This is a genomic window from Chitinophaga silvatica (genome assembly GCF_003419895.1).
In the GTDB taxonomy this organism is placed as follows: Bacteria; Bacteroidota; Bacteroidia; order Chitinophagales; family Chitinophagaceae; genus Chitinophaga; species Chitinophaga silvatica.
On record NZ_QPMM01000001.1, the window covers coordinates 1 to 57,671 of the forward strand.

At 40.4% G+C, this 57,671-nt stretch carries 37 protein-coding genes and 1 tRNA gene (1 of these 38 running past the window's edge); 23 read left to right on the forward strand and 15 right to left on the reverse strand.

Annotated elements, in window-relative coordinates; genetic code table 11:
- Together DVR12_RS00005 and DVR12_RS00010 are read right to left on the reverse strand one after the other, a co-directional pair.
- On the reverse strand, positions 1-4,730 hold a 4,730-nt coding region (locus DVR12_RS00005), incomplete at its 3' end, for a DUF11 domain-containing protein (RefSeq protein ID WP_116973403.1).
- 18 nt (positions 4,731-4,748) lie between these two features.
- A complete protein-coding gene (locus DVR12_RS00010; RefSeq protein WP_147323387.1) occupies positions 4,749-9,155 on the reverse strand; it encodes a PKD domain-containing protein in 4,407 nt (1,468 codons plus the stop codon).
- Between the two features lie 640 nt (positions 9,156-9,795).
- On the opposite strand from DVR12_RS00010, the gene DVR12_RS00015 reads away from it, so the two are divergent.
- The 12 genes from DVR12_RS00015 (at position 9,796) to DVR12_RS00070 (ending at position 25,970) form a co-directional block, all read left to right on the forward strand.
- Positions 9,796-10,383, forward strand: a complete 588-nt coding sequence (locus DVR12_RS00015; protein ID WP_116973405.1) for an RNA polymerase sigma-70 factor — start codon at positions 9,796-9,798, stop codon at positions 10,381-10,383.
- A gap of 69 nt (positions 10,384-10,452) precedes the next feature.
- Complete coding sequence (locus tag DVR12_RS00020; protein WP_116973406.1) at positions 10,453-11,511, forward strand: FecR family protein; 1,059 nt, start codon at positions 10,453-10,455, stop codon at positions 11,509-11,511.
- 218 nt (positions 11,512-11,729) lie between these two features.
- Complete coding sequence (locus tag DVR12_RS00025; protein WP_158563164.1) at positions 11,730-15,197, forward strand: SusC/RagA family TonB-linked outer membrane protein; 3,468 nt, start codon at positions 11,730-11,732, stop codon at positions 15,195-15,197.
- A gap of 21 nt (positions 15,198-15,218) precedes the next feature.
- On the forward strand, positions 15,219-17,003 hold the full coding sequence (locus DVR12_RS00030) for a RagB/SusD family nutrient uptake outer membrane protein (protein WP_116973408.1): 1,785 nt from the start codon (positions 15,219-15,221) through the stop codon (positions 17,001-17,003).
- 60 nt (positions 17,004-17,063) lie between these two features.
- Positions 17,064-17,966: a metallophosphoesterase family protein gene (locus tag DVR12_RS00035; protein ID WP_116973409.1), complete on the forward strand. Its 903-nt coding sequence runs from the start codon at positions 17,064-17,066 to the stop codon at positions 17,964-17,966.
- Between the two features lie 339 nt (positions 17,967-18,305).
- Positions 18,306-19,790 carry a LamG domain-containing protein gene (locus DVR12_RS00040; RefSeq protein ID WP_116973410.1) on the forward strand — a complete coding sequence of 495 codons (1,485 nt, stop codon included), beginning with the start codon at positions 18,306-18,308 and terminating at the stop codon, positions 19,788-19,790.
- Between the two features lie 348 nt (positions 19,791-20,138).
- A complete protein-coding gene (locus tag DVR12_RS00045; protein WP_158563165.1) occupies positions 20,139-20,810 on the forward strand; it encodes a helix-turn-helix transcriptional regulator in 672 nt (223 codons plus the stop codon).
- A 79-nt stretch (positions 20,811-20,889) separates the two neighbouring features.
- The gene (locus DVR12_RS00050; protein ID WP_116973412.1) at positions 20,890-21,780 is read left to right on the forward strand and encodes a S8 family peptidase; all 891 of its coding nucleotides are present in this window, start codon (positions 20,890-20,892) and stop codon (positions 21,778-21,780) included.
- Between the two features lie 13 nt (positions 21,781-21,793).
- Positions 21,794-22,738 carry a cyanobactin maturation protease PatG family protein gene (locus DVR12_RS00055; protein WP_116973413.1) on the forward strand — a complete coding sequence of 315 codons (945 nt, stop codon included), beginning with the start codon at positions 21,794-21,796 and terminating at the stop codon, positions 22,736-22,738.
- Between the two features lie 31 nt (positions 22,739-22,769).
- The gene (locus DVR12_RS00060) at positions 22,770-24,464 is read left to right on the forward strand and encodes a LamG-like jellyroll fold domain-containing protein (protein WP_116973414.1); all 1,695 of its coding nucleotides are present in this window, start codon (positions 22,770-22,772) and stop codon (positions 24,462-24,464) included.
- Between the two features lie 37 nt (positions 24,465-24,501).
- A complete protein-coding gene (locus DVR12_RS00065; RefSeq protein WP_116973415.1) occupies positions 24,502-25,494 on the forward strand; it encodes a cyanobactin maturation protease PatG family protein in 993 nt (330 codons plus the stop codon).
- A gap of 23 nt (positions 25,495-25,517) precedes the next feature.
- Positions 25,518-25,970, forward strand: a complete 453-nt coding sequence (locus tag DVR12_RS00070; protein WP_116973416.1) for a hypothetical protein — start codon at positions 25,518-25,520, stop codon at positions 25,968-25,970.
- Positions 25,971-26,511: 541 nt separating this feature from the next.
- On the opposite strand, the gene DVR12_RS00075 is transcribed toward DVR12_RS00070, so the two are convergent.
- The gene (locus DVR12_RS00075; RefSeq protein ID WP_116973417.1) at positions 26,512-27,531 is read right to left on the reverse strand and encodes a PDDEXK nuclease domain-containing protein; all 1,020 of its coding nucleotides are present in this window, start codon (positions 27,529-27,531) and stop codon (positions 26,512-26,514) included.
- 571 nt (positions 27,532-28,102) lie between these two features.
- Here DVR12_RS00075 and DVR12_RS00080 point away from each other — a divergent pair.
- From DVR12_RS00080 to DVR12_RS00090, 3 genes are all read left to right on the forward strand, one after another.
- A complete protein-coding gene (locus tag DVR12_RS00080; RefSeq protein ID WP_116973418.1) occupies positions 28,103-28,924 on the forward strand; it encodes a hypothetical protein in 822 nt (273 codons plus the stop codon).
- 537 nt (positions 28,925-29,461) lie between these two features.
- Positions 29,462-30,142, forward strand: coding sequence for a hypothetical protein (locus tag DVR12_RS00085; protein ID WP_116973419.1), 681 nt, complete (start codon positions 29,462-29,464; stop codon positions 30,140-30,142).
- 234 nt (positions 30,143-30,376) lie between these two features.
- Positions 30,377-30,967 (forward strand): hypothetical protein, encoded by a 591-nt coding sequence (locus DVR12_RS00090; protein ID WP_116973420.1) that lies wholly within the window; start codon positions 30,377-30,379, stop codon positions 30,965-30,967.
- A gap of 134 nt (positions 30,968-31,101) precedes the next feature.
- Here DVR12_RS00090 and DVR12_RS00095 read toward each other — a convergent pair whose 3' ends face one another.
- The 9 genes from DVR12_RS00095 to DVR12_RS00135 all read right to left on the reverse strand — a co-directional run bounded on the left by DVR12_RS00095 (position 31,102) and on the right by DVR12_RS00135 (position 43,123).
- Positions 31,102-31,788, reverse strand: coding sequence for a hypothetical protein (locus tag DVR12_RS00095; protein WP_116973421.1), 687 nt, complete (start codon positions 31,786-31,788; stop codon positions 31,102-31,104).
- An 82-nt stretch (positions 31,789-31,870) separates the two neighbouring features.
- On the reverse strand, positions 31,871-32,164 hold the full coding sequence (locus tag DVR12_RS00100; protein WP_116973422.1) for a hypothetical protein: 294 nt from the start codon (positions 32,162-32,164) through the stop codon (positions 31,871-31,873).
- The gene (locus DVR12_RS00105; RefSeq protein ID WP_116973423.1) at positions 32,154-32,762 is read right to left on the reverse strand and encodes a DUF4304 domain-containing protein; all 609 of its coding nucleotides are present in this window, start codon (positions 32,760-32,762) and stop codon (positions 32,154-32,156) included. Before DVR12_RS00105 ends, DVR12_RS00100 begins: the two co-directional genes overlap by 11 nt.
- A 99-nt stretch (positions 32,763-32,861) precedes the next feature.
- Positions 32,862-33,206, reverse strand: coding sequence for a hypothetical protein (locus DVR12_RS00110; protein ID WP_116973424.1), 345 nt, complete (start codon positions 33,204-33,206; stop codon positions 32,862-32,864).
- 6 nt (positions 33,207-33,212) lie between these two features.
- Positions 33,213-37,625: a DUF6443 domain-containing protein gene (locus DVR12_RS00115; RefSeq protein ID WP_116973425.1), complete on the reverse strand. Its 4,413-nt coding sequence runs from the start codon at positions 37,623-37,625 to the stop codon at positions 33,213-33,215.
- Between the two features lie 35 nt (positions 37,626-37,660).
- Positions 37,661-40,612, reverse strand: coding sequence for a DUF5977 domain-containing protein (locus tag DVR12_RS00120; RefSeq protein WP_116973426.1), 2,952 nt, complete (start codon positions 40,610-40,612; stop codon positions 37,661-37,663).
- Positions 40,613-40,663: 51 nt separating this feature from the next.
- A complete protein-coding gene (locus DVR12_RS00125; protein ID WP_116973427.1) occupies positions 40,664-41,725 on the reverse strand; it encodes a hypothetical protein in 1,062 nt (353 codons plus the stop codon).
- Between the two features lie 371 nt (positions 41,726-42,096).
- Positions 42,097-42,180: transfer RNA gene (locus tag DVR12_RS00130), tRNA-Leu, on the reverse strand.
- Positions 42,181-42,310: 130 nt separating this feature from the next.
- Positions 42,311-43,123, reverse strand: a complete 813-nt coding sequence (locus DVR12_RS00135) for a 2,3,4,5-tetrahydropyridine-2,6-dicarboxylate N-succinyltransferase (RefSeq protein WP_116973428.1) — start codon at positions 43,121-43,123, stop codon at positions 42,311-42,313.
- A gap of 84 nt (positions 43,124-43,207) precedes the next feature.
- Here DVR12_RS00135 and DVR12_RS00140 point away from each other — a divergent pair, with 84 nt between their 5' ends.
- The 5 genes from DVR12_RS00140 (at position 43,208) to miaA (ending at position 48,156) form a co-directional block, all read left to right on the forward strand.
- On the forward strand, positions 43,208-44,329 hold the full coding sequence (locus DVR12_RS00140) for a glycosyltransferase family 4 protein (RefSeq protein ID WP_116973429.1): 1,122 nt from the start codon (positions 43,208-43,210) through the stop codon (positions 44,327-44,329).
- Positions 44,330-44,338: 9 nt separating this feature from the next.
- Entirely contained in the window at positions 44,339-44,911 is a 573-nt protein-coding gene (locus DVR12_RS00145) for an L-threonylcarbamoyladenylate synthase (RefSeq protein WP_116973430.1), read from the forward strand.
- 57 nt (positions 44,912-44,968) lie between these two features.
- Complete coding sequence (locus tag DVR12_RS00150) at positions 44,969-46,405, forward strand: CCA tRNA nucleotidyltransferase (RefSeq protein ID WP_116973431.1); 1,437 nt, start codon at positions 44,969-44,971, stop codon at positions 46,403-46,405.
- A 111-nt stretch (positions 46,406-46,516) separates the two neighbouring features.
- Positions 46,517-47,104, forward strand: coding sequence for an IS1096 element passenger TnpR family protein (locus DVR12_RS00155; RefSeq protein ID WP_116973432.1), 588 nt, complete (start codon positions 46,517-46,519; stop codon positions 47,102-47,104).
- Positions 47,105-47,250: 146 nt separating this feature from the next.
- Positions 47,251-48,156: a tRNA (adenosine(37)-N6)-dimethylallyltransferase MiaA gene (miaA, locus tag DVR12_RS00160; RefSeq protein WP_116973433.1), complete on the forward strand. Its 906-nt coding sequence runs from the start codon at positions 47,251-47,253 to the stop codon at positions 48,154-48,156.
- A gap of 52 nt (positions 48,157-48,208) precedes the next feature.
- Here miaA and DVR12_RS00165 read toward each other — a convergent pair whose 3' ends face one another.
- Positions 48,209-49,786: an OmpP1/FadL family transporter gene (locus DVR12_RS00165; RefSeq protein WP_116973434.1), complete on the reverse strand. Its 1,578-nt coding sequence runs from the start codon at positions 49,784-49,786 to the stop codon at positions 48,209-48,211.
- A gap of 131 nt (positions 49,787-49,917) precedes the next feature.
- Positions 49,918-50,940, reverse strand: a complete 1,023-nt coding sequence (locus DVR12_RS00170) for a hypothetical protein (RefSeq protein WP_116973435.1) — start codon at positions 50,938-50,940, stop codon at positions 49,918-49,920.
- A gap of 286 nt (positions 50,941-51,226) precedes the next feature.
- Between DVR12_RS00170 and proS the strand changes: the two genes are divergently transcribed.
- From proS to DVR12_RS00185, 3 genes are all read left to right on the forward strand, one after another.
- Positions 51,227-52,702 carry a proline--tRNA ligase gene (gene proS / locus DVR12_RS00175; protein WP_116973436.1) on the forward strand — a complete coding sequence of 492 codons (1,476 nt, stop codon included), beginning with the start codon at positions 51,227-51,229 and terminating at the stop codon, positions 52,700-52,702.
- 124 nt (positions 52,703-52,826) lie between these two features.
- Positions 52,827-55,757 carry a sensor histidine kinase gene (locus tag DVR12_RS00180; protein WP_116973437.1) on the forward strand — a complete coding sequence of 977 codons (2,931 nt, stop codon included), beginning with the start codon at positions 52,827-52,829 and terminating at the stop codon, positions 55,755-55,757.
- Positions 55,754-56,515, forward strand: a complete 762-nt coding sequence (locus DVR12_RS00185; RefSeq protein WP_078672331.1) for a LytR/AlgR family response regulator transcription factor — start codon at positions 55,754-55,756, stop codon at positions 56,513-56,515. The genes DVR12_RS00180 and DVR12_RS00185 overlap by 4 nt, the downstream gene beginning before the upstream one ends.
- Positions 56,516-56,936: 421 nt before the next feature.
- Here DVR12_RS00185 and DVR12_RS00190 read toward each other — a convergent pair whose 3' ends face one another.
- On the reverse strand, positions 56,937-57,671 hold the 3' portion of the coding sequence (locus DVR12_RS00190; RefSeq protein ID WP_116973438.1) for a trypsin-like peptidase domain-containing protein. It continues 840 nt past the right edge of the window; only the last 735 of its 1,575 coding nucleotides appear in the window; the start codon falls outside the window, past its right edge — the gene reads right to left on this strand; it ends in the stop codon at positions 56,937-56,939.

Consider the following 57,671-nt stretch of genomic DNA (forward strand, 5'->3'; position numbering starts at 1 on the left):
ATATCTGTTGCCGTTACACTGGTAGCTTCACTCGGTCCTGCATTGGTGGCAGTGATAGTAAAGGTTACTTCACTACCCGCATCAGGAGTGCTGTTACTGATAATTTTTACAATGCTGATGTTAGCAACAGGTACCGGCACCGGTGTTACGCTGCTGTTATTGTTGCTTGGCTTTCTGTCGATTTCAGTTCCACTGATAGTAGCGGAATTACTGTAGACACCAGTGGCCAGTACTTTGGCAGTAATGGTAAGAGTGGCAGCGGAGTCTTTTTCCAACTCACCAATCGTCCATATACCATTGGTGTAAGTACCAGCAGTAGCGCCTGTATTAACCAGGGAATATCCACTTTGCAGTACATCATTTACAGTAACCCCGGTAGCCTTGCTGGCGCCATGATTTATTGCTTTAACAGTGAATACAACATTGGTACCTACGTCAGGCGTACTGTGATCAACTGATTTGATTACTTCCAGATCAGCAACCGGTATACGTGTTACAGTTACATTGCTGCTGTTGTTAGAAGTAGTAGGATCGTGTTCACTACCAGTAATGCTTGCGGTATTGGTATAATTGCCTTCCGGATTTACGGTGGCAGTAATTGTTAAAGTTTGAATATTTCCGCTGCTCATTGTACCGATAGTCCATTTTCCGTTGCTTGCATTGTATGCTGATGCCGGTGTAGCACTACCGAAAGAATACCCTGAAGGTAAGAGGTCATTGACAACTACTCCGTTGGCGGTACTAGGACCGTTGTTAGTGGCGGTTAGCGTAAATGTTACTTCTGATCCGGCATCCGCAGTATTATTATTAACTGTTTTAACAATTGCAAGATCCGCTGCAGGAATTACAGTAGGCGCTGTGATGGAAGCCTCGTTATCTGTAAGGTCTTTGTCTTTGGTATCGGACTTAACGGTTGCAATATTATTATAATCTCCGCCTGCTTTAACTTTTGCTGTAATAGCCAATGTAATTATCTGGCCATTGGTAAGATTGCCTGCAGACCAAATACCAGTAACCGAATTATAGTTACCTGTTCCACCAGTTTGTGTATGTGATAAATATGTATATCCATCTTTAAGAAGATCAGTCAACACTACGTTAGCTGCAGTACTTGGGCCATTATTGGTAACCTTAATGGTAAATTTCACCTGGTCACCTGCGTAAACCGTAGATTTATCAATAATTTTTTCCACCTTCAAATTGGCTACTGCTACCGGGGCTGGAGTGACGGAGCTGCTATTGTTGGTAGTAACCCTATCTGCTTCGTTACCTGCGATAGTGGCAGTATTTTTATAAGTACCACTGGCATTTACAGTAGCCTTAATAGTAAGCGTGGCTGTAGCGTTGACACTAAGGTTGCCTATAGTCCAGATATTGCCACTTACAGAGCCTGTAGTTGTTTCTTTATCAACAAGAGTATAACCGTTAGGTAGGGCATCAGTTACTTTCACTCCTGTAGCATCACTAACACCAAGGTTCTTAGCTGTAAGGGTAAAGGTAACCGGGCTGCCAACATCGGGGTTAGTAATGTCAACGTCTTTTTTGATCGAGAGATCTGCTACCGGAGTGCGTACTACTGTTACACTGCTTTTATCGTTAGTAGAAACCGGATCAAATTCTGTACCGCTGATAGTAGCAATATTCTCGTAATTACCATTTGGTTTTACAGTAGCCGTTATCGTTAAATTTGTGACACCATTTGCTGCGAGGGATCCAATAGTCCATACTCCGGTATATTGATCATATTGGTTTAATGGAGTAGCAGACTTAAAGGTAAATCCATCAGGCAACAGATCATTTACTACTACATTAGTGGCATCACTTACTCCTTTATTTTCTGCCTTTAAAGTGAATTTTACATCGCTTCCTGCATCTGCGGGATTGTTATTGACCGATTTAGTGATTTGCAGATCAGCCACAGGCCTTACAACCGGTGTAACATTTCTGCTGTTGTTTGTTGGAACGGTATCTTTTTCATTACCTGTAATAGTAGCACTGTTGGTATAGTTGCCTGTTGGTTTAACCGTGGCAGATATTATCAGGGATATTGTCTGATCTTTAGTGAGTGTACCAATTGTCCAAATTCCTGAAACATTGTCGTAAACACCAGTTGGACTGGCGGATACATACGTATAACCAGTAGGTAAAACATCAGTAACTTTTACTTTCGTGGCCTGACTTGGTCCGGCATTGTTGGCAGTCAATGTAAATTGTACATTGCTACCGGCATCAGGATTAGGATTATTGATGGTTTTTGTGATGGAAAGATCTGTCAGTTGTGTAACTGTAGCTGTTACAGAAGCTGAATTATTATTCAGATTATTGTCTTTCTCCTGTAAAGTACCAGATGCTGTATTTGTATAATTGCCATCCGGCAGAACGGTAGCATTGATCTGTAACGTGGCACTGGCTCCCGGACTCAGTGTACCAACGGTCCATACGCCATTATCATAAGAGCCGGTAGATTGACTAGTGCTATTGAATTTATACCCGCTCGGATTATTTTCCGTAACAACAATATTATTAGCAATGCTAGGTCCGTTGTTCTTAACAGTAATTGTAAAGTTCACTTGCTCACCAACTTGTGGTTTGTCGTTGTCTATTGTTTTGGTTACAAGTAAGTCGGCTACCTGACTTATTATCAGATTTGTAACAGCATTATTATTAACCAGGGTAGTTTCATCTTCATTACCGGATACATGCGCATGCAGATCGTAACTGTTGGCATCTGGTAAAAGTTTTCCTACCAGTGTCAATGTTTTACTGGCATTAGCGGCCAGATCTCCAATCTCCCAACTACCGGCACCCGGTTTAAAGTCCGTCTGGTTTTTACTAACAAATGAATAGCCATCAGGTAAGAATACATTATCAAGTATTACACCGGTGGAAGGACTAGGCCCATTATTTTTCACCGTAATAGTAAACGTAATATTATTATCTACTTCACGAGTACCGCTAGGGGTAATGGTTACCTGCAAGTCGGTACGCGGTTTTACAGGTGGTGGTGTAATAGATGCACTATTATTGTTCGGATTAGAATCGTTGTCTGTGGTAGAAGTAGTTGCTGTGTTACCATAATTTACATTGGCGGTGAATTTCGCAACAATCGTCAGCGTTACTTCCTGATCTTTTAATAGTGTACCTACTCTCCAAAGCCCATTATTTTGAGTATAACTTCCTTGTGTAGATGTTGCAGATATAAAAGTGTAACCGTTAGACAGCAAATCTGTAGCATTAGCATCATAACAGCTGTTAGGCCCGGTATTCTTCACTTTTATAAGGAAAGTCACAGTATCCAATGGATAGATCGGATTGGTAGTGGTTATAACATCTTTAGTTATACTTAAGTCTACTGCCTCTTTTGGAATGATGTTTACACTGGAACTATTGTTACTTAATTTCGGATCATGATCTGTAGTAGTGATAGTGGCCGTGTTATTAAAGTTGGAGCGGTCAATATCCTCCAGCACCGTTGCCTTAAAAGTCTGAGTTTGTGCTATGTTAACAGGCATAGTACCCAGGTTCCAGGTAAACTGACGCAGGGCAGGATCATATGTCATACCTGCAGGTAATTGGGCCGCTGGTTCTAAACCATTTGGTAGTTTATCTATTACTACAACATTGTCGGCATCACTTGGTCCGTTGTTGAGAGCACTCAGGGTATAAGTTACAATCGATAATACATCCGGGTTAGCATTATCAACTGTTTTGGTGATCTGTACGTCCGCCGAAGGTTTAGGCGTTAACGTTACAGAAGCATTATTATTACCAGGATTATTATCTCCAGGATGATTGCTGGATGCCATATTACTATATGGTCCTGTGGCATTTACCAACATGGTATAGGTAAGTGTGGCAGAGGCACCTGCATTAAATCTACTAAGTGTCCAGACTTTAGTAGCAGGATCATAATTACCGGCAGAGGGGGTGGCCGAAATCAGTGTAAATCCATTATCGGGAAGTTCTGCTATGTCTACATTTACAGCATCTCCCGCACCACGATTGGTGGCTGTAATTGTGAACACAACGTTTTCTCCAACATATGGAGAGGTATTGGAAGTTGTTTTGCTTACCTCAATATCAGGACGGGAAATGGTTACCGGGGTCGGAGAAATATCATCCATTGGTACTCCATTGCCATTGGCATCCGGATTAGTACCATTAACGGAGGTATCCCTGACTGCGCCGGTACCAGCCATGGCAAGAGAAATGGCTGTTGCATTAAAGGTGCCGTATTGACCGTTATTTTTTAAATTTATAATCACCGTAACTGTGGCAGTAGCGCCAGGTGCAAGGGTGGCTCCGGCAGCTAAAAGTTGGGTATTCGCACCTGATCCGGTAAAGGCATTGTTACCACTGATGCCGCTGAAGTTCCGCGACTGTATGGTAAAAGTCATCGGACTATTAAAGGTTTCACTCAGGTCGGAATTTACTTGTACCTGGCTGAGTGGAATCCCTCCATAGTTTTTGATGGTATAGGTATATGTTATATTGTAGGAACCATCGTTTTGAATAGCAGCCGGTGATGCTGCCAGTGCAATACCAATCATGGGAAACTGATAATTGGCAAAGGATATATCGCTTACTGGTATTTCACCTAGTGAAGCGCTTCCACTTACACCGGTAATATTTTTATAGGTTCCTGACTGCGCCTGTATGTTTGTTATACAACAAAGCAGTATTATGGCAGTCAACCAATATTTTATAGCAAGGAAAATTTTCTTCGTCATAATAGTATCGTTGAGCTGCTAGAGAAATTTAACATTGATAGAAACAGTGATGACAGCGGTTTCACCGGGTGCAAGCGAAGCAGTGTCGGCGAGCAAAAGGTTTATATCATTTTTACCATCAAATGAATCGTTTTGGCCAAGTAGATTGGTTGACGTATGTCCGGTAATCTTATAGGAAGTATTGGCAGGTAATCCCAGTTGTATATTATCTGTCAGCATAATATTATTAATCGTTACTGCAGTTCCCGGATTTTTGAGGGTAAAAGTAAATGTCATATCATAGGTGCCATCTGAGTTTAATACTGGTTGAGTTGCGGTTTTAATCACACTTATTCCACAATCATCTACTGCAACTTTAGCATCTGAACTAGTAGCCTGACATACACCATTGCTGATCGTCCACCTGAATGTATAATTACCTTTTCCCAGGCTTGTGACATTTGCGGATGGATTGTGTATATCACTGATTACTGGTGTAACACCAGCAGGATTGCTAATGATCGACCAGGTTCCTGTACCAACAGTAGGATTATTGGCCCCTAATGTAAGTGGAGTATACAAACAAATTCCTTGTGGATCACCTGCAACAGACGGTGAAGGCATGTCATAAACCTTTATAGGAAGTTCACTGTAGCTGGTACAACTACCGGAGTTGATGGTCCAGCGAACCATATACGCACCTGCAGGAACATTGCTCACTGTAGTATGAGGGTCGGTTGGATCGAAAGTAAGTGTAACGGGAGAACCATCTGCTTTGGTGATAGTCCATATACCGGTTTCATCACTTTGTGGTGTATTGCCATTTAGGCTTATATCCTTAGTTGTTCCGGTAAGAATACACTGTTCGCCATCTACAATATTACCAACGTTTGCAACAGCTGGATTTGGAGGAGCAGAGCTGATATTTATGTTCAGTAAAGCTGTTTTTGAAGGACAAACACCATTGCTTACTGTCCAGCGAACAGTATATTGACCAACCAATGCATTTGTAATTCTTGTAGATGGTGCATTAATACCTTCAATTGTGGCGGTACTTCCGTCAGGGGCATCTTCTATGCTCCAGGTACCGATTCCGTTTACAGGAGTAATAGCATTCAATAAAATATTATCAGTACAGGCATTGCTCTGATCAGTTCCGGGTTGTGCAGCAGAAGGATCGGCAGAAATAACGACACGGATTATGTCTGAATTACTGGTACAGAATCCGTTTGAGACTGTCCAGCTAAAAACGTAGATACCAGGTACCAGCTTCTTAACTTTTGAATTATGGGAAGTTGGATCAGTAATCTCCGGATCATTAGCCCCGGCGGGTTTGCTGTCAAGGGTCCAGATACCGGTACCGTTTAATGGTATGGTGGCATTTAATATGATGGCGGTATCGGCGGTAGTTAGACAGATTGCCTGGTCTTCTCCTGCATTGGCTGCAGATGGTAGCGCACTGCTGATAACGGTGGTCTCTGCACTTGTACTCGCACAGTCGCCAGATTCACCGATTGTATAAGTGAATATATAAGTATTACCGGGAGTCATGTTTGTGATCACTGCTGAACTACCGGAATTCGGCGTGATTACTGGCCCTGTAGGTCCACTGGTTTGGGTCCAGCTTCCCATACTTCCTTCATTCCCACTTACCACGGCAGAAGAGGCATTACATAATTGCTGGGTGGTTGTTTGCACTTTTGCATTTTCTCGTACGGTCACTACTATGTCATCGGTACTAATCGGACAATCCGGACCACTGTTGGCTGTCCAGCGAAGGGTATAAGTACCTGTTTGCAGTTTGGAGATCGAAGTTTTTGGATCTGAAGGATTGGCAAAAGTTGGATTGGATGGTCCGCTTATTACACTCCATGTACCAATGCCGCTGTTGATCGTATTGGCATTCAGGTTAGTAGTGGATGTACCACATATTGTCTGATCCGGACCAGCATTAGCAGGAGTAGGTGGATTAGAAATGTTGAATGTAACCTCCGCAAAATTAGATTCACAGGCGCCATTGCTGATTGTCCAGCGGAATATATAACGGCCACTGTTGAGATTATTTACTGATGTTGTATTTGATAAAGGATCTGTGATGATAATACCACCCGGGCCTTGTTGTTGTGTCCAGGTACCAACACCAATAGCAGGTGTATTGCCCGCTAAATTAATAGTAGTGGCACCGCATAGACTTTGGCTGCTTCCTGCTGCAGCAGCAGTAGCAGAAGTTGAAACAGTATATAAAACGGTATCACGGGTAAGAGGGCAACCATTTCTGCTTAAGCTCCATTCAAGGAGGTAATTTCCATCGGCAGGCACAGTAACACTTGTGTTGTTTTTTGCATCGTCGGTGAAACTAAGAGCTTGAGTGCTCAAGAGTGTCCAATGCCCTACTTCTGTAGGATCAGGAGAATTACCGGCAAGATTGAATGTGGTGGTTCCGGCAGGCAAACATTTGTCGGGTCCGGCATCCGCTTGCTGAGGACCGGCTGTAGAAGTAGTGGTGATATGAACGTTGGCCGAGCTTTTTCCGCATGAATTGCTTACTGTCCAGGTGAAAGTATAGGCTGTATTGGCAGCCAGACCATTTACTGTGGCATAAGGATCGGTAGGGTCTGTGAAGGTCACACCTGCAGCAGGCGTAACTGTCCAGAGGCCGTTTTCATTTAGTTTGGGAACATTACCTTGTAATTTATATGGAGAAGAATTACAAATAGTGACATCAGGTCCGGCAGCTGCGGCTGTTGGGTTTCTGTCTGAAACCACAACTTGTACGTCTGCCTGCTGATTTGGGCAACCTATTCCGCCAGTTATGATCCAACGGAATACATAAGTACCATTCAGAAGATCAGAGATTAGGGTAGTGGGATCTTTTTTATCATCGATTGTTGCAATACCCGGCCCACTAACCTGTGACCAGGCTCCTGAACCTATGGCAGGTATGTTACCAGCAAGATGTGTTTCTACAATATTACATGCCAATACCTGTTTGGTACCTGCATTCGCGGCGGTTGGTGATTGTGATAATTGAACATATACATCGGCATATTGATCCTGGCATCCCCCCTGCCCATGGTTAGTAGTACGTTTTAAACGTACCAGATAGGTGCCAGGGATTGTGTATTGTGGTAAAATAAGCGGTTGGGCAGCATCTTCAAAATCACTTACCGGCACACCAGCAGGAGCACTGATTAATGCCCATTGTGTTTTATCTCCACCGGTATAGCTATAATTTACTGTTACAAAGGAAGCATCACAGGGTACTATTAACGGTGAAACAGCACTGATAGTAGGTGGAGAAGTATAATTGACAGTATAATTGGCGGATGTATTACAACCAGTTGATGGATTATTGATAGTATAACGGAAAACACTTTTTACGCCTGTAAGATTTTTGATTTCGGTTGAAGGATTGTTTGGTGATACGATATCTCCTGTACCTGACATCCTGGTCCAGGTTAGAGTTTCACCTGCATATGCAGGTGAGAGGCCGGTAATGATGGTAGAAACACGACCATCACAGAAAGTAACACTGGCATCTTTGGCAACAGTTACGGACTGCGTACCTACTGGTACTTCAAGAAGTATATCCGCCACTCCATTTACGCAAGGGCCCTGCACAGTCCATCTTAGTTTATACGTTCCTGCTATGAGGTTGGTAACGGTAGCTTTATTATCGTGAATATTATTGAACTTCGGAACAGATGGGCCACTCAGTACAGACCAGGTGCCTTGCTGACCATTAGTATTGTCGCCACCATACGACGCATTCATGTAAGCGGTTTGCGTAGTGGTATAACAGTTACTTAATACCTGGTTGGCGCCTGCACTGACAGGAGATATACCACCCGGATTAGTAACTACAATATCATCGGAGCTGCGACATGAATTAGTACTGATGAGAGTCCAACGTAGTGTTGCACTGCCTGATTGCCCGGCATCTGCACTGATAGCCAGGTCTGGATTATTTGAATTTGCTGAATTGAAACTGATACCGTGAGCATCTCCAATAATTGTCCAGGTACCAGTTTCGCCTGTACCACCTGCATTGCCGTGCAGTACAGTACCGGGAGCGCATACACTGATGTCAGGACCTGCATCGGCTATAGTAGCCGGATAGGTATTGTAAATTACTTCGTCGTAAATGAGTGAACCATCTTCACACTTGGCTGATAACCTGAATTTATAAGTGTTTCCGGCGGTGTAACCTGTTACATTTGTTGTTAAACTGTTAGGATTGCTTATTAATACAGCTGGCCCACTTACCTGAGACCAAACTGGATTGATAAGAATTCGGCCACTACTTGAGCCAGACAGAATAAATTTGTCTTTAGGACAAATCGAGGTGGTTACACCTGCGTTAATGGTACAGTTTTGTGCAAATAACACATTGGTCGCTGATAGGCATAGGATTACCAGGACGCAACTCCGAAGTAGTTCGCGCATAATATAGGGATAGGGAATAAAATAATTCTACTATGTAATAAATATACTACAAAGATATATATGTAATGTGAAATATGAGCTTAACAGAATATATATATTAATTAACTAATTATTTATAATAACAATATGTATGGGTGTGTTTATCCATTGTTAATAGATAGTCTTCTTCATCTTACATATTTATACTTCAGACCTTATATATTTGTATATCTTTCTTTAAGATACTTTTGGTGTAAGTGAGTGGTAGAATATATAAAAAAGAAGCGATTGTAATCAATATATTCCGTCAACTGGGCGTACTTAACAGCACATTAATTCTTATTGCATTTCATATTTAATAATTAGGGGTAGAAGATGTTTTGTTTTAGCATCAAACTATTTAAGAGTGCTTATTCCCTAATACAGAAATACCTATAACTGCAAGGGAATACCTTCAAACTAAAATTTTATTAATTATTAAAAATATCAATTATCTTGTTTTCAAACATCTAACATTTACTGATAATAATATCTGGTTTCACTGCATGCAGGTTATCAACTGTCATTATACTTCTTGTAAGTTTATTTGCAGGCAGCAGGCTATACTGGAAATAACGTTTCCTTAATAAACACCACTATACTTATTGTATACTTTTGTAGTATGATAAACAACGAATTGGCAAGGTTTCATTTTCGCAGGTTCTGTACTGAAAGTGATATGAGTGCCTATGATGAGTTGTACCGCTTATTATATAGCAGGCTTGTACACTTGTCGGCAGCAATAGTTGGCTCGTTTCACCTGGCAGAAGAAGTTGTGTCGGATGTTTTTATAATGATTTGGCAGAAACGTCAGGAGTTGGCCGCCGTCGACAATCCAGTTGTTTATATTTATATCAGTACCCGAAATCGCTCTCTCAATACAGTACAACAGCAGAAGCGGCACCGGCATACAAGTCTGGAGCTACTCGATACCGATGCGCTTGCGATGAGCCCAGATCCCGAACACGGTATGATTTCCGCAGAGATTATTCAAAAAATAGAAGCTGCCATTCGAAGCTTGCCAGATCGCTGCCAGCTGATTTTCCGGCTCGTAAAGCAAGATGGCTTAAGATATAAAGAAGTGGCAGAGTTGCTGGATATTTCCCCCAAAACAGTAGATGCTCAACTAGCCATTGCCGTTAAAAAAATAGCTGCAGCTATCCGATTAGATATGCCACAAGAACTGGCACAGGCTTTTCTGTTTCGCTAACCCCTCACATCCCTAAAAAAAATCAGAACCTCTTTAGGGAATTTCTTCAAACAATATTGTCCTTATATTATGATGCATGATCGAATCTGGTACCTACTTGGTCGTAAGGTGGCGAATGAACTACTTCCGGAAGAGGCAGAGGAACTGGAGCACTTGCTGCAACAATACCCCGACGCTTCCTATGTGAAAGAAATATTGATGCAGTCCTGGAAGGATAAGCAAAAAGAGTTTACGTCAGGTGATATCGAAGCCGCATTACTACGGAATAAACAACGACTGCTGGAAGTGCAGTCGCAAATGCCAACGGAACCAATACCTGCCAAACGAAATAGCAAAGTATTCCGTCTTTCGCTTCGTGTTGCCAGTGTTGCCGCTGCTGCAGTTTTATTATTCCTGGTTAGCCGCATATGGCTGGGAAGAGGAGAGAACGACAAACGTGAGCAACCTGCATTACAACAATTGGTAACGAAAACCGGTAGTCGTACATATATTAAACTAACCGATGGTACCAGTGTATGGCTTAATGCAGGTAGTAAATTACATTATCCGAAACAATTTGAAGGTAAAAACAGAGAGGTAACATTAGAGGGAGAAGCTTATTTCGAAGTAGCAACCGATGCTAATCATCCTTTCATCGTAAAAACAAATGCCTGCTCGATTCGTGTACTAGGTACATCCTTTAACGTTCGGTTTTATCCGGATGAAAAAATGGCCACTACTTCCTTAGTAACAGGTTCAATAGAAGTAGTAGCAGATAGAAGAACAGTACGACTTCAACCAAATGAAAAATTAACTATTCCATATAGCTTACCAGCAACTAATACAGCCAACGTTGAAACACCACCTATTAAATTAAGTACTCTCACACCAGTGAAAGATAATATTGTAGTGGAAACAGCATGGAAAGATAACAAACTTGCCTTTAAGAAATTGGCACTAAGTGAGGTGGTACAATTGATGGAAAGATGGTATGGTGCAGAAATACATTTTAAAAGTGAACAAAAGAAAAGCCTGGTATTTTCAGGAGTATTTGAAAATGAAAGCCTTACAGAAGCGCTGCAAGCGCTTGAAATGAGCGGAGGTTTTCATTTCACTAAAGATAAAAACAACATTTACTGGATAGAGTAGTTACCAGAGAGAAAATTCAATAACATATAAATACGGCAGTAAAACCGAAAAAAAAACGGGAAATGTTGAGACCATTTCCCGTCGAAAAATCGGTTAATGACTCTGCTATTGCGTAAACAGTCACTTTATCAATTAACCAACAAATCAAAGGTATGAAAAAAACTACAGTGGTGAGTTGGCTTCCCCCTGGGCGGAGCCTCAAAAAACTGTTTATTTTTATGAAGCTCTTCGCAATTTTTCTTTTTGTAATGTGTATGCATGCAAGTGCTTCCGTTTATTCGCAGCATTCTATCTCTGTCAAATTAAACAAAGCCAATTTAGAAAAAGCATTTACACAGATTGAAGAACAATCCGGTTTCCGTTTTGTCTATAACAACGATAATCTACCATTGTGGCATAAAGTAAGTCTTGATGCCAAAGATATGCCTATCAATGAAGTTCTGTCTTTAATGCTGGCCAATACCAATCTTGGTTTTCGCATGATGCAGAACAATCTGATAGTAATTGCCCCGGTAGCTACAGTGAAGAAAGATATTACGGTAAAAGGTCGTATCGTAAACCCTGCTGGCGAACCATTGCAAATGGTAAGCATCAGGTTGAAAAACAGTAATATTGGAGTATTAACTAATGAAAAAGGGGAGTTCGAACTGAATGTACCTGAGGAGGGAATGCTTATATTATCCTATGTAGGTTTTATACAGCAGGAAGTACCTGTAAGTGCCAGTATGATGAATATCGTGCTTCAACCAAACTCCAATTCCATGGAGGAAGTAGTGGTTGTAGGTTATGGTGTTCAACGTAAAATTTCTACTACAGGTGCGGTGGATCAGATCTCCGGTAAGCAACTGGCAGAACGTCCTATTGCCAATATTTTCCAGGGATTGCAAGGTGCAAGTCCTGGTCTGAATATTAATTATTCTGGTGGTAAACCTGGTTCTACTCCTAATATTAATATTCGTGGGGTGGGTTCAATCGTTTCAAATGCAAGCGCTGTAACAACACCTCTCATCATCATCGATGGAGTTTCATCTACTACAGAAGATTTTTTCCGCATTAATGCTAATGATGTAAATACTGTTACTATACTACGAGATGCCGCATCTGCAGCCATTTATGGCGCTCGCGCTGCATTCGGAGTTATTCTTATTACCACTAAATCAGGTACTGCCGGAAGCCGCCAGAAAATAAGTTATAATAACTATTATGCCTGGTCTAAACCTACCGTGCTTCCAAATCAGGTAACTGATCCCTATATCTTCTCCCGTGTGCTTGAAACTTCAACAGATAACACTCCCTGGGATTATGTAAATTATTCCGATTATTATTATCAATGGGCAAAAGAGCGTTCCGATAATCCTTCTGTAGAAGATATCCGTATCGATCCGAATGATCCTACTAAGTGGATATATATGGGTAGTAACAACTGGAATGACTTCTTCTTCAATAAATCCAGCATGTCTGCAAGCCACAGCATTTCATTGAGTGGTGGAGGAGAGAGTGCTAAGGGACGTCCTTTTGGTTATTTACTATCGGGCGACTATACAAAAGAAAATGGCCTGAACCGCCTTGCAAAAGATGATTGGGGCCGTTATGGATTGCGCGGGCGAATGAATTTTACACCATTATCCTGGCTGAAGGTCGACAACAATCTGAACATTTACCAAACCCAGACCGATGCTCCTGCCTATAAGATCACTGATGTATATTATCTGATGCCAACACAGGTAGCTATCAATCCGGATGGCACCTGGGCCAATACTGCGGCCGGCAGATTAGGCGCACAGCTATCAAATGGAGGACGCGATATGCAGACCCGCTTCGGTTTTCAGAACGTAGTACGTGGCGTAGCCAGCTTCCTGGATAATGATCTCCAAATCACAGGAAGTGCATCCTTTAAACGTGAGTTATGGAAGTATAATACAGATAACCGGAAATATAGTATAGGATATGGTCCTAATGATATCCGCGAAGAAGGTGGAAATGGTTTGGTATCTGTTAGAAATGGTATTTTAAAGCAAGATGTTTATGATCTGTATGCCAATTATACTAAACGCTTAAAAGATCACGAAATCAGATTGCTGGCCGGTTATAACCAGGAGAAATACGAATGGTCATATGAAGATGCAGCCCGCACTGTGTTGATTTCTTCATCACTTCCATACCTCGGTCTTACTACGGGAACGCCTACTGTTGGCGCTCAGTATACTGCTTATTCCCTTCGTGGAGTATTTGGCCGTTTGAACTATTCCTATAAGAATAAATATATAATTGAAGGTAATGGACGTGTAGACGAAACTTCCCGCTTCCTGGCCAGAAAAAGAAGAGGCTTCTTCCCTTCAGTTTCCGGTGCATGGGTTGCTACCGAGGAACCGTTTATGAAAGATATTACCCGTGTACTTTCAACACTTAAGTTTCGCTTATCTTATGGCTCTCTCGGTAACCAGGTAACTGAGAACTTCCGTGCTATTCCAAGTTTACCTGTTGGTAACAGCGGATATATTATTGATGGTCAAAAGCCTACAATTATTACCAATTCTCCTTTACTGCCGGTGGACCCGGAAACCTATACCTGGGAAAAAGTAAAAACCTTTAACCTTGGTGGAGATTTCGGTTTACTGAAAGATCGCTTACTGATAGGTGTGGATTTATATGACCGTCGCACAATTGGTATGCTTACAGATGCAATGAAATTACCTGCTGTATTAGGTGTGGCACCACCACCTACCAATGCAGCCAACCTCAGTACAAAGGGTTGGGAACTCTCTGTAAACTACCGCGATGAGGTTAGAGTAGGAGGTAAACCTTTAAATTTTGGTGCTAAATTCATTCTGTCTGATTCCCGCACAAAGATTACGAAATACGATAAAAATGCACTTGGACTCCTGAGCGATTACCGTGTAGGACAATATACCGGTGAAATATGGGGTCTTGTAAATGATGGTTATTTCAAAAACCAACAGGAAATTGATGCGTTGGATGAATCTGCGCTTATTCCTTGGGGAGCGCTGGATATTGTTCCGGGATGGCCTAAATATGTAGATCAGAATGGTGATAAGAAAATTACTAAAGGCAATGGTACCGTTAATGATCCTGGTGATTACCGCATAATTGGTAACAATAGTTCTCGCTACCGTTACGGAATTAACCTGGATGCAAGCTGGAATAACTTTGATGTGTCTGTATTCCTGCAAGGGGTAGCAAAGCGTGATTTCTATCCTCGTCACTATTTATTCTGGGGTCCTTATCAACAACCTTATGCAGGTGTTTATCCATGGAACCTCGACTTCTATCGTGGAGCTTCTGAAACCGGGGCAGATCGCGAACGTCATTCCCAGTCTTATATAAATGCTGGTCTGGCTGATGCAAATACCAACTCTTATTTCCCTGTTTTACAGTCCTGGCTTGCCGATGCAAATTATGGTGCAGGGTTGGATATTCCACAAACCAAATACCTGTTGAACGGAGCTTATCTGCGTGTAAAAAATGTGACCATAGGTTACACTCTCCCTAACACTCTAACTAAACGTTTCAAGGTAAGTCGCCTACGTCTATTCGCTACAGGTGAAAACCTGTTTGAGTTCTCCGCCATCAAAAAATACTTTGATCCGGAAGCAATTGAAGATGGCTATGGATGGGCGTATCCGTTCTCCCGCAAATATGCCTTCGGCTTAAACCTTGATTTTTAAGATCAAAAATGTGAATTCAAAATGTTAACATTTCGTAATATACTCTTTGCCCTGGTAGCAATTGTATCACTACCTGCGTGCAAGCAAAGCTTCCTGGATCTTTATCCTCAAACCTCTGTTCCTCCTGCTCTGTTTTTTCAGACAGAAGAAGATTTGAAAATGTATACGCTGGGGTTACTGTCTGTGCGTGATCGTGGTAATTATCTTTCTGATCAGGATACCGATGATAAAGCTACCACAGGTGCCGTGGAAGTAAAGACTATCATGACCGGTACTGCTACCTCCCAGACAATTACTGGTGGCTGGTCCTGGGATCGACTGCGTAACATTAACTATTTCCTGGATAACTACAATAAAGCGAAGGTAGGGCAGGACGTAAAAGATCACTATGCAGGTATTGCAAGATATTATCGTGCACTTTTTTATTTTGATAAAGTAAAAAGGTTCTCAAATGTACCATGGTATTCTTCAACTATCAATCCAAGTGACACAGTACAACTCTACAAAGGCCGTGACCCAAGGGCGCAGGTTATGGATAGTGTGATAGCAGACCTCGAATTTGCGGCAGCAAATGTACGCACCTCTGTTCCTGTTGGAACTCCAGGTAAATGGGTGATGAAACTAATGCTGGCCAAAATAGCATTATATGAAGGAACCTATCGTCGTTATCATTCGGAACTTGGATTGGAAGCAACTGCAGCCAACCTGCTGGATAAAGCATGGAAAACAGCAGAAGATGTGATGACGAATAGTCCATACAAACTCTCTTCCGATTATGCAGCACTGTTTAATAGTGCAAGTCTAGCTGGTAATTCAGAAGTAATGCTGATGAATGTCTACGATCAGGATCTGGGCCGTAGCGGTAACAATAATACCTATATAAATAACTATGAACAATCTCCTGCCCGGGAGCTGGTACAAACATATCTGATGAAAGATGGTAGTCGATTTACTGCACAGCCAAATTATCAGAATATGCAGGTAGTTCAGGAATTCAAAAATCGCGACCCACGTATTTATGCATCATTTATTACTCCAGGGTTTGTAATGGCTGGAGCTGCAGCTCCCTATATCATGCGATTAAATAAGAACTTCTCGGGCTACCACCAATTAAAAGGGTATATCAACAGCACAGACTCAAAAGTCATCAATAATGTCGATTTTCCGGCTTACCGGTTTGCTGAAGTATTATTGATTTTTGCAGAGGCTAAAGCAGAATCAGGAAGTCTCTCCCAGGCAGATATTGATAAATCCGTAAAGTTGCTGAGAGATCGTGCAGGCATGCCTAATCTGAACATGGCGGCGGCGAATGCAGATGTTGATCCAATCCTTGCTGCCAAGTATTCGAATGTTACCGGTGCTAATAAAGGTGTAATACTCGAAATACGTCGTGAAAAAAGAGTGGAATTCGCAATGGAAGGATTACGATACGACGATTTAATGCGTTGGGGAGCCGGCAAGTCGCTCGAAACAATACCGGAAGGAATGTATTTTCCCGGACTTGGTAAATATGACCTTAACGGAGATGGGATTGAAGATATTATTCTGATAGATAAAGGATCTTCTATACCTCCTGCTGCTCAACAGGAAAGTAATTCTCTGGGAGTGAAACTTGTTTACTACAAAGCAGGTTCTTTTGGTGAAGATGTAACCGTATACCTGAAAAATGGTACTGCAGGCGGAAGTATTGTAACAGATACCCGTAAACGTACCTTCCAGGAACCTAAACATTATTACAGACCAGTTCCGTTTAATGAGGTATTGTTGAACCCTCGTCTGGGCCCACAATTATTTAACTGGGAATAGCTTGAACTATTAATTCTTTCGCACGGAAGCTCTTCTGCTTCCGTGCTTAACCTATAATCGATGGATAGAAGAAAATTATTTAAATCAGGGAGTATTTTACTGGCTGCTTCAGCTCTTGGTAAAGCAAATAATGTAATGGCTACACCGGCAAACAATAAGTCTAAGCTGGTACTTACTGTAGTACATATTACGGATGTACACTTACCCGCAGATGATGCTGTAAAAGCCCGTTTTAAACAATGCCTGGAAGCTGTAAAGAAAGTTAAACCAGATGTTATCCTCAATGGAGGTGATTCTATTATGGATGCCTCCTATAACGATGTCGTAAGGGATAAAGTAACTGCCCAGTGGGCCGCCTGGGATGATTGTGTTAGTGTGCTTAAAGGAACTAATATTTATAGTTGCCTGGGGAACCATGATATGTGGTGGGCCGCACCAGATAAAAACGATCCGATGTATGGAAAGGATTATGTGGTAAATCGATTGAAGATTCCCAACCGCTATTATAGTTTTTCCAGGAATGGCTGGCATTTCATCATATTGGATGGCAATAACAAGAACACATCACTGGATGATGAGCAGTATAAATGGCTGGAAGATGAACTGAATAATTTGAAATCTGGTACACCGGTATTATTGATGTCACACTTCCCGGTATTTGGTGCTACACCTGTATTGGTAGGAGGCAACCACTCAGATAACAAGAAGCTCAAAGACCTCTTCTACAAGCATAAGGATAAGGTACGCATTATGCTGGCCGGTCATAATCATTTATACGATAAGGTACTGTATAATGGCGTCTGGTATTGCTGTAATGGCGCAATGAGTGGATACTGGTGGGGAAAAGGTGATAAGGAATCTACCGGGCCAGGATATTATCTCGAAACACCACCAGGATTTGCTGTACTAAAATTGTATGAAAATGGTACGGTGGAAAACGAGTATGTGGCACATTCTTATTGATGAAATCCGCATGAATAACCTGTTTTAATAGATTTAGGGCCTACTTCGTGTAGGCCTTTGTAGTTCCCTATTTTCCTTGATTACAAGTAGATAATATGAATCTTTCACTTGTATTATTCTTAAGGTTATAGCTGGATAATCAAAGTTATCAACATCTATAATTCTATTTTATTCTTAATTCTTCTTCTTATTTTAGCAGTGTAAAATTGTTTTCCCAGTTATTTTTGAATAAAACATAGCATTTATTATACCTGATTCAGCTTTTTCTACCTTTATTTTATTCACTTGAAAGTTAACTTACGGTTGCTTGAGAGCTCCCTATAACCAAACAAAATTGAAATGAAAAAAACAAAAATCCTTGGAGGTCTATCTTTCTGTGCAGTATTAGCAGTTGCAATGAGTTCGTGTGAGAAAAATATAATTATAGACACTGAAAAGCCTACTCCAGATAAGCAGTTGGTGAACGGTATTGATTCAACCGGAGTTATTGATTCCACCAACATACCAGTTTCTACCAGCGGGCTGATTGCCTATTGGCCACTTGATAGTTGTTCGAATGCAAAGGATGTTACCGGAAATGGACATGATGGTACTGCATTCAATACCACCCTTACAACAGACCGTTTCGGAAATTCCGGCAGCGCTTTTTATTTTAATGGTACAAGTAGTTACATTTCTGTAAATGATAAAGCGGATATTCGTTTAACAAATACAGATTTTACCCTGAGCGCCTGGGTGAAGCTTGATAGCTACAATAGCAGCTGGGGATCTCATATCATGTCAAAAAGGAATCTGGATAGTGGTTTTACCTGGGGGGTAAGAGGATTGTTAGATGTGGCTCCTGGCACCATTGGTTTTGGACCTGGTGGAGGTGCTTCCAATGCAGCCGGTATCAAACAAGTGACTACTGGTAGCTGGCATATGATTACCAATGTTTACAATTATGCCACTCATCAGGTAATTATTTATATTGATGGGGTATTAGATAACGTTAGCTCTGGAATATTGCCAACAAATGCTCCATCAACAGCTAATCTTTACATCGGTAGAGACAATCCTGCCATGCCCACCGCCTATTTTTGGAAAGGATCAATGGATGATATCCGTATTTACAACAGAGTACTGAAGCCTAATGAAGTTAAATCGTTGTATAATCAAACGATGGCACCTGTTGCTTCATTGATTGCTTACTGGCCATTAAATATTTGTGCTGGAGCCAATGATCTGAGTGGTTTGGGTCATAATGGTACTCCAAGCAACATTACTTATACCAAAGACAGGTTAGGTGATAAAACCGGAGCATCTTATTTCAATGGTACAAACAGTTATATCGCTGTGAACGATCAGGTTGATTTACGTTTTGCGAACGTTTCATTCTCAATGAATGCATGGGTAAATCTTGATAGTTATAATTCATCCTGGGGATCTCATATCATGTCAAAGAGATATGCTGACAGCGGATTTACCTGGGGAATCAGAGGGTTATTGGATGTTGCTCCCGGTACAATAGGTTTTGGACCAGGTGGTGGTTCCACTAACGCTGTGGGTATAAAGCAAGTCACTACTGGCAACTGGCATATGATCACCAATGTTTATAATGTTTCTACTAAACAGGTTGGTATTTATATCGATGGCGTACTTGATGCTGTCTCCAACAATATATTACCTGTAAATGCACCTTCTACTGTAAAATTATATATTGGTCGTGATGAGATAAGTCAGCCTACCAGCTACTTTATGAAAGGTGGAATGGAAGATATCCGTATTTACGGAAAAATATTGAGCGCTGCTGAAATCAGGCAGTTGTATAATGCAGTTAATTAATTTGTTAGTTATAATAGAGACGGTTGTAGATCAAAGATCTACAACCGTTTTTTTGTGCCAGGTAACAGTACACCTGATGGGAACAGTGAGGTAACCTTTTGGGCGCCAACTCCTCCATCAATGGGTGATGTATGCCTGCTTTTTCATTAGGAAAATCTATTTTATGGTACCCGCTTTTCACTAGTGCATATTTAATTTACAAAAACATAACACCATCAAAAGAATTAAAGCCTAATAATATGCATCGAACTAATATATAAAATTCCACCAGAACATTTTTTTCATTCCACTGATATATTTACTTTTATGAGAACCAATCACTTAACCCCTATAAAAATTATATCAGTTATGATCAACCATAGTGGCACTGCCACCAGTAAAGTAGTATACTCACCTTTTATCATCAGTGCGAATGACTTCTTCTTCAACACCTTCAAATGCTTGCCAGGTCTGAAGAACGTAAACCTGTTACTACCTGACTTACACGATGTTTTTAATTTACTCCGAATCGCAGAAAAAGCCCTGATGTTGTTTGTTGATGTGGATCATTATGCAGTAAATATGCTGATGCACTTTATGCAGAAAGTGGTTTATCCTGATATAGTGGTGATCGCTACTACAGCTGAATGTGATGTCCAGAAAGCGATCGGGTATTTGCGTATCGGGATGAGAGGCGTTATTATGAAAGACGAACTGAATGAATCAGTAGCGAATGAAATTGTGAGCACCTATCCCAGCAAAGGTTTCCCCATATCGAATGTCATCACGCAAAGGATGGTACATACATTGGTCAATATTGAACGACAACCATTGGATGTTGACCTAAGCAAACGGGAACAACAAATATTACATCATCTTATGAAAGGCGCCAGCTATAAAATGGTCGCCGGCCATTTGGGTATCTCTATCGAAACAGTACGACATCACATTAAGCGATTATATAAGAAACTAGGCATCAGATCTAAAGGAGAGATCATTGCCAAGATGATGGACACACGCATTTATCACCCTTTTATGTAACCTCAACCACCCTTTTATGGGATAGGTCGCTTTTCTTTTACTTCTTTAATTTCGTGCTCGTTTATCACCCCTGAATTCAATGCTGTCTACTGAACTGAATGCTGCTTATAGTATGGTGCAACTGAATGACCTGATGTATCTGACCAGCGGCCAACCAAATATACATGTAGGTATTATCGACGGTCCGGTAGATACTACGCATGAAGACCTTCCCACATCACAGTTTAAAGCAACCGGAGATGCAGCCGTGCAATGCCACTCGAAAACCAGTTACGCCTGTACACATGGTACATTCGTAGCAGGCATTTTAGCTGCCCGGAGAACTGCTCAAAGTCCGGGCATCAGCCCTGCCTGTACTTTCATAGCACGGCCGGTCTTCTGTGAGGCGGCTGATTTTAATCAATGCCCGGCAGTAACAACAGACCACCTGGCGGATGCTTTGCGTTCAGTGATGAACAGTGGCGCACGTGTGATCAATCTAAGCCTGGGCTTAGCGGATGTAAGGATGAAGCGGAGCAATCAACAAAACCTGCAATACATCTTCGAGGAAGCGTTCCGGCGTGGTATCATTATCGTAGGGGCCAGCGGCAATCATGGCCGGATCGGGCATAACCCGCTCTTCGATCATCCCTGGGTAATCCCCGTGGTGGCATGCAAGCAGGATGGTAACCCTGTGGAACATTCGAATATTGGCCGTAGTATAGGCATGCACGGACTGATGGCCCCAGGTTGGAGTTTACCTCATATCAAATCCGGTGGCGGACATATCGCGTTGCAGGGTACCAGTGTGGCAGCTCCTTTTGTGACCGGCAGCATATCCCTGTTATGGTCGTTATATCCGCAGGCCACAGCCGGTGATATACATGCCGCCTTTACGAGATCGCAGGTGGGTAAACGAGGCATCATTCCGCCGTTATTGAACGTTGCGCAGAGCAGATCATATTTAGAACGAATCATCAAAATAAGGTAAAATTAATCATGTTATGAATGTAGAACAATCCATGCAGGAGATTACCCCTATCATTCCATCTGCAGCACCGGTTGCAGAAACACCTGTAGTACCCCAATCAGAACCTTCACCTGCTATCAGTCCACAATGTGGTTGTGGCAGCAGTGGTGGTAATCTGCCTATCGGCCTGGGTGATGTATACGCTATCGGGAATATCTACCCCACCTTCCCTAATAAAAGCCTGGAAGAAGAATACATGTACGCGTACCAGGAATTCAAAGCACAAGGCCCGCCAAATGCGCTATTCTATCAGGTACTCAGCCAGGGTAAAAACCTGTATATCGCCGAACGTATGTGCTGGATATTGAGCATACAGGGTATTGACAGCTACATTTTAATACCACGTTCCAACGTAGAACTCCACCATTTCATAGCTGCACTGGAACCAGTTTTTGTTGGGGAAAGGAAATTTGATGTGGTGCTCGGCACAAGAGGCCCGCTTGCTTCACCGGAACGTTGTAATGGCCTGCAATTACCAACGTTAGTTGCAAATCTTACCTACTACTTTACCTTTAACCAGTTTGTAGATGCCATGGAAGGAAATATTCCCGGCATCCCCAGGAACATAGTAGAGAGCACGCTTTCACAGATGTTGCTTATAACGGATAATGCAGGGGAAACAGACGCCCACCGCGCGCTGAACTATCTTACCGTCCGCTCCCGGGAGATCTATTTCATGGCATGGCAGATGCAGAGTTCAATTGCTGAGGCACCGTACCCACCGGGCGTTTACTTCCTGCAAGGCGTAGATATACAACGGAGCAATGTCCAGGGAACCAGAAGGATTATGGACGTTATCTTCCAATTCCAGGCAAGGGATACGGCCGAAACGATCTATTATTACCTCAAAGTAGATGTAACAGGTATGTTCCCATTCATGGCAAGCAGGCACCTGGCACGCTACTACCCTGCTCCATGATATTTTCCCACGTAAATGAACCTATTTCATTATGACTAAGATCAGCATACCCAAATTTGACCCTGTATATAACACCGTGGTCGCCCTGGGGGGTAACGACACGGATTATCTGCTTACCAATCCTGTGAATAATTTCGTCAGTAATTCCTTTACGATCGAATGCTGGATGCTGGCGGATATCAACACCACGGGTACCATCCTGTCGTACACCGTATCTGGAGAAAGATCACTTGTTATTGCCAACCCTTCCAATATCAACATCTGCATAAATGATGAACAAGTTGCTGATACCGGTATCAGCTTCGTGGATGATGAATGGCACTATTTCTCGCTGACCTGGGAAAGCAAGACAGGCAACCTCTTGTTATACAAAGATGGATCACTGGCATATTCAACGCTGCTGGCAACCGATACCACTATTCCCCCGGATGGGTCATTAGTGATTGGTCAGCTGCAGGGTGATACTACCAGTAACCCCTTTAAAGGCAGGATCACAGCGTTTCGTATCTGGGATAACGTGCGCCCCGAATATCATATCGAACAGGATATGGACCGGAACATCTCCGGTAACGGCCTGCTCGTTCCATGGCAATCGGCAGGCCTCAGCATCCCGATTGATCAGATCAGCGGTAGCTGGTATGTAAAGGACAATGTACAGGAGTCCATCCTTATAGGTAACGTACCGCAACCTTCCGGTGATGGGTCGCACCTGGTGCGATCAGTGAATAATGGGTTGACATGGGAGGACCCCAGACCGGATAAAGATAACCGCTATCAGCACCTTTCGGTACAACAACAAAGTAATACCCTTTGGGCATCCTTACCTACCTGGACTTCCCCCGATGGAGGTACTACCTGGGCGGATACCCACCACAGTACCCATGTTTCGGTCATTACGGCGGTACCGAATTTAGTGGTGGGCATCGGCATGGATAATTCGTTACAGGCAATGGTCGATGGCGCTGCATTTACTCCATTCAACGCTGATCATTCCTATAGCTGGGTCTGTGCCCTCACCAGTCAGATCATTTATGCTGTTACCACAGACCACCAATTAGTATTATCCACACAGGGCGGTACGAAAGGGGCCTTCAAACCGGTCAGCTCATTTATCGACCCGGTAGCAATGGTACAGGCAAATAATAACATAGCAGCGGTGTTAACCACCTCGGGTGAGATCTATTTCTCCATCGACCAGGCGGCTACCTGGATGAAATTAGAAACGGATTCAGTGATGCGCATCGCCTTTATCAATATTATCAATTATGAGCTCTGGGCAATCAATACATCAGGACAGGCATTTCGTACAACAGTGAATATGAAGATGGTGGTGAACTGGCCCTTGAATGAAGGCTACGGTTGCTATGGGTTTGATGATTCGGGCAATGGCAATGATGCGTATATCTCTGTTGGCGCTTCGCAGCATGGTGAGGAGGCGTGGGAAATATCCACAATCACGCGTTCACCGCAATTCATTGAAAGTACTACTGATATGATATCCTACATTGCGGAGAATGCCCGGAGAGAACTTTATCGCGATGCAAAAATGGAAGAGAAAGGCCCTGCTATCGGAGAAGGACTGATGGCTAAATTAGCCGAAGAAGCTACCCTGACAGCACGCAGGAAGATGCAGAAGGGCACCGCTGCAACCGCTCGCAAAGCCCCTAAAAAGGCTGTCGTGGTGAAACCCTCAAAAGGAACCAGACCTTCCTCTTCTAAAAAGTAATGACCATGAGATCTTCTTCACCTACAAACGTATCCATATGAAATATACAATGGGCAATGATGCGGTGGTGCAACATCCGCAAAACCATCCATATCCCATGGAAAGGCCCGGATTTGATGCTGCACGTTTTATTGAAAATACAAACAGCTCGCTCATCCAACCACAATGCGACTGTAAAGCGCTGGCCCCGGCAAGTGGTAGTTGTACTTGCGGTCATGGTGGTACGAAACAATTCATTTATGTTTCAGGAGATATCATTCCCAGGTTCCCTTCACTCAGCCTGGAGAATGAATTTTATCAGGTAGCTGTTACTGACCCCGTAGATCTGCACCTCCCGTTCTCTCTGATCGCGTTCAAGTATTTACGTGAGCCGCGTAATTTGTATATCGCACGGGAGCTGAACTGGATATTTCAGGTGTACGGGTTCCTGGACATGTATGCCATCAAAGTAACGACCAACCGCCAGCTGAGCGAACTGATAGAGTCCCTCGCACCACGCCCCAATGAAATGGTATATGATATTCTGATCGGTGAGAAAATGCCCGGTTATTTGAAAGTCCGTTCCTCACAGCAATTGCAATATGTTATGATAAAGCAATTGTACGAGATCAGCGCAACAGATTACGTAAAAGGTATTATCAAAGCCATTCAGAAATCAGGTTTAGTTGATGCCCGGACGGATAACGATCTAAGCGAACAGGCAGCGGATATTTTCTCCAATGCATTGCAGCTGATCAAAAAAAACGGCGATGATGAGAAGTCGCGAGCCATGAACTTTATTGTTTTACGGTACATGGATTTCTACCTGGAAACATGGGCATTGCAATATAAAAATAAGGATGCCTTCCAACTGCAACGTGTCAGTGAGAACCCGGTGGAAGTATATGGGCAGATGAAAATTGTTACCATCATATTTACTTATCAAAGCAAAGTTTCTGCTGCGACAGTGCATTATTCGGTGACGGTAGACGTATCTACGGAGTTCCCATTTATTGTTGTGCCGTGGGCAAAATATTATTCAGGTTATTAATTATTTCAACTAAATCATCTCATATGAAACTACCTACAATTAATTCAACAGGGTCTGTGCCCCGGCATCGTATGACTTTTTATGGTGGAAGGGCTTTTCAGTCTTCACAACAAATAGAGCCTGCGGATCTTCTGCATGACTTCGGGAAAGCATTTAATAAGGCTGGTGATACCGTTGCGAAGGCGCTTGAAAAGCCTGTTCTTGCAGTTGGGAAGGCAATTGGAGCTATTCATAATAGAGATGAAAAGCCAGCTAATAATGGGGGGCATTTAGTTACTTTACCCAAAAACTATCTTCAAGCAATGGGAGATCCATCTATATTCTTTAAGAAAGCAAAATGTCTTGAAGAAAGCGTAGAGCCGGAGGAATACCGTTGTGTAGAAGGATGCCGCAATTCTTCCTCTTCAGACGATTTCCTTGAATGCATTATTAGCTGTGTTTCTGATCCCTATGAGGCATTTGGAGACTGTTTCTAGCAATAGAAAAAGCTGCCTGCAGACAATATGCATGGCAGCTTTTTATTCAACTAATTATCCTTTACCTGAGCTTCGATCAAACACTTAAAAGTTTCCTTTTTATCGTGATGTGAGTTTCCCCTAATCCCTCATCACCCTGCCAGTAAAGGATTTGGAAGTACTTAAAAACGAAAAGAGGATGTATCAAAAGTAATTTGATGGCTCTGAGAATAGCATAAACGAAAATTCTCTCCATCAGGTACCCGAATAAAATAGGGGAAAAATTACTTTTGAGACACCCTCTTTTCGTTTTAGTGCACCGGAGTGTACTTTTCTCGAACCAAAGGTTGCTTCTGGTAGTATGCTGCATGGTGGTCGGCTATTGATCGTGGTGATTTATCATTCTTTTTTCACTAGCCTTAAAAAAATCTTCTAATTTTATCTGCTGATGAAAAGAGAGTGTTCTTGATAAGCTGCGGCTTGGTTGCCAGCTATGTTTTGGTAAAACCCAAACGATCAATTTCTTCATGCTGTCGCATTCCAAGTATAATTGATTGGGCTATCATTCCAGTACTTTCTTACGTTCAATCCTTTCCTTAGCCTCAATGAAGAGATGATGTATTTTCTTCTCCAGCTCTTTCTTAGGAGGCAGTTCTGTCCAATATTCCGCCACCATAATCCCATCCTTGTGCATTTCCAGCAATTCGACTTGTTCTCGTCTGCTTTCGGCACATAAGATTAAACCAATCGGGGATTGCTCTCCTGCTTGTTTTTCGTATTTATCCAACCACTTTAAATATAATTCCATTTGTCCCTTATGCTGGGCTTGGAACTTTCCCAGTTTCAGCTCAACAGCTACCAGACGTTTTAAATTTCGGTGGTAAAACAATAGGTCTAAATAAAAATCTTCGCCATCAATAATCATCCTTTTCTGACGCTCTATAAAGGCAAACCCTTTGCCCAGCTCCAATATGAAAGCTTCTAGTTCCCGAAGTATTGCTTCTTCGAGATCCTTTTCCATATATGTGTTTTGTAATCCGAGAAAGTCTAAAAAATAAGGATTTTTGAAATTATCGTTAATAGCAGGATGGTTACTGGTGTTCTGTATATTCGCAATACCCGTCCGCTCAAATGTTTTGGTTGCAATTTGTTTCCGTAATTCCCTTATACCCAACGTCTGATCAACGGCTAGTTGTGCATAGAAAAGCCTTGCTTCCTGGTGCTTCAACGGTAGTAATTCCACAAAATGCGACCAGCTTAGCTGTCGTGACAATGGTTGGATTGTCTCCAGATCTGTGAATTGCTCAGCAAATTGAAGCATTCTTCTTAAATTTCTTATCTCAAAGTTTCTTCCATAGTGGCTTTTTAATTGTGTCGACAGTGTCGACACAATCTGCTTAGCATACTCCGCCCGCTTATTTTTAAGGATTTCATCATTAATGCGTTGGCCAATCCGCCAGAAAAGTAGCGTAAGAGTACTGTTAGCATATGAAAATACTTGCTGTTGACTTTGCTCGATAAGCTCCGAAAGCTCGATGAATAAAGATTGTTCGATTAACGTTACACTTTTCTTTTTTGCCATTGTACTTATTCTTATCAGCAATCCAATATAGAGGAATGCAGTTTTTTCAGGTTAAATGAATGACCTGAAAGTTAAATACCCAAAGAATAGTATGCGTTAATTGAAAGTTAATGCAGTGAGAGAATAACTCAATTTTAAAAGAATGTATGGTTCGATTTTCCCGGAAAAACTCACTTTTGACGGAAGCCATTATCGAATCGCCCGCCTCAACGAAGCTGTGAGGCTAATATACGCGCTGGACGCGGGTTTAGATAAAAATAAAAATGGACAAACCAAGAGATAATCTCGATTTGTCCACTTTTGTGCCCAGAACTGGATTCGAACCGGGGATGAATATCAATGTGTTATAAACCTTGAGTGTCAATTGAGTGTCGCACTTTTTCAAATTCCTAAAAGAATGTTCTTTTTACACACTTATTAGTACTTCTTCACCTGTCATAACAAATATACCTATTCATAGGTAAATTTCTATCCAATTTATTTATAATACCTAGATAAGTCATTAGTGTGCTAAAACTATTTTTTAAAGTATATCTCTGTAGGATTTAAATTTGTAAATAACAAAAAATGTATGAATCCAATTAATTTAGAAATAAGTGTTAGACATTATTTACCCATTGTTTTTGAATTATTGGGGGAGAGAAAAATTAAACCTTCTCAGTGGCGTAAAATCAATGACAATTATAGAAAAATTAAAAAAGATAGATTCACCAATTATTTAAATAATTCACAAAAACTTTTTGAGGTTAATTTATACGATCTTTTTGATATGATGGAGATAGGAAACAGGCAGGCATATTTTTTTCTTTATCTAATCAAAAGGTCTTTGGAAGAATTGTGTAATGCAATTCCCGAAAACAATAGATATAAACTTAGAGATACACTTTATAATATGCTTGTACAGTTTGATCACAAGCATAGAAATTATATCGGGGAGCTATTGGTATTAAATAACATAGTTAAAAGCCAGCAATTTGAATTAATAGAAATTGAAGAACCAATTACAAATTCAACTTCTGCAGATTTCTTTCTTAGAAACAAAACTACTGGTGCTACAGAACTTTTGGAAGTAGTAAATATTCATATCGATCAACCTAAAGAAGATATTAAAAAATTCATTGAAGGCAAACTAGAAGCCAAGTTTGAAGCAAAAACCAAAAATCAAATTGAGTATAAAAGATTTACTTTGATTCCAGTAGTATGGGCTCCATATAAAATTTTGAGGCAAATTGAAAAATTGTATGATGATGGTGATGGCATTAGATTAGCTTATTCTTTACCACCATGTGCATTTGCCAGTTTTGATGTAGAAAATACTATCAATTTTGTACTGAAATTTGGAACCATCCCAACATTATTTAAAGGACTAAATATTCAAGAATCCATTAAATAAGAATGGATGGATATAATTTATTGAAAATAATTCAATAATACTAGCACAGCTTGGATTAATTATTTTATGAACGACCAAATTAGAGCCAACCTCCCTAAATGTGATCTTGGGTTAATTTCAAATGATACATTAATTCAAGGAATAATAGAAAAAGTTGTAACTTTTACATATAATAGAAAACTATGCATTACTACAATATCCTAGAAAGTATCAAGGAGAAATACAGGTACTTAATTGTACAATCAAGAAAAGATTAAGATAGTTGTTTGGCTAGAATAATGAAAAGATAGAAGAAATAATTATCCTAATTGAATCGTATTACATGAGATACGTTTTAGGGGTTTTAGGGCAAGACTCTATGGCAATATCTATAGCAATAATAAGTTCTAATTTACTGCCATGAAACTATTTGAGTACTTATAACGGAACTTAATCTTGTAATACAATTTCGAGAGAATAACTGGATTTTTCTTTATCGGATATTTTACAAGTTTGTTCAAATAAAATTCAATAAATGTTTAACATTTATCCTAATACATGAAACAAGTAGTAAACAAGATTTGGAAAGACCCCGTATGGAGCAAAGTAATTTCAGTCGGTATCCTCGGATTAATAACCCTACTTTATAATTACATAACATCTCTTTTCAACGGCTCTGATTTCAAGATTGAATTTATTAAGTTCTGGACATTTAAAATTGAATTGTGGAAAGTAGCATTGTTATTTATTTTTTTGTTTGCAATTTTCTGGTTTGTCACAGTTATAAAGAAATTACGTTCCTATAAATACGACCCTGAAATTTTGGAGCTTGACAGGCAATTGTTCCAGAAAATCAGAACAGTAATACTACCTCAGGACACTATTTATCATGTAAAGCAATCAGGGTTTGCAGACGGAGATTTCCCAATGAACCTATTGTTTAAAGTTTTTGAAATTCTGAATGAAGATAAAAAAGCTGATTTTCACTTTTTCAATCCTCAACTTAATAAGAAGAAAAATGAATTATTGGTAGCAATTCAGGAATTACGTAGTATTACCCAAGAGTGCATATTTGGGGTAAGAGGCCAGAAGGGTATGTTGGGAATCCCCAGAGAATGGGTACACGAGCAGCCTGAACGCTATAGACAGGCAGTTGATGATACTGCTATACAAGAAGAAATTATGCTAGAGGCTTACGATAATTTTATTCGAGAAGGAAGATTAATACTAAAAGTCTAACACGTAGTGTAAAAAGAGTGAAATATGGATTTTATTTCACCATTGGAACTGCTGGTACCTCCCTTATAGGGGGAACAATTTTAGGCCGAAGCATGGAGCGGTATAAAAACAAAGTCACATATTTAAAAAAAAAGGTCAATCGTACAACGTATAGCACTTGCTGGGCAATATGGGTGGGGCGAAATTCAAATTCTGTATAATAAAAATCCATGCAATAGTTTATATGTTGCTTCTTTGGAATTATTGAACGAATCCAAACAAAATCTTGATGGTTTTACTGTTCAAATTTCAATTGCTACTGGTGAAACTATTTATAAAGATTCTGGAAGATTTACTCAAAGAGAAGCAATTAAGGATATTTTGCTTGAAAAAGAATTTGCTAGATTGCACGCTTCCACAGTAACTGAAGTTGAAGCTATTAACCCCAACGCTGTACCAGGAGTAACAAAAGATTTACAGTATCGAGTAGATTACGTTTTGCGTAATATCGTTTTTGAAGTTCCATTTTTAAATAGAAAAGAAAAACTATCTTTCTCTTTTCTTATAGATAGCATAAATCTAAATCCACCTGATCTTGTTATTACTTTTAGTCGGAAAGGTTTGGAGACGGTAACTGAGCAAGATGATGAACGAAGAAAGCAATTCCGTCAAATATGGATTGGAATTAGTTCGTCATTTTTCTTTGCAGTGCCAATACCCTCAATCATCAGTCACTCGCCATCGGCTTCATGGGCCGTCTGGCTTACAATACTTGATAGTATCGTAGCCTATTTACTCGCTTGGTTCATTTATTACTTTTGGATTTGGATAAGAAAAAAAGGCTAAGGGCATAAGCTAGAGGTAATTACTCCCGCTCTCACTTTTTATTGTAAGATATGACTTCAAATGAAGATAGATCGGAGGGATCACTCTTCCAGGTTCCAATTATAATATTTTGTATAAGCATTAAATGACTTAAACTATTGATTTATCAACTCAGAACTATTCAAGTAAGATATTTTCTTATTATGTTTATTTACTTCAATTTGCTTTAAGAATTCACCTCTGTTGGAGAGGCTTGATTGTAAACTTTGAAGCCAGTTATTTACATCTACACCGCAAGATTTAAAATGATTCACATCCCAGTTGCGTCTATTAATTTTCTCCAATATGTTTTGAGCTTCAGAAATTCCAATGAACAACGCTATTTTGAGTTTTGCTTCTGCAAGGGTTGCCTGTATAAATGAATTCGGTGCAGCACTCAATGGTCTCATTTGTGAATATTCATCCAATACAGACATTACCTTTCCGAATGAAATATTTCCTTCAAAAGTTAGTGGAGTTTGATTTTTTACCGAATCTACTGCTTCATTAAAAAAAATGTTGTGGTTTTCATATGGTATAGAATATTGGACCCCATTTTTATTATGATACTCTTTAAGGAGAATAGGAATATCAAGGCAGGAATTTAAATCTTGCTTCCATAAAGAATATATGACAAAATGTGGTCTATATTCATTTGACATTGGTAGCTTAATTAACTCTATGCCAATTACCAAAGGACCTACAACATTGTATAATTTGTTTTGTGAATATTCAGTTAATTCAGGAATGGCATTTTGCCAATCATGGGTAATTGCCTTTTTGATTTCAGTAGATATTGTCATTGTTATTATCTAAGGTTTACATTTATTAAGTTAGGAACCTCGATAAACCTAATTACTTTTAATGAGCAATAACTTTTTTATATTAAATTATCACTCTTAGATACCTACTCCTAATTCCATCAAAAGTCAATTCAAGAATATCATCATCTATCGAAAATTCTGATCTCATTTTTTCAGGATGCGATGGCTGGTCTGTGATCAAAGTATTACCATCAATGATATACCTTAAGAGCATTTTTTGCTCTCTTTCATTTTCTATAATACTATATATCAATTCACCATTATTTTTAAATTCCATTCTCACATTTCCATAAACTTCAATGGAAGTTCGATCAGCAGGATCATTTTCCCAGATTCCAATTAATTTATTTTGCATATAAATCAAATTCTTTTAAATGTGCAATGGCCATTTTTTCAAGGGGCTTACCTTGTAAGGAGGTAATAAAATTATTAATAAAAGGAATTAAGCGTGAATCATTTGCTTCTTTCAATAGGGTTATTAAATATCTAAAACGATTTAATTCAGTTGTACCAGGATACTGATCACTCATCCAAACTTCAATTAAGTCCTTATCTGAAATCCTTTTGTTGATTTCAGGAAGCACATTGTTTTTTAAAGCGGTAATGACTTCGTCAACTGTCTGATTAAGTTGTTTATCGGATGTAGTCCACCAAAAATCCGGCGCTCCAGGCATTAACGTGCCTATACGCGCCTGCCAATGGCAATCAGCGACATCTAATTTTTCATTTGAAGTGTTATAATCCACAACCTTTCTCAGAACACTTGAACAAACCCCATAATTAATAGTAAACTTAAGGGTATCTTCATTAGAGCTTTTACTTTTCTGGAAATTAATAATTCCCCAGTTATTTTTTTGATTACTATAAAAGCTATTACCTTTTTTCTTATATCCGGCTTCTTTTAATGTTTGACTTACATTTGAAAGTAACAGTTTAAATTTATCACTTGCCATTTGTTACCAATTTGGAGGTTTTCTAACTACGTTAATTGGTATACTTGAACTTTTTTAAGCCACAAATCTTTTATTCGCTGTAAGTTATGATAATTCGAATTATCCTATATGCCAATTCCCGCTTTTCCAATTCTTTATCGCATATTCGGCTCCAAGACTAGTATACTTTAATTTTTTTACAGAAATTTCTTCTAATACCTGTAAGCATTTTTCAGGATTATATCTCATACAGTATGTAGATGCCATTACAGCTATTTCTGGAATATCGGAATATATTAATTGTAACAATTCTTCCATTCCTCCCTGCGATTTGATCTTTTGAAATATGTTATCGATTCTCCGGGCTTCAATATTTCCTCGTTTATAATCTGCATTTAAAGTATATTGATGCTGGAGAATTGTTGCATCACTGAAATCTTTAATTAAATCTTTAATTTCTTTCATTTTATCTTATTTAGGAAAAATCCAACCAAGGTTTTCTAAAGTTTGAATTCCAAATTGATATTGTGCTTGATAGCTCTGAGTGCTGAGCCATTGGCGAACTGTTAATCTTGCACTGCCTGTAACACTTTGTTGAATTGAAGAATAAAAACCAGATATCTCAGAATGTATCGATCCCGCCCCATGCGGTAACCTAATCAAATTTTCCGTATTATGAATCGCCTCATTGCCAAATCTGACTATATTCCCTTTAGTCTGCTCTACTATATGATGCCATGCCTGTCCGGGTCCGGCAGCTCCCTCTGCTCTCTTAAATGCCCTGAAAGAGCGATAGCCCACACCTGCAACATTTACACCTTCTTCTTCTACTGCATGAATTACGGCTCCTCTACCAATAAGACTTACTCCACTTGTAGCCAATCCCTCTATTCCAAAAGAGGAAAACATTACAACAACAGGAGCAAAATAATTTGTAACGAATTTAAATGATTTTTGTTGACTTCCAATGGCGTTCCGCCATGCTTGCGGTGACCATTCATAAGGATCAGAGACCTGTTGAGAAGCTGGGAAACCATCAATCATTCTATTAGCACTAATTGTTACCTCTGGCAAGTCTATCTTGCGCATTGGCATTGATGCCTCTTTTGCAAAGTTTCGTATCTGAACATTCGACAAGTCAATTCTTGGCCTGCGCGCTGCCGCTAGTACTGCAATTCTGCTAAAACCGTTTGTTTCAAAGTTTCTTATTAACCCATCAAAAGAGCTATTTGTTAGCCTTGAACCATAAACAGTAACTCCATCCAGTGTAATCCCTGGCATGGTACCTTGACCATAGCCGAAAACAAATTGCAGCCAGGTCCAGAATGGATCATCTCCCCTCGGATCAGCAAAGGACAAAGGATTATTAAAGTTGCTGTTGTATGGTGAGATACCTGCATAATCTGTTGCAGCAGGGTCCATTTGCCACCAACGACCTATTTGTGGATCAAGGGTGCGGTATAAGGCATCATACTGATTAAGCCCTATTTCAGTCGTTTGTTCAATCCCGTTGTAATTGAAACGGTTTTCTGCATATTTATTTTTTAAAGCACGGGAACTTATTCCGGCCATTGAAAGCCCAAATGGGTAATAGTGTGTTTCTTCGAGTAATGGACCAGGATTATGAGAGATAATGATGTTGTCAAAATATACATCCTGAATACTTTCATTACTGGTATAGACATATAAAAAACCTGTCTTGCTAACAACGAATCTACTGGTGGCAAGAGTTTGAAGCTGGTCTGGACTTCCTTGTACCTGCCTTACTCCGCTATTGGCATCCACCATATTAAGTTGCTCATCAAATAATACATAACTCAGGTATGCCTTTGGCATCGATGCCTGGTTTTGTGCCGGGTCTTTTTGTTGCAACTGTTGATAGTTGGTGCTTGTGAAACTGGTAACTAATGGTGATCCAGAACCTGTTCCATTACCATGTGCGCCATCTGAGGGAACCGAAGGGTTAGCGGCAAAGGCTTGAAGCAATGCAGTTAACATATCAGCCGGAGTGCTACTTGAAGTGCTGGCGGCTGTAGATTTATAAAAGGCTTTTGCCCCAATCTGTATAGTATCACCAGCCATAACACGCAGTACGATAGCCGGACCGATTTTATTGCTTCCAGAAGAAGCGTTTAATCTGGCTACAAAATCGTTAGGTGATGTTGTACCATCTATTGGGTATCCTGCTGGTTTAGCAACCCTGGTGGCATTTATATTTGCAAAAAGGGCATTTTCAATGGTTAGATTGGCTGTTTCTAATGTAGCTGCATAGGTGGCCGTATTCGTTTCCTCAGTAAGTACCATCCTGGTATTTCCCAGATGATCACTAATAAAGTAATCATAAACAGGCATGGGAGACATACCAGTACGATATAACATTCTTACCCTGCCTTCATCTGTACCAAAGAATACCAAAGAATCGTTTTTATAAATGAAACCGTTCAGGTAATCATAGGTATTTACAGATACGGGGGAAGTTGTTGTAACTTTCTTACTTAGCTTATTACCTGCTGCATCATAAGTAAATTCTAAGTACCCTGTACCAGATACAGCTAAACTGTCTGGCAGATTGAGGTAGTTATAGCGCTTAATGCTTAAAGACCTGTTTAAGTCTGTGAGTAAATTACCACTGTTATCAAATGTATAATCCTGTGTTTCGTTGTTATTTATTTCATGAAAATCCCCAAGTATACTTTGTGCGTCATTCTTTTTGTCAGTGACAAAAAATAGTTTATTGGTATTGGCAGTATAGCCAAACTTTAAGCTATCTATAATGGCGATAGATAGTCCCTTCATCCCTTTTTGCTGAAAGCCTTGTATATTACCATTGGCATCGTAAGAAAGTGCATTGAGGGTAAAATCTACTTTATCCCTTGTCCATAATGAGCTACCCTGATTCTGTTGTGAGAAATCAGAAGTTAATAAACGCCCTGCAGGATCATAAGTAAACCCTAATGCTCTTGCGATACCATCCCCACGCGACTTCCAACGTGTACCAGCTAATTCCCCGCGAAATTGGTTTGTTGTATATCCATAATCATAAGCAAGATCCTGACCAAACCAGTTACTTGTGCTGTTAGCTGTGTTGATGAAGTCTTTATTTATAGACTTTGCGGTACCCCCAATATTGTACTCATAATTTTGTGTTTCAATAGCGTTGGAACCAATAAGCCCGATTTGCTTTGTTTTAATCTGATTTTCCTCGTTATAGGTATATGTTGCAAGCGTTTTTACCGGTGTAGCATTGTCATTAACCTGAGTGGCAACTTCGAGCAAATTACCAGTTGCATCGTATTTAAATGTGCGTAATAAGGTAGTTTGAGGAGTTACAGTACTGTGAGGGTTAGTATGTCTTACATAAGTGCTTAATAATTTCCCGCTAAAGTCATACAGAAAAGTTGCTACTTCTTTTCCTCCATTTAGATTATCAGAAATTTGCTGAATTACTCTTCCTTTATCGTTATAATAGATAGTAGTAGTAAGAAACTGAGTACCATTCAATACACGAACTCTGCTACCTGTAAGTTTGGAAACAGTACGATGGCTAATACCTGTATTGGTTTCGTAATAAGGATTTGTTCCTTGCTGGGGTTTTGTCAGATCTGTGGAGACAACAGCCTGAACACCGGTGAAAGCATAATTATCGTCATAGTAATAGAATGCCAGGTCAGTTAATAATGATGCTGAAAAGGGAAATGTACCTGGTACGGCAGCATTAATCTGAGTTTGTACCGCATCTCGTGTAACCACTCCTGATTGATATAATGCAACACGGACAGCCCTGTCTAGCCCATCATAGTAAACCAGGAGCCATTGCCCTTTTGCTTTTAAATTACCGTCACGTTGCAACACCGGTCTGTTACGCGTATCAAAAACTGTTTCAGTTGAATCAGCTCCGGGTAATTTAGCAATGGTATTACGACCTCGCTCATCATATCTATATTGGTAACACAATCCAGGGGCCACGTTAGTAAGGCTCCAGCTACCAAGAATATTCCGAACCGCTTGTGGAGGAATTACAAAATTTAGATTTCCAAGCGCATCATATACAAAATAGGTACATAGCCAGCCCACATGGCCAGTTCCAGGACTGGCTATAGCCTGTACCTTACGGAGAACAGTTTGGCCGCTGAGATCCTGAAACTCAATTGTTTTAACGCCCTGTTGGTCAGTATAAACAGTTTTGGATAATTGACCCGCAGCATAAAAGGTAGTAGAAAGTGGGATAGTATTGCCTGCCTGTGCAATCCACATTCTTACCGAATCCGAAACTACATTGGCAAAGGTGTATTGAGTAACGGGCTTATTGCCGCCTTCTTTGGCCCAGGTGCTTCCAGGCTGATATATTTTTATTGGTGCAGATGATGGGGAAGATTCAAATTCAGTTTGCGCATAAAAAATGCTATCCGCTGCAATACCAGGATTAAATGCAGTATTTCTGAAATAAGAACGCTGACCACCTACCGGATCAAGCTTAAATTTGCCATCACTGGAATTTCCCGTTTGCGCGCTATATGGAAGTAGATCATATTGCTTTCGACCATAGGAATCATAATAACCAGGCCTGACAAAATCTTTACCAGTAGGGCTTATAGCCTTTATAATACCTTGTATTGGCCTTCCCCAACTATCTACATACTGGGTGGATTGTATAACCTGACTGGTGGTCCTGGATGTTGAGGTAGCAGTTACAGGATCAGTTGTAGGCATCTGCGGTTCCCAGCTTCTGACATAGCTTACAGCAGGATTTACATATGGCGCTGGTTGAGCTACAGGAACTGCAACAGGACGTGTACTAGTCGAAGGTGTTACCTGCGAGTATCCGTATATGGCAAGAAATAGGAATGTTAATATCAGCGAAAAGTATTTGGAGTGTAATAACATGAGATTAAGATTTTAATTGGCAATATGTTTTGGGGTCATGGGCAAACTACATAGTTGCCATACGTTTTAGCGCTGTATGTTCCATCTGAAAATAAGTACCAGTAGCCTTCCCGGCATTGTGAACCAATAAAATCGATAAATGTCTTCTTTATACCCTTTTCACAAATCCCATTTATCGCTTTATGGTCTATCCCTAAGCATTGGCATTGACCATTCAGGTCTACATAATTTTGCCCATTTTTCTCTATATCTGCCAATGCCATGTTATTTGCCGTTTCCTGATCATCGGCAACATAAGTACCTGCTGCTACAGTATATGGAAGGGAAGATGGAGTAAATCCTCGTCCACACCCACTCTTTGTAAATATTTGTGTATAGGCTACATTGCTATAGGAAGTACCGCCGCAGGTTTCCGGCTGTCCTGCATAGTTATAACATATTCGTTTAACGATGTTCCCATTTTGATCCCGTACAAAACTTAATCGATTCATACCATCATATTCGTAGAAGGTAATTTTTCCATTCTGATCTGACACAGAACTAATATTTCCAGATGGGGTGTAAGTATAAGTAGTGATCTGTGCATCTATCGGGTATACTCTTACTTCATCAATGGCTTGGCCATCCGTAAGCGTCATTCCGTTTGTGTATGGTTTTGAGGTATATATCCATTGTGTGCTACGATACCAATAATCGACCCGATAGCTACGGGAATTAGGCATGGTAAAAGGAATCGTAAAAACACCCGGCTTAAATCGTTGACCAATGTATGGCTTTTCTAATACTAAATATGAACTGTCCTCAAACCCTTCATAATAAAACTCTGAAGCTACATTAGTGGTTTGGTCTGTGTAATAAGTATAATTTACACGGAAAGGGTTAGCTGAGGTAGTAGGACTAACACTAAACTGGTCGGTTGTTAATGTGTATGTTCCTGCATTTAAATTACCCAACATTATGCTTACCGGATAACTGATTTTCCAGCTATCCCAGGTTTCATTAAGTGTTCCGGGTGTAATAACCTGGCATAGATACCCTGATTTAGTAATAACCGGGCTACCACCTGTTAAATTATATCGGCAATATCTTGCTTCCGGTGCTAATACTTCAAGTTTAATATATACAGATCCGGTTTGAGCAAGGGTAAAGGTAACAGACTTTGTTTCTCCGGGATTGGCGGTGATGATTGCACTAGTAGCAGTACCAGGTGTAGTACCTACTTTGTCTTTATGCGCGGCATCTGCATTTTGCAAAACTGCCACCACACGTTCACCTTTATATCCCCACATATATGATTGTTCAGGGCTTCCTTGTGAAACTATATTTACAACCTTTCCACTGTCATTATATGAAAGACTTTCCTGACGTATGTTAAAGGCGGGTAGGCGATTGAGTAACGCTGGATTAAATGTTCCGGCTGTAGCTGAAGGTAAAGGTGCTGCGGTTTGAAGTCTGAATAGCTGTTCGGCATTTATATTTCCGGTAATCTGCGGTTTAAAATCTGTTACAGTCGCATCCAGCAAGTATTGCGCACCGGGTTTGAGTTGCCAGGTTTCACGAGACACGACAGTTGACAATGCGTTAGCATCTTTTAGTCTATTCAGCGGTACTACAGAGCTATTATAATCAGCCGGATAATAATAACGTTCCTGAATGGTATCTCCAATGCTATTAACAGTAGTAACAGTTTTAGGGTACAAATAAGTTAAATCATTAACATAGTTTTTTGTTGTTTGGGTAAAATTACCTGTGCTATCATAGTCTTTAATTACACTGCTGGAAAGTTCTGCACTACCGGAAAGGGGATAATAACCTTCTGAAATAATTTTTGTTTTAGACGCTGCATTTGCCGCAAAATAGCTATCATAGCACATCAGCATCTGTGTGGCCTTATATCTTACCGAATATTGTGAAGTCAACCCCCAATTTTTCTGTGTAAATTTATAAGTGTTCGTTAGTTCTGTTACCGGTCTGTTACTTTTATCCAATTCTAACTTTCTTTTGAGTAATCCATACATCCAGGGAAGGCTACGGGTTCTGTCTGAATATGGAGGTTGGAGAACAGGTACTGCAAGTGCTATCTCCGTTGGAGAAGTGAACTCATATATCGTTTTACCAATATTGTTAGTGCCATTTCCTTCCAATACTTCTACACGCTGATATAGATGAGGTAGTAAGTTGTTTTTTGAAGGATGATTACTAAACTCGTATGCATTAGTTACAACATCAGACTTTTGGGGATTGGGAGCTGGCGGTGAATCAAACAGGTTAGCAATTATGGTGATTGCCATTGATGCAAATATGTTGAAAGACAACTGTCCGCTTATCTGAGAAAAGCTAAGACTATTTGCATAAGCATTTATTGCTACCGGAGCAGTGACTAAGGCTACATTATAAGCCATGTTTGCAGCATAATTCGGGGAAGTTCCTAACGGTATTATTGAAGTAGTGAATACTGTATCTTTATATAATGGTGGTTCATATCCCCAACCAGATGAAGTGCTGTCTATTTTTACATATCTGTATCCTCTGATTACCTTTTTGGCACTATCTAACATATCAGTATAAAGGGTTCTGGCAACTCTGACACCACCAGTAAGAACAGTACTCCCTGAGTATGTTTCAGTATTAAGTTCATATTCAAAATTCAACCTGCCTCCGGTTGGATAGGTAATCTGGCTCAAAGTTCCCAGTACGGCTTCACCATAGCCATTTACAAATCTTTGGGTAGTGTAAGACAATCCTCTTGCATTATTCCAGGTATTATCGACGGTTGAATAGTCACTATACAAAGGACTTCTATTAAAATAACCAAAGTGATCCTGTGATGGCCAGGTACGTGGCGGTACATAGGAAGCAGCTCCTCCTAAATTTTTATCATGATAATAATCAAATATGTAGGGAGGATCTATAGAGGAATATTGTCCTGTTTTCTGTACAGATCTTAATGCAAGTCTTGCATTAGGTAACTCTGTGGAAGGAAACACATAATCCGTATCTCTATAAAATTCCTTCGAAAAGTATTGATATTTAAATAATTAACCAGAGACACTGTTACCATTATTTTTCACCAACACTTGTTTTAATGCCTTTTCTCCAGGCAAATCAGCCATTTCGTTATCATTATAAATAAAATCAATAGTTGTGGCACTATGGCTAAAGGAAATATTGTTTAGCCGCTTTTTAGTACCTGAAAACCAGTGCTGAATTGTCTGTGTAGATACGTCTGCTGCATAGGTTGGAGCCGAAACCGTAGTATAAATACCTTCGTAACCAGAAACGTAAGAAATCGAATAATCTGAATAATTAAAAGTTATTCTATGATTGGTAAACGGATCGACTATTTCAGTTAGTAGCCAACTAGTCACAACACTATATGGTGAAATATTTTTGTTTTGATAAAGTAATTTTTGTCCGGTAGAAGTAGTAACCTGGTTCCCTTTTTCATAAGTAATGATTTTGGACGTTTCGATACCGGAAAACTTATATTTTACTCCATTTTCATCAGTAATTATAAACCCGTTAATCCGCGTTATGATATTGTTTGATGTCATATCGGTTTCAGTTTTCTCTATGCGCAAATTGGAATTTGTCATAGGAAAAATGTATCCATCTTTTGTTATGGTGAAGCTTCCAGATTTATTCCCAAAACGAAAGACAAAAATGTCCATTTCCCGATCAGCGATAATTGAAGAATCAGGTCGATAGGAATTTACTTGTGTTGTGAAGAGTGGTATCCATGCAGCTTTAGCCGGTATAGCACTTGCCATATTATAAGGTGAATAAAGATAACCATCGGCGTACCTGATTCCTCCATAAACACCTCCTTTCTGGTCGTCAGGTTCTCCAACTGTCGATCGAATTATGCTACCACCTGCTTGAAGCTCCCATCCAAGTCCAACACTTGTTGGAACTTCATTATTCTTAATACCTCCACCACCGGTATAATTCAACATGATGAAGGTTGATAGTCGCTCACCATCATCATAACTAAATAATGGCAAGTTAAATGTTGCTTTTCCTGTGGGAAGGTCAACCTGGGCATATAACGCTCCAGTAAATAGCAAGAATAGAGCTAGTAGGTAATTACGTAGGGGCATATATTTGATATTTAAGAAGAGATTCTAATTTGGAGTGAAGGCCATTTGTCGGCACTCAAACAATGTCAATTGCCAGGGATAATTTCAGCTACAGCATGTTACTTTGAGTTTAATGTTAATCTAATATTCTATACTGCTACTATATTGCAGTTTATTGTTTCAGGAATATAGAATGCCTCTTTAGAGGTAATGCTCTTCGTGGGGTGAGAGATGTGGAGTTTTTTCTGTTTAGATTATACAAGCTGTATGCGTAAAATTTATGACATCCCCCAAGTTTTCAACTTGATCCGAGAAAGGGTTAAAAAGCGGGAATTTTTGACACTCGTAGAAATAAAATAGGTTGTAAATCAAAGACTTACAACCTATTGACGTGCCCAGAACTGGATTCGAACCAGCACACCCTTGCGGGCGCTGCGACCTGAACACAGTGCGTCTACCAATTTCGCCATCTGGGCATCCAGGTCCTTTTGTAAAGGGATTGCAAAGGTATGATTTTGTTTGAATCTGCCAAATTTATTTTCATAAAAATAAAAAGAGCGAAGAAAAAATCTCCGCTCTTCTATTATTTACCTAAGTAAAAATACTTTATACTGCCACGTTGAACTCGCGCAAAGTATCATTCAGACTGGTTTTCAGATCAGTCGATGGTTTACGTTGACCAATAATCAGTGCACATGAAACCTGGTATTCGCCTGCCGGGAACTTCTTGGTATAAGTACCAGGAATTACCACGCTGCGGGCTGGTACACGGCCTTTGTATTCGATAGGAGTAGGGCCACTTACATCAATGATCTTGGTAGATTGAGTCAGTACTACGTTTGCACCCAATACGGCTTCTTTTTCTACTACCACACCTTCTACTACAATACAACGGGAACCAACAAAGCAACCATCTTCAATGATTACAGGACTGGCTTGTAATGGCTCCAATACACCTCCGATACCAACACCACCACTCAGGTGAACGTTTTTACCGATTTGTGCACAAGATCCTACAGTTGCCCAGGTGTCTACCATGGTGCCTTCATCTACATACGCGCCAATGTTCACATATGATGGCATCAGAATACAACCTTTGGCAATGTAGGCACCGTAACGGGCCACTGCATGCGGTACTACGCGCACGCCCAGGTCTTTATAATTCGATTTCAGCCTCATTTTATCATAGAACTCAAATGGAGGCAGCTCCATTGTTTCCATTGGCTGGATAGAGAAATACATTAATATCGCCTGCTTAACCCATTCGTTCACCTGCCAGCCATTCTCTGTTGGTGCAGCTACTCTCAGGTGTCCTTTGTCTACTGCTTCTATTACCGCTTTTACTGCATCTGAGTACTGTGTCTCCTGTAAAAGGCTGCGATCAGCCCAGGCAGCCAGTATTTGTTGTTGTAAATCCATGGTCTTTTTTTTGCAAACATAATATCCATTTAGCAAAATCTCATGCTTTCCTTATTTTCGCGGTTCCTCACAGGGAAATAATTTATGAAAATTGGATTCGACGCCAAGCGCGCTTTTCAGAATAATACAGGATTAGGTAATTATAGTCGTACCCTAATATCCTCACTGGTAACCGATTTTCCGGGGGAAGAATATTTTTTGTTTGCTCCTAAGCAAACAAAGATGTTCAATACCAATCTGCCGGTTTTTTTACCTGAAAAGAAAATTCATCGCTGGTTGAAATCAATTTGGCGTAGCCGTTGGGTGGTCGATGATCTAAAACGTGAACATATCAATATCTATCACGGGTTAAGTCATGAACTTCCTTTCGGCATCCATAATTCAGGGGTAAAAAGCATTGTTACCATGCATGACCTGATCTTTGAAAGATACCCCCGGCAATACAATCCGATTGATGTACTGACTTACAGGCGGAAAGCAAAATATGCCTGCAGGTATGCCGATCTCGTAGTTGCCATAAGTGAACAAACAAGGCAGGACCTGATTTCCTTTTATCAGGTTCCTGAAGAAAAAATAAGGGTAGTTTATCAAAGTTGTGACCCAATCTTTGAAACAATGCTTCCTTTAGACGAAGTGGCTGCTTTCAAACAAAAATACCAGTTGCCCGATCAGTATTTTCTTTATGTAGGTTCGTTGATTGAAAGAAAGAATCTGCTCGGAATTGTGAAAGCCATGAAAATGCTGCAAGGCAAGGTAGATATACCTTTGGTAGTATTGGGGAGTGGAAAGAAATACAAACAAAAAGTACAGCAGTATTTAAAAGATAATCAGCTTGCTGAGCAGGTAATTTTCCTGAATGAGCGGGTAAGGCTTGCAAATGCTGAATTACCTTTATTGTACCAGGGAGCAGTTGGACTGCTATATCCTTCTTTATTTGAAGGCTTTGGGATTCCGATTCTTGAAGCATTATGGAGTGGTACTCCGGTTATTACTTCTACTGGCTCCTGTTTTGGAGAAACGGCGGGTGATGCTGCTTTGTATGTAGATCCGTTATTACCTGATTCCATTGCCCAGGCAATGCAGCAGTTAATAACCTATCCCGAAGTAGGGTCCAACCTGAGGAAAAAAGGATTAATACATGCACAGCGCTTTGCTCCTTCCAGATGCGCTGCAGATATGATGAAGGTATACCAGGAACTGAAATAATTTAATAAGATGGAAATTTTTGAAGATGATATAACAGCTGCCTTACCGGTTTTAAGAAACGGAGGCTTGATTTTATACCCGACAGATACTATCTGGGGTATTGGTTGTGATGCAACCGACGAAGCAGCTGTGAAAAAAATATATGAATTAAAACAGCGTAGCGAAAGCAAAAGTCTGGTCATTTTACTGGCTGAGGTAAGAGATTTGCTGCATTATGTTGCAAATCCCCGTCCTGATATCATGGATATATTATCGGGGTTCAACAGGCCTACTACCGTGATTTACGAAGGTGCTTTAGGCCTTGCGCCTAATGTAATTAGTGAAGACGGGAGTGTGGCTATACGAATTGTACAGGACAAGTTCTGCCGGCATTTGATAAAAAGGCTGCGTAAACCATTGGTTTCCACCTCTGCTAATCTAAGTGGCATGCCTTCTCCGGCGAATTTTAATGAGGTAGCAGACCCAATTAAATCGGGGGTTGATTATGTAGTAAAATATCGTCAATCTGATATTGCTCCTCATTCAGCATCAAGGATTATACGTATTTCAGCGGATGGTACTATCTCTATTATCCGTGATTAAAGTGTTTATTTATTACCTTTGCGCCCTGGTTTTAAGCGGAAGGAATAAAATTATAATATGATCAGTAGCAAGCCATTGGAGATACCCTGTTCCCTGCAGGAAAGAAAAATACTTGAAAAGATAGCTCTGGCAGCAGATGAATTGAAGGTGCCGGCCTTTCTTATCGGTGGTTTCGTGCGGGATAAGATTTTAGGAAGAAGAACAAAAGATATGGATATTGTATGTGTAGGTGATGGAATTGCACTTGCCCATAAAGTAGCTGAAAGCTTAGGACCCAATCTCTCTGTTAATTTCTTTAAAACCTACGGTACTGCACAAGTAAAGTATAATGAGCTCGAAATAGAATTTGTTGGGGCAAGAAAGGAAAGCTATAGAAGAGATTCCCGTAACCCGGAAGTAACTGCCGGTACATTGGAGGATGATCAAAATCGCCGCGACTTTACCATTAATGCAATGGCTATCAGTCTTAGGGCTGTGGATTACGGTACACTGATTGATCCCTTTCACGGAATGGAAGACCTGGAGCAAAAAATTATCCGTACTCCTTTGGCTCCCGATCAAACCTTCAGTGATGACCCGCTCAGAATGATGAGGGCAATCCGGTTTGCTTCTCAGCTTCAATTTACGATCGAACCTTCTGCTTTTGAAGCTATTAAGGAAAATGCTGATCGTATTAAGATTATTTCTCAAGAGAGGATTACGGATGAGCTGAATAAAATCATGCTATCGCCTAAACCTTCTGTAGGGCTCGATCTGTTATATAAAGCAGGACTTCTGAAGATAATCTTTCCTCAAATGGTAGATTTAGTTGGAGTAGAGACTTATGAAGGAAAGGGGCATAAAGATAATTTTTATCATACCTTGCAGGTAATTGATAATATTTCGCAAAATACTAAGGATCTTTGGTTAAGATGGGCGGCCCTCTTACATGATATAGGAAAACCTGCAACTAAGAAATATGAGCAGGGCCATGGCTGGACGTTTCACGGTCATGATGCCGTAGGTGGTAAAATGGTGCCAAGAATTTTTACAAGATTGAAATTACCAATGAATGAAAAAATGAGATTGGTAAAGAAATTGGTAGAATTGCACCTCAGACCCATAAGTCTTACTAAAGAAAATATTACAGATTCGGCAATACGTAGATTACTATTCGATGCCGGAGATGATATAGAGTCATTAATGTTGTTATGTGAAGCGGATATAACTTCAAAAAATAAAGCCAAGGTTAAAAGATACCTGGAGAATTTTGAACTAGTTAGGAAACGCCTGAAGGAAGTCGAAGAGAGCGATCGTATTCGAAACTGGCAACCACCGGTAACCGGAGAACTTATTATGGAAACCTTCGGATTGAATCCTGGCAGGGTAGTTGGTGAGCTGAAAAATGCCATCCGTGAAGCTATCCTCGATGGCGTTATCCCCAACACCTACGACGCTGCTTTTGCATTTTTGTTAGAAAAAGCCGGTGAAATGAATCTAAGCCCGGTCAAATAAAAATTGGTAATTTTAGATACCAGAACTATCATTCGTAATATTTTGACTTATTTGATGCAGTCAAAAAGCGGAATGTTTAAACCATTATTATAACTTATAACCTTTTTTGTCATGCCGGTTTTGAAATTCAGAGTTTACTGGGAAGAAGATGAGAGTGTCTACAGAGACATTGCCATTAAGCCGAATCAGACGTTTTTAGCTTTTCATCAAACTATTCTGCAAGCATTCGAATTTGATTCAAAACATAAAGCTACTTTTTTCCGTAGCAACGATAATTGGCAAAGGGGCCGGGAAATAATACTCGAACCCGATAACCAATCCCGGAAAGCTGAACCATTGCTAATGGCCGATACCATGATTGGTGCGGCTGTTAAAGATCCAAATCAGAAATTCATTTACCTCTACGACTTCACCAAAAACTGGGTGTTTCTGGTAGAATTAATCGGGGTATCCAAGGATGAGAACAGCAAAATCACTTATCCTGCCGTTGTCAGAAAAGAAGGCCTGGCTCCTAGTCAATACGGCACTAAAGGCCTGGTCGGAGATAAGCTGGTAGAAATGGAAGAAAAGTACGATCTCAATAAAGAAGGTATGGATGCCGAAGGATTCGGTGAGGAAGGTGAAGAAGGAGAAGGAGAAGGAGAAGAAAGTGATGCAATGGGTGGCGATGAATTTGGTGGAGGAGAAGATAGTTACTAAAATATATTTTCATGCAAAGAGGCAGAGAAGCAAAGAAGCAAAGGAATTTTTTAAATTTTCCATTTGATAACAATTGTTTTCAATATATATAATAAAATTCCTTTGCTTCTTTGCTTTTCTGCCTCTTTGCGTGAAAAACCTCGGATATGCAAAAAACAGCTATTATTATCGCCGGTCCTACAGCTTCCGGCAAAACTGCCCTCTCCATTAAAGTTGCCCGGCAATTTAATACTGCCGTTATTTCTGCCGATTCCAGACAATGTTATAAAGAAATAAGTATCGGTACCGCAAAACCTTCTCCTGAGGAATTAGCTGCAGTTCCACATTATTTTATCAATTCCCACAGTATCAAGGAAGAAGTTAATGCAGGGCTATACGAAAAATTAGCGCTACAATATGCCGGAGAGATTTTTGAAAAAAATGATGTGGCTGTTGTTTGTGGTGGTACCGGACTTTATATAAAAGCATTTACTGATGGGATAGATGAAATGCCAGCTATTCCGCCTGGTATACGTACTGCTTTAAATGAGCAGTATGCTCTTCATGGTATAGAATGGCTACAGCTGCAACTTCAGCAGCGCGATCCTGAATTTTATGCAGTGGCTGAAACTCAAAATCCACAAAGATTAATAAGAGCCCTCGAAGTTTTGGAGGCTACCGGAAAATCAATTCTGGAATTTCGATTAGCCACCCCCGTAAAGCGTGATTTCCGCATTATTAAAATAGGAATTACCCTACCCAAAGAACTATTACATGCCAATATCCATCACCGGGTAGATCTTATGATGGAAGCTGGGTTGCAAGACGAGGTGAAAGCAGTATTGCCCTACCGTGAGCATAATGCATTAAGAACAGTAGGGTATCAGGAGATATTCCAGTATCTGGATGGTAATTGTTCACTTGAACAGGCTGTTACGGATATTAAAACACATACCCGTCAATATGCCAAGCGCCAGCTAACCTGGTTTAGAAGAGATCCGGACATCACCTGGTTCGATTCCAGAGATCATGACCAGATTCTTTCATTTATTCAATCTCGTTTATCCGAATAAAATAAAAAAGGGCCGACTATAAGTCAGCCCTTTGTATTTTAAACCATAGACACTAAAATTTGAAGCCTACCGTCATCATTATATTGCTTCTGTTGTAATCAACGATTGCAGCAGAAGGAGTGTTTGCCGGATCAGCAGTAATATAAGGGCGGTATCTATAAGAAGATTGTGCTAAGCTGTAAGTTAAATCAACATATAATCCTTTGCTACGTAAACCCAATCCACCGCTGAGTACAGTTGTTGTTGCATCAGTTCCTGCGTTATAGGAGTCGCTGCTATAAGGGTTACCATAAGCTGCAAAACCGCCGCGGATCGCATATAGGGAAAGGAATTTCAATTCGGCACCTACACGGATATTGGAAGCCGATTTGTAAATAGCACTGATATTGTTATTTAGCATTCTCTCATAATCTCTGTCGCTGCTCATTTTGAACTTTGCAGAAGCCTGATTAACATACTCATAATCAGCAGAAATAAATCCCTGCGGCTTTTTGGGATCAGTGATATCTCCAAAGAAGAAGGAAGCACCAGCTAATAATTTAAGTGGAGTTACATAGTTGTAGTCAAACAACTGTGGTCCGCCATCATTGGTAAGTTGGCCTGAGTTTACAGAAACCTCGCCAGCATAATTTTCTGTGTTGGTAACCATATCGGCGGAGTAACTGTCATGAATGCTGTAGAAAACAGGAGTATGGAATGCTCCACCCAGTCTGAATCTATCAGAAATTTTATAGAGTACGCCTAATTTGGCTCCAATACCCAGTCCTGTACGTTTAATATATTTGTTATAGTCGAAATACCCAAAGTAATTGGTTTTACTGTTATCTCTGTCATCTTCCGACCAGGAGAAAGTTTCCTGATAGTTGATGGAAGGAGCAACAAGACTACCGCCTATGTACAAACGGTCGCCGTAATTACCTCCAACTCCTATTGCAAATTCATTGAGTCCACCTTCCTTGGTGATGGTACCGCGTTGTGTAATGCCAGCGGTCAAAGCGCCACCTATAGGTCTTTTAGGATCTGCGAGGCTAAAGGCATTGAGGTTGGTTGGATCGCCGTTAACGCGTATAGTATCTATTAATAAGGAGTTATACGCGAGGCTGGCGCCGATTGGATCTCCTGTTTCGTAGTAACTGAGATTGGCACCGTGTAATCCGTCAACCCAGCTATTGCTGTAGGATGAATTCATATTTACGCCGGCTATTGCAGTTTTGCTGTTGTAGTTAGCCAGTCGGGTTACTCCTACAGAAACGCTGACATTATTCCATCTATCAGGACCATTACCTTTATTCATGGCAAAAACAACTCCGATATTAGGTATTTGGAAGTTGGTTTTGTTGCCGGTGTTATCGAGTTTATTATTACCAAGATAATTGGAGGTAGTGTTGGTGATACCTACTCCTGCGGATAACATGAATTCACCGGTTTTAAAAACACCAATTCCGGCCGGATTGAGGTGAGCAGAGGAATAATCTCCTCCGAGTCCAACCCCCACACCGCCAAGTGCTTGTGTTCTGGCAGTACCTAAAGGCTGCATGGGTGAATAAAGTAAAGCATCATTGGAACTCTGGGCCACGGCTGTCACAGAAAGGAACAGGCCTCCTAAAAGAGGTAATAGTCTCTTATTCATATACTAAAATGGTTGCTTTGCAGGCTAATGTTGATTGTACTTAAGACAGGTATAACGTGTTATCAGCGTAAAACTTGTGCAAGGTAAAAAATAAGCGTAGTTTTTTAGGCTACGCTTATCATGATAATATTTTAACGTCCTCCTCTAACAGGGCGGCTGTAACCACCACCTCCACCGCTGCTACCGCCAGAACTAGGGCTAGGAGAGTAGCTAGGTCTTGAAACTGGTGCAGGAGCAGGTGCTGGTGCAGGTCTGCTATATTCTACGCGTTGAGGGCGGGAATAAGTATTGTTATTATTATTATTGCTGTTATCTACAGAAGGTCTGGTAACCACAGGTCTTTCATTGGAAGATTGCTGGAAGATTCTGCGTGGTCTTTCACTGGCGTTTGGAGTAGTATTTCCATTGTTATAACCACCGTTAGTAGGTTGGAAACCACCTCTTGCCGGACGCACATAACCATTTCCACCGGTAACACCTCCGTTATTATTATTCGGTGATCTGGTAATAATTCTTTCGTTACCACTTCTTACAGGACCATAAGACGGAGATCTGTAATTGGCATAACCGCCGCCACCGTGGTAATATCCACCACCGTAGTAGCCACCACCATAATATGGGTAGTAGTAGGTTGGATAATAGCTGTAATATCCGGGCCAGTAGCTACCGATGTAAGGATAACCAAATCCACCGCCGTAGCCAAAGCTCCATGGACGATAGAAACTGCTACCCCAGCCGAAGCTCATGCCAAAGCTGCTGTATGGATAAAAACTGCTGTATGGGCTATATGCCATTCCCAATCCGCCTCCGTAGAAGCTGTTCATATACATATTGGAAGCTGCATTATAACCATCCATGTAACCACCGGAATATGTATTAGCATTGCCAAAACGGTTCAAACGACGTTGATAATCCCCCTGGTCCTCATCCTGGTAGGTTACATAGGTGCCGCCATCATCAACAGCCTCTACATAATTTGCATTTTCATCCTGGCGACTATTTCCATTAGAACCATTGCTAGAGGCATAGGTATTCCGTTGCTGCTGACGTGGAGAGTAGTAAACATCGTCCGGTGTCTGAGCCGTTTTATAAGTACTGGCACAGCCGCCCAAGGCGAGTGATGCAGCCAGTCCAACGTATAATATAGGCTTCATTTGAAATATATTTTAAGCGTGATTCGTTGGGTAAATTTACTTCTTTTTAACGGATTAATCAGTATTTAAGTTACATACAGCGCCTTTTGTACCATATTATTTTGTGATAACTATTTGCACAGTTATGTTTTTCATCTATGTTTGTGGCATTTTCTTCTTTCATATGAAAGTCAAAAATTAAGCCAATTCAGCCTTAAAATTTAACAGTTGCAGGTTTATTTTTTACTGGATAAATTTGTTGGGAAAAGATTAAAAGCCTTAGATATATAAATAAGCAATAAATTTTATGAGTAAAGAGATTACAGCTCGTTCGGAAGACTATTCTAAATGGTATAACGACCTCGTCCTGAAAGGCGGATTGGCAGATTACTCTGCCGTTCGTGGATGCATGGTAATTAAACCATACGGTTTTGCGTTGTGGGAAGCAATGCGCGATATTTTGGATCGCAAATTTAAAGAAACCGGCCACCAGAATGCGTATTTCCCGCTGTTCATCCCTAAAAGCTTTCTGAGTAAAGAAGCTGACCACGTAGAAGGTTTCGCCAAAGAGTGCGCCGTTGTAACCCATTACCGCCTGAAAAACGACCCCAATGGCGGTGGGGTAGTGGTAGACCCGGAAGCTAAACTCGAAGAAGAACTCATCGTTCGACCTACTTCTGAAACAATTATCTGGAATACTTATAAAGATTGGATCCAATCCTATCGCGATCTCCCATTATTAATTAATCAGTGGGCCAACGTTGTTCGCTGGGAAATGCGCACCCGCCTTTTCCTCAGAACTGCCGAATTCCTGTGGCAGGAAGGCCATACTGCCCATGCCACCGCTGACGAAGCCGTTGCAGAAACTCGCCAGATGCTGAATGTATACGCCGATTTCGCTGAAAACTATATGGCAGTTCCTGTCGTAAGAGGTGTGAAATCTCCTAGCGAAAGATTCGCCGGTGCTGTAGATACCTACTGTATCGAAGCGCTCATGCAGGATGGTAAAGCCTTGCAGGCTGGTACCTCCCACTTCCTCGGCCAGAATTTTGCCAAAGCTTTCGATGTTCAGTTCTCTAATAAAGAAAATAAACTCGATTATGTATGGGCTACCTCCTGGGGCGTATCCACTCGTCTCATCGGCGGCTTAATAATGGTGCACAGCGATGATCAGGGTCTGGTTCTTCCTCCTAAAATCGCTCCTGTCCAGGTTGTAATCGTGCCTATCTATAAAGGTGCCGATCAAAAAGCCGGATTGGATGAAAAAGTAATGGAAATCGTTAAAGCCTTACGCGCCGCTGGTATCAGCGTGAAGTACGACGATAACGACAATAACCGCCCGGGATGGAAATTCGCAGAATACGAAATGAAAGGTGTTCCGGTTCGTATAGCCATTGGCGCCAGAGACCTGGAAAACCAGATGGTGGAAGTTGCCCGCCGCGATACTAAAGAGAAAATGTCGCTCCCGCTGGAAGGATTACCTGCCAGCATCCTGAGCTTACTCGATCAAATTCAGCAAAATCTGTTCGATAAAGCAAAGAATTACCGCGATAGCCACATCACCCGCGTTGATACCTGGGAAGAATTTGAGAAAGTATTGGACGAGAAAGGCGGATTTGTTTACGCTCACTGGGATGGTACTGCCGAAACAGAAGAAAAGATTAAAGATCTGACCAAGGCAACCATCCGCTGTATCCCTCTCGATAATCCTCAGGAAGAAGGTACTTGCATCCTCACTGGTAAACCTAGTAAGGAAAGAGTATTATTCGCAAGAGCATACTAGAAAATTTGAATTGCCGGCCTGTGAATCATATTGAATCAGGAATTTATTGATTGATTCTCCTTCAATAAATTCCTGATCTTATAAAGGATATGTTTTTTTCTCCTGAAACCATTATATTAGCCCAATGCCCTTGATCCGTTTTTTAGTCATATGGGGATTGGCTTTCTTTTACTGCGTTACAACATCCCTGGCACAAGGGCTCATGATCCGTAACTTCAACGTAAAAGATGGCCTTGCCAATGCAACTGTTTATGCTGCCGTGCAGGATAAAGACGGATTTATTTGGTTTGCAACACCTACCGGTGTCAGTAAATTCGATGGAAAACGATTTAGAAACTACTCCAAAAAAGATGGCCTTACCGATAATGATGTAATTAAACTAGCCGCCGATTCCAAAGGGAGGGTCTGGTTTTTTACCCTCAACGGTAAACTGTCTTTTTATGATAAATCGATTATTCACAGCGAAGAAAATGATAGCTCCCTCTTATTCAATAATCGTAGCCACTACATGCAATACGCCTTTGAGGGCGCTGGTGGCATTATCTGGTTCTTAAATACCAATAATCGTATTGTTCAATATAATGGTAAAAAAACAACGTACGACAAACTAGGAGCCTCAGATGCAGATCTCTTCTTTCTTATGAGGAATGAAAATCTGTTTCGCCCCCTGCAATCCTCTTTCCACCTGGAAAGTCTGCATGATCCAAGCAACCCCGATCAAAAAATTTATCCGGTTCCTACAACTTCGTTGCAAGATCCTGAATTCCTTAACCGAATCAGAAGTCATGCTATCGTAATCCTTAAAAATTCTCTTTATTCCTATTCTTCAAAGGATGCTATCAGCTTTTTTAATGGAGATGAATGGGGAATTCATGACGATATTAACCACATTTGCCTGGATAATGATAACCTCTGGATCGGTACCCAACGTGCCCTGTACTTCCTGAAAGGCTATTTTAAAGGTCAAAGAAAAGTTACCCGGTTACTCGATAATCACTATATCACCTCTCTGTTGAAAGATAGAGATGGCAATATATGGATTACCACCTTCGGAGATGGCGTTTATCATATCCCTTACAAAAATTTCTATTTCAGCTATCTCGATAATACCAACGGACTATATTCCCATTCCATCTTCAGTATCAGTAAAGACAAGAAAAATGATGTCTTGCTAATCGGACAGAATGCCGGTATTCTCAACACTTTGGATGGCAATAACAAAATCAGACAATTTACAATAGATACTACCAGTGGTAGAAACAGTTTACTCTCTATTCTACCCCGGGGAACCGATAATGCATTGATAGGCACCGATAACGGGTTGTTTAATTTCAATACGCTAACCTATAAATGGGCTCCTCTGAAAGCTATCAAAATGCTGAAGGATGTGGATGTTGCTCCCAACGGGAAGATTAGGGTTGCTGCCAAAAATCAGGTTATTGCGCTGGACGACTATACGATTGGGGACCTCGATATGTTGGTAACTTCCATTGCCTGTATCAACGACTCTGCCTATTATGTAGGTACTAATAATGGTTTATATTTTTGTGTTGATAATCAAAAGAGATTGATACCCGCCGGAGCAGATACCTTACGTAAACTTAGCATAAAAGACCTGAAATGGATTGATGGTAGCTTATGGATTGGTACCAGCGATAAGGGTATTTATGTAATGGAGGGCGATAAGGTTATTAAACACCTGTCTACCGCCCAGGGCTTATCCAGCGATATTTGTCAGCAATTATACTACGATGGCGTCGGCAGGCTCTATGTAGCTACAAATCACGGAGTATCAGTGATCGATGTAAAAAATAAAGCAATTACCCGGAATATTACATCCAACGACGGCCTGATGTCAGACGATATCAGAGGAGTGTACGCAGATGATGATACCTTATATATTGCTACGTCTAACGGATTATGTTATTTTAATGCAGATCATATTCCGGTCGACACCGTTCCACCGGTAATTTATCTGAATAATATCAGGTATGGCGACAGTACATTTTTAGCTCTGAATAATTTTACTCATCTTTACAAGCGAAAAGCCTCTTTTGAAGCTGAATTTGGAACGATAGTCTTTGATTTACCTGATTTAGTAGAATATCAGTACAATTTTTCGGGGGATACGACCAGTGGATGGGTCACCACTATGTCGAATATCATTCCATTCCCGGATTTGCAGCCGGGCAATTATAAATTAATGGTTAGGGCCAGAAAGTATAAAAGTACCTGGTCTCAGACTTTAAATCTTGATGTGTCTATTTTACCAAGATGGTATCAGCAATGGTGGTCCAGGGGCATTCTGCTACTGGCGGGCCTGTTACTGGTTTTAGTGGTTTTACGATATATTGTCAGACGAATTAAACAAGCCGAAAAACGAAAAACAGAATATAATCGCCGTATTGCTGAACTGGAAGCGAAAGCACTGACAAATCAAATGAATCCTCATTTTATTTTCAATTCGCTCAATTCAGTTCAACACCTGATTCTGGAGAAAGAAGAGAAGCAGGCATTGAATTTCTTATCAGATTTTGCAACATTAATGCGGCAAATGCTGAATAATTCACGCAAATCCTATATTTCTTTAGAAGAAGAAATAGCTTTTCTTACAAGATATCTGGAACTGGAGAAAATACGTTTTGCACATTCCTTTACTTATAAATTCATTTTAGAGGATGCATTAAAAGACTATACAATTTACATCCCACCAATGATCATTCAACCAATCGTTGAGAACGCCATTAAACACGGATTGGCACCTAAGAATATCAGCGGATATCTGGAAATCAGATTGGAAATAGTTGACGATCTGCTCTATTGCTCGGTCGACGATGATGGGATTGGTTGGGATAAGTCAAACAGCATTAAAAGTTCAAGACTGATCAAGCACGAATCTACCGCTCTTAGCGTGATTAAGGAGCGATTGCAGATCATAAAATCTTTTAATGGAAGTGTTGGAAAGTTAGAAATTATTGATAAATTTAAATCTGGTTTCGGCAATAAGGAAGGTACCTTAGTTGAAATTCTGATTCCCATTGTTAAGATGTTATGAGTAATATAAAAGCTGCCATTGTAGACGATGAAGTCCGCAACATCCATATTTTACGCAACATTCTCGAAAACTATTGCAAAGATGTAACAGTTGTCGGGGAGGCGCAGAATATTAATGAGGCGGCAGAAATGATTAAAAACAACCCCATTGACGTATTGTTTCTGGATATCGAAATGCCGCCACACAATGGTTTCCAGCTCCTGGAAATGTTCCCTGTGCTGAATTTCGAAGTTATCTTTATTACTGCATTCCAGGAATACGCCTTGCAGGCCATTAAGTTTGCCGCATTGGATTATTTGCTTAAACCTATTAAGGTAAGCGAAGTGGAAGACGCTTTGGAAAAGGTAAAGAAAAGTAAAAAAGGTAGATTGAACGAACTGGCATCTATCCTTAAAGACTATGTGAAAAATAATGATAACGCCTTTTCTAAGATTGTCATCCCCGTTAATGATGGTTATAATGTAATAGATCTGAAAGATATTATTTATTGCGAGGCTTTTGATAGCTATACCAAAATCCAGCTCATAAATAATGTTTCTCATCTGATTTCAAAATCATTGAAAGAATATGAAGAAATGCTCTCCGATAAAGGTTTTTATAGGGTGCATAAATCTTTCCTTATCAATATTCATCATATTGTTAAGATCATTAAAGGTCTGGGTACTGCCGTTGTCATGAGCGACCAGAAAAATATCCCAATCTCTTCCCGTAAAAAAGATGAATTCTTTACTCAACTTAAAGGAGTAATTAATTTATAATCAATAAAAAGCTTAAAAAAGGAGCATGAGGTGCTATTAGCATCTTATGCTCCTTTTTTGATTTTAATAGTGTTGATGATTGAGATTAAAGCAGTTACCAATAATAGCTTTGGTTTTAACGTCCTTTTTTTGAATTTTTATTTCAGATCAAAGCAGATAAATCAATATTGAAACTACAATTATCAAATTTTTAAATTGAATTTCCCTACGTTGAACGCCCCTTTTTTATCTTTCACTAGTAGAAATATATCATTTGCCAATTATTGTACAACAATATCATATACTTATATTATTTTCAATATGGGTTTTCATAGATATGGCTGATTGCATGAAACGTTTTTCAAGGCAATACATGCATGACTTAATGGAAAAGCCCCGTTCCTTACCGGAAACGGGGCTTTTTATATTTTGGAATTATTGCTTACAAATTTTCGGTATCGCCTGTATTGGTGTTGATATTGTAATAATAGATATCTGCACCTCTTTCAGGATAGAATCCTGTTAATCTCAGACTCTTCTGTTTATCCAGCGCATTACTTAAATCATCTACACTGGTTATGTTGTTGCTTCCGGCTTTTAAAATCACAAATCCTGGCATCATAGAGGTTTGTTTTTTCAAAAGTCCATTTCCAATATCATTTACAAGTACACCGCCATTAACGCCTAAACGACTTGCCTGGTCTTTGCTCAGATCTGTAAGATCTGCTCCCAGTTTGTCGAGCGATGTGATCTTCACTACATCTGTAGTTCCTTTCAGATTACGCATGATCACATTATTCACGGTGTATTCCTTGTTATCGCGCATATAGGTAATGCTGATTTTATCGCCCGGTTTGTAACGTGCAACCTGTTCACCTAATTGAGCAGTGGTAGGAATTCTTACTCCATTTACCGCAGTAATGATATCGCCAACTTTAAGTCCGGCAGCAGCTGCAGAACTGTTTGGCATTACATCGGTGATCTGTACTCCATTTGCATCCCGCTTAATACCGGCTTCCTTAAGCTGATCGTCCGACATATTTGCAATTACTGAAGATGGCGCATATCTCACACCTAAATAAGCTCTCTGAACGTTACCATATTTAACAATATCGTTTACTACCTTTTTTACAAGGTTTACAGGGATTGCATATGAATAACCCGCATAGGAACCGGT

Bases quoted from the DNA above. Each gene is read 5' to 3' on its own strand.
- DVR12_RS00170 (WP_116973435.1), bottom strand. From the start codon at position 50,940: ATGAAGCCTATATTATACGTTGGACTGGCTGCATCACTCGCCTTGGGC.
- DVR12_RS00065 (WP_116973415.1), top strand. From the start codon at position 24,502: ATGAAATATACAATGGGCAATGATGCGGTGGTGCAACATCCGCAAAAC.
- DVR12_RS00045 (WP_158563165.1), top strand. From the start codon at position 20,139: ATGATCAACCATAGTGGCACTGCCACCAGTAAAGTAGTATACTCACCT.
- DVR12_RS00150 (WP_116973431.1), top strand. From the start codon at position 44,969: ATGATCAGTAGCAAGCCATTGGAGATACCCTGTTCCCTGCAGGAAAGA.
- DVR12_RS00040 (WP_116973410.1), top strand. From the start codon at position 18,306: ATGAAAAAAACAAAAATCCTTGGAGGTCTATCTTTCTGTGCAGTATTA.
- DVR12_RS00080 (WP_116973418.1), top strand. From the start codon at position 28,103: ATGAATCCAATTAATTTAGAAATAAGTGTTAGACATTATTTACCCATT.
- DVR12_RS00140 (WP_116973429.1), top strand. From the start codon at position 43,208: ATGAAAATTGGATTCGACGCCAAGCGCGCTTTTCAGAATAATACAGGA.
- DVR12_RS00145 (WP_116973430.1), top strand. From the start codon at position 44,339: ATGGAAATTTTTGAAGATGATATAACAGCTGCCTTACCGGTTTTAAGA.
- proS (WP_116973436.1), top strand. From the start codon at position 51,227: ATGAGTAAAGAGATTACAGCTCGTTCGGAAGACTATTCTAAATGGTAT.
- DVR12_RS00010 (WP_147323387.1), bottom strand. From the start codon at position 9,155: ATGCGCGAACTACTTCGGAGTTGCGTCCTGGTAATCCTATGCCTATCA.
- DVR12_RS00025 (WP_158563164.1), top strand. From the start codon at position 11,730: ATGAAGCTCTTCGCAATTTTTCTTTTTGTAATGTGTATGCATGCAAGT.
- DVR12_RS00075 (WP_116973417.1), bottom strand. From the start codon at position 27,531: ATGGCAAAAAAGAAAAGTGTAACGTTAATCGAACAATCTTTATTCATC.
- DVR12_RS00165 (WP_116973434.1), bottom strand. From the start codon at position 49,786: ATGAATAAGAGACTATTACCTCTTTTAGGAGGCCTGTTCCTTTCTGTG.
- DVR12_RS00185 (WP_078672331.1), top strand. From the start codon at position 55,754: ATGAGTAATATAAAAGCTGCCATTGTAGACGATGAAGTCCGCAACATC.
- DVR12_RS00115 (WP_116973425.1), bottom strand. From the start codon at position 37,625: ATGTTATTACACTCCAAATACTTTTCGCTGATATTAACATTCCTATTT.
- DVR12_RS00180 (WP_116973437.1), top strand. From the start codon at position 52,827: ATGCCCTTGATCCGTTTTTTAGTCATATGGGGATTGGCTTTCTTTTAC.
- DVR12_RS00060 (WP_116973414.1), top strand. From the start codon at position 22,770: ATGACTAAGATCAGCATACCCAAATTTGACCCTGTATATAACACCGTG.
- DVR12_RS00050 (WP_116973412.1), top strand. From the start codon at position 20,890: ATGCTGTCTACTGAACTGAATGCTGCTTATAGTATGGTGCAACTGAAT.
- DVR12_RS00155 (WP_116973432.1), top strand. From the start codon at position 46,517: ATGCCGGTTTTGAAATTCAGAGTTTACTGGGAAGAAGATGAGAGTGTC.
- DVR12_RS00095 (WP_116973421.1), bottom strand. From the start codon at position 31,788: ATGACAATATCTACTGAAATCAAAAAGGCAATTACCCATGATTGGCAA.
- DVR12_RS00030 (WP_116973408.1), top strand. From the start codon at position 15,219: ATGTTAACATTTCGTAATATACTCTTTGCCCTGGTAGCAATTGTATCA.
- DVR12_RS00035 (WP_116973409.1), top strand. From the start codon at position 17,064: ATGGATAGAAGAAAATTATTTAAATCAGGGAGTATTTTACTGGCTGCT.
- DVR12_RS00105 (WP_116973423.1), bottom strand. From the start codon at position 32,762: ATGGCAAGTGATAAATTTAAACTGTTACTTTCAAATGTAAGTCAAACA.
- DVR12_RS00070 (WP_116973416.1), top strand. From the start codon at position 25,518: ATGAAACTACCTACAATTAATTCAACAGGGTCTGTGCCCCGGCATCGT.
- DVR12_RS00085 (WP_116973419.1), top strand. From the start codon at position 29,462: ATGAAACAAGTAGTAAACAAGATTTGGAAAGACCCCGTATGGAGCAAA.
- DVR12_RS00125 (WP_116973427.1), bottom strand. From the start codon at position 41,725: ATGCCCCTACGTAATTACCTACTAGCTCTATTCTTGCTATTTACTGGA.
- DVR12_RS00135 (WP_116973428.1), bottom strand. From the start codon at position 43,123: ATGGATTTACAACAACAAATACTGGCTGCCTGGGCTGATCGCAGCCTT.
- miaA (WP_116973433.1), top strand. From the start codon at position 47,251: ATGCAAAAAACAGCTATTATTATCGCCGGTCCTACAGCTTCCGGCAAA.
- DVR12_RS00015 (WP_116973405.1), top strand. From the start codon at position 9,796: ATGATAAACAACGAATTGGCAAGGTTTCATTTTCGCAGGTTCTGTACT.
- DVR12_RS00055 (WP_116973413.1), top strand. From the start codon at position 21,794: ATGAATGTAGAACAATCCATGCAGGAGATTACCCCTATCATTCCATCT.
- DVR12_RS00100 (WP_116973422.1), bottom strand. From the start codon at position 32,164: ATGCAAAATAAATTAATTGGAATCTGGGAAAATGATCCTGCTGATCGA.
- DVR12_RS00020 (WP_116973406.1), top strand. From the start codon at position 10,453: ATGATGCATGATCGAATCTGGTACCTACTTGGTCGTAAGGTGGCGAAT.
- DVR12_RS00110 (WP_116973424.1), bottom strand. From the start codon at position 33,206: ATGAAAGAAATTAAAGATTTAATTAAAGATTTCAGTGATGCAACAATT.